Here is a 57,671-nt window from a genome sequence, read left to right on the forward strand (position 1 = left end):
TTCATAGACTAATTTCTTGGTAGCCGGATCGGCGATATAATATTTTCCGTTCTTTACCTTATATAATACGACGAAATGGTTCTGGTTCCAGTGCAAAACGCAAGGCAAGGGCACTTCTGTCCTGAGCTGTTCCAACGTCACTTTCACCCCCATCGTCCGAAACCCGATCCGCTCGGCGGCATCGCTGATGCCTAACATCGACACCCCTTCGCGCGTGATGAATGCCTGTTCGCGGAGGTACTGGATGGAATAGCTGCGACCGTAGTACTTCGCGATCATGCGCAGGCACGAGGGACCGCAGTCGGCGGATTCGAGTTGGTGGTAATGGGGGAATGATTTTATCATATCTTTCTTATTTATGCAATATCCAATGCCATGATCGCACATACCGTTGCAATTCATCATGAGTCATACTGCACACTGTCAGAAACTCCCGCCGGTTCCTCAACTCTATATCCGCACTCCCGTACCAAGAATTTTCTTTACGAGGATGATAAAGATGAAACAATGGGCCTTTTGTCCGGTAAACCGACAATCCCAATATTTCCATCCGCTTCACCCGTTCCGCATCTTCCGGTCCCCAGCCATAAAAGTTCTCATTTTCGCCACCATATTGCAGATAGAGCTTCCGGTTGACTAAAAATGCCCCTCCAACAGAATGAGGGCCGTGAGCCAAATGGGAAGTCTTCACCAGCTCATCTAACCTCTCAAAAGAACGATCTTGTACAAACAGATCGCTATCTTTAGGAGAAAGTGTATAAAAATGCCCGTCATAAGGGAAACTCATCACAGCCCACCCTGTCCTTATCGCCTTTACGGCATCCGATATTTGTCCGTAAGTAATTGCAACATCCGTATCCCATACTCCGACAACAGCCCCTTGTGCATCTCTTAAAAGCCAATTCAAATATTTTGTACGATGAAACACCGGATCGCGATCTTCCACAAAACGATACTTCACATTTTCATATGCTTTCTTCAACCGATACAGAGGTTGTTTATCTCCTTCTAAAATAGATACATCCACCCCTTCCATTTCACTCAACAAATCTACGACCACATCCAAATTCCTTTCCCTCTCAGCCGAATCCACCCGTATCGGAATGACAAAAGAAAGCCGGTCGTTATCGATCGAAGTCAAAAGAGACAGGATTTGGGCTGTTTTTGTCGGACACAGTTTCATTTGATGGAACAGTTCTACTTCACTGATAATCCGCTTGTCCCAATCCATGCCTTTCCGTAATCCCCGCATCAGGCAATCTAACAGATATACGCCATGTTGCCGGAATGTTATCCCATACACCTGCCAATCAGCCGGATGATCGTATGAAATACGAAGACGGAAATAACGAAGCCAACCATACCAGTCAACCTCCATTTCATCTTCCATATAAATCAGCGCACTGAACAAACAAGCATCTATTTCAGACAAAACGTCATCTTCTTCCCCTGCCACAAGATGATTACGCAGCAAATAAATCAACCCGCATCCTACTCCTAACAAACCATTTTTCAGGCGCACAGGCATCTCCATTGAAACATCCTCGAATATCTTATCCAACAATATGCCTGCCTCTTGCTCCAACTTAGCATCACCAACCTTATTTGCATATATATAAAGACAGATCAAACGTCCCATATCCGGATAAAGAAAATCGGCTTCTTCCACCATCGGCAGATTACCTCCTTTATAGTAATTAGCAAATGACAACTGATATTTAAGGCGAATGTCATCTGCATGCCCTTTTTGCTCATTTCTCTTCAAAACCGATATCTGAGATGAATGCCAACGATATAGTATCAAAGGTTCGGTTAAATTTTCGATCTTTCCTCGTAAAGCCAAACGGCAAACCAAATCATAATCCGCAGAATAATAATACCTTTCATCATACCCATTCAATTGCCGTAATACATCCACACGAATCATCAAAGAAGGATGTATGAAACAATTGTTATCCAACAAAGCAAATAAAATATCCTGATAGGAACCGACAACTTTCTTTTGCTGACCATTAGAAATAAATACACAATCCGTCCCAACGGCCAACACATCCAGATGCGCTTCCAGATAGTCAAATTGCTTCGCTAATCGTTCCGGCATGGCTATATCATCAGCATCCATGATTGCTATATATTTTCCACGCGCTTGTTGCATCCCTTTATTGCGAGAAGCATAATTCCCGATATTAGAATCATTACGCACAAGTACAATTCTTTCATCAGTATAAGATCGTACTACAGAATCCGTTCCATCATCCGAAGCATCATCTATAATAATAAACTCAAAATCAGAAAATGTCTGTTGTAATATACTCTCGATTGCTTCACCCACAAATTCGGTCATATTATAAACAGGCATAATAACAGAAACCAATACATTCATAGATTCAGATTAACTATTTAACAATTCTATTCTTTCACAAAACAGAAATTATCCTTTCCCGTAACCAATTCATAATTAGATACAGAAGGACACAGATACTTATTCGCACAACCACTGCATGGTTGTTTGTCCCGTAAACGAAACCAAGCAGTCGAATGCACCAATTCTTCAAAAACAAGTTTCTTCAAAGAATCTTGCGGATAGACACCTATAGGCTTACAATTCACATTTGCATATACCTCGCCGGAAGGAACGATCGTTAATTTACCAAAGAAATTTTCATTCAAAGTCTGCCGTCTGAAAATGGCCTTACGGCTAATCGGTTCGGCAAGGATATCATCCAACGAACAAAATACATTTTCTTTGAAAAATGAAATATTTTCACCAGTATAAAAAGGTTTCATCTCTACTTGGGCAGAAGATGGCAAATTCAATATCTCCACTTCCTGAACATCCGCATCCGAAGAAACAATGAATTGCCAAATGACAGGATAAGAAGCAAACAAATTCATTTGGCATTCTACTGCTTCTTTGTCAAAACCAGAATGGACAGAAATAACCAATTCTGAATTCTCCTCTGCCAACCAGTCCTTACAAGTTTCTGTCAGATGATCAAAATAAAGATGGTATGACTTTTTGAATTTACAACCGGACAGTGTTGGATATATATCATGAAAACAGTCACTTTGCAACAAATTTCCTCCTAATATATTGACTTTATTGACACCGCTCGTATCCAGATCCAACAAAAGAGACAAATAGTCAGCAACAGTCAAACATTTTTTTTCAAAACAAGCACAATGAAGCGTTTGCTTAAAATAATCTTGGCAACCGAAACAACCGCATCTACACAATCCGGGAAGAAATAAAGATACTTCATTCAGATTTTCTAAAATCCGTTCACCAAGAAAAGTAAGATCTTCTTCCTGAGCCTTCCGTATATTTGTATTCAAAAACAACATAGGTTTGAATAAAAAAGGTTTAGATGTGTCAGATTCTGTCTCTACAAGATCACCGGAAAAGCTGTTCCTCACTTGTAAAGCAAAATTATGAAAGACGGGATCCAAAGCCTGTTCCTCCTTTAAAACCAGGCAATATCCATTACTGGCTTTTTCCAACGAAGCCAATACCTCCGACACCAACGGAGTTTCAGGAGCATGCAAATAAGCAGAGTTTAAAGTATTATAAACCACGAACTTACATTCTTGTCCCCAAATAAAAGTATAAGGTTCCAAATAAAACCAATATTTCTTTGTGTTTTCCATGTTCTTTCTATTTTTAATCAATAGCAATAGTACTCATTACAGATTCATATAAATCAGGATGTTCTTCTGCATAAGAAAGATAACGAGCAAAATATTCAACCGACTTGTTTTTTCCCATATAACCCGGACAAACCAACTTTCCGTCTTTCTCTTCCAGCAAAAACATACACTGCCCGCAAGCCTTTTGCAAGAGACAAGTCTTACAATTTTTTATCACTTTCTCATACAGATCGTGATAATAAGCTCCGACCTTTTCATAGTCCAAATCAAGAATTCCGTTTTTCAAGGTTCCCAGAACATGATTTTGCCCCATCTTTTCACAAGGGAGAATTTTCCCATTTACGGTAAGGAATATTTTACGCTCGAACGGACGACAAGTTCCGGTAGGGATATAAGTTGTATTATCTTCCGAATCAAACAAATCAATATAAGAATTATAGTAATTTCCGGTAAAATCCCGAACAAATGTATGAAAAAAAGTAGATGCAGAATCTTCCATCCGATTTTCTTCTTGCGACTTAAAAACATCCGAGGCTTTATCAAAGCTATCATATCTACTATTAAACATACGTTTAAGTTCCTCTTTTCCTTTTTCACTCAACCCATTTGTATTCAATTCCGCGACCCGAGGCGTTTTACCAAATTCCTGCTTAATAAAAGAAAACACATCTTCCACTGAGTTCCGATCATGTAGTACAGCATTAAAATTGACATTCTTATCGAAAAAGTCCGGATAAGTCGATTGCATAAGTTTTATATTGGGAAAAACTTTAGAAAAAGAGCCTTTCCCCTGCTTATCTACCCGATAACCTGAGTTATATTCATTACCATCCAAACTAAAGAGAAGTTTGAAATTCTTTTCTACCAAAAAATCCATATATTTGTCCAATAAGACACCATTTGTTGTCATATTGTATGAGAAGCTAACGTTCACATCCTGCAAGGATTCTAAATAAGCGATAGTCTCTTTTATCAAACGCATATTCATCAAAGGTTCACCGCCATAAAACCCTACAGTAATATTCTTATTATAGGAAGTGTTATACTCCGACCTCCACAAATCGCTAAGATGATCTATCAATAATTTCACATTAGCAAATTGTTGCAACTTTGCTTCTCTTTTGTCATAATTAGCATACAAATCACCATAACCACAATATTTGCATTGCAAGTTACACGCATCTGTCACTTCTATCAAAAGTTGACGCAAGTTTGCCAAATTCATTTTTATTGCCTCAGAAGAATAATCGGTCTTAAAAGTTATCCAATCCTCAACAAAAAAATCATCCCTTCGTCCATTTTTGTAGAGCATAAACATCTTATGACTATTAGAATAAAGATAAGAATGCTTATTGTCTAATTTTATTACTTCATTTTTCATGATATTTATTTTAAAGTTGCAATCAATAGAACAGGATTCCCCTCTTCTTGTAAATCATTAGGATCAAAACCATATTTAGCGGCCTCATTATTAAACACTTCTACAGGCACCTCGCACACATAATATCCACAAGATTTATATTGTACGATAAACTTTGTATTCGAGAAAAAATCATTCACAAATTCAAATTGCGGATTTTTAATCCTCCGATATCGAAAACCAGCCAAATTCGCTTCACGAAATTGAACAAAATCTTTTACAAAAGAAATATTTCCATTTTGTTTATCATACCTAAGATTATATTTATTCTCATCTACACACACTGACAAATATAAATAGTCTTTTGTATCACAAAAATCATACAACCAGAAATATCTCCAAAAATCATCAGACTTAATCCATTCATGAGAAACCCTAAATGCAGGCCTTTTTCCCATATACAAATTATAGATAGGCACCAATTCAGCAGAATAATCTACATATTTAAATATTGTATCTACCCCCCAATAACTCAATGTAAAACAATCATTCTGAAAATCGACAAGCAAATCTCCATCAGTCCAATAATTTTCACGTTTATCATATTTTGTTCCATGACTTATAATTTCATCTTCCATACCAATATACGATGGATTATAAAACTTTTTATCGACTTTAAATTGGCTATCGAGTAACGCTAAAGACCATAAATCCTTTTTGGACTGAACAGGAATACGATCGTTCAAGAACACCTGATTATTATGTATAAAGAAACGTGGTTCTAACGTATTGAATAAATCAAAAGGTAGTGTTTCATCTATATGTTTAATAAATTGACCGCCAAAACCATAAATCATCATCCCCACATTTGTGTATAAATAGATTTCTTCTTTATCAAGAACAATATCCATATAAAACAGATGAACATATTCTCCAGGCCCCTGCCCTATCCTTCCTATCGAATTGATAAAATGCCCTTTTCGGTCAAACCTGAATATTTTACCGGATTTTATATCATGAACAAAAATATTATTATCAGAAACTCGCACATCTTTAATAGAAGAAATCATTGAATACTCTGTAAATTCCAAAGGTACAACATCCAAAGATTCAGCCAATTCACTTAATAGAAATTGCTTACATTGTTTTTGAGCATTTTTTAACGCACCAACAACATCAATATATTTCTCCACATTCTCAGACAAATCTAAAGCAGTATCAGTACTTCGGTCTGCACTTTGACACGAAAAAATAGCACAAACAAATAGTACAAAAAACAAAAAAGGTTTCATAAATATATCTATTTAAGTATTACAGCACCTCTATAAAAAACAGCCAATAGATAATCTATTGGCTGTTTTTTTGAATTTAGCCATAGGAACCGGAACCACCACCTATTCCTGGAGGCGTAACCAAACCACTGGCACCTCCTCTATAATTGGCACCAGAATTGTCATACGAACTTGATGAGCCTAAACATCCACATATACAACAATTCTCACCTCCAACTAAATGGTTCTGCTCTCTTTTACTCAATTCGACTTTATTCAATTGAGTAATTTTTAATCTACTAATCGACTTCATACGCTTTATAATTTAGTATAATAATTTTCACGAATAAGATCCAGAAGGACTTCCATCACTACCAAAATGCAGGCCACTGGAACCACCACCATAATTAGCATATGTTACATCACTTGAAGAAGACCCACCAGGTCTACATCCACAAGTACAACAGCGTTCTCCCCCTACTAATCTATTTAGCTCTCTTTTACCCAATTCAGCCTTGCTCAATTGGGTAATTTTCAGCTTTCCGATGCTTTTCATGACTACAATCTTTTATCATTTTTTAAAGTTAACTATCTGTATTTTATGCAACAAATAAATTAACTGCAAATATCCCGAACGTATCAGCAAAACTAAAATTCATCTTATCTATAGTATTTCATAATCATTTTAAAGTTACAACCAATAGTATTGGATTATCCTCTTCTTTCATCATATCCAGTTTCTTGATAAATTCCTTTTTCAATTCTTCATTCTTAACTCTCCCATTTTTGATTTCTTCCATAAGATCTTCTATTTTTGATGACTCAACCACTGAAACCCAATATTTATCAGAAGGTGTAAATCGAACATAAAAATCACCACCACATAAATCGTTCTTCAAAGTTAAGCGACGGAAATCATAAGACCGAAGAATAAATCCGGGTGAACCGGGTAATGATTTTTCTCGCAAAACAGCTTGTTTTTCTGAAATGAAAGTCTCCCCACTCTTTTTGGAATAACGAATATTGTAAAGTTTGTCACCTCGTGTACAAACAAAATAAAAATTATCCTGAGTTTCATATATATTATACAAACAAAGATACTTAAAGAATGACAGATCTTTAATAAATTGATGCGAAGTTTCAAAAGTCGACTTATCCCCCATATTCAAAATATATTTAGGCTTAAGTTCTTTTTCTATCTTATCATACAAATAGACAGTATCTTCTTGATAAAAACAAACGTGCATATCATTTTTATATATACTAATGAAAGGCCCAGACTCTTCCCAAAAATTCTTCCACCCATAAGACAAAGAACGATTCTCCCAAATATCTTTTTCTCGCCCGCTGAAAGATGGATTATAAAATTCTTTTTTGATATTAAAGGAACTATCCAACAAAGCAACGGTCCAATAATTTTTACGAAAATCATCAAATACAGCGATAGGATCTACTGCAAATCTTTCATCATTAAAGAATAAGAGTGTCCCCAATGTGCCAACAAATAATTTAGGAGTTAGGATTGTTTGCAAAAACTGTCCTTGAAAATCATAAACATGAATTCTTCTTGTTGCAGAACTTTCTTTTCCTGTTTCAGATATCAATACCTTATCATTGTCTACGATCAGTTGGTTCACATATAGATATTCACCAGGACCTTGTCCACGTTTTCCGATTTTGTTAAGAAAAGTGCCATCACGAGAAAATCTAAATATCCCATTTTTTAAGTCCCAAATAAATATCTCCTTATCTGTTATAAATACATCTACTATGGTACTTAACAATGAGTATCCTGTCGTCTCCAAAGGAACAATATCTATTTTATTAGCTTCATCACTAAGACAAAGTTTCACTTTTTCTTGCTTTAACACGTCTGGTATATTGATACAAACTATACTGTTTTCTTCAGCCAAAGGTTCAATTTTATTTTTACTATCATGGCTACCGCATGAAACAACAAGACTAACAAATAGTATTGCGATAAATTGTATTTTCATAATATTGATTATAAAAATATAGCTGTATAAATATCTCATACAGCTATATATCAGAGACATTATAACTTATGCTTATGAGCCAGTGCCTCCATGGTTAGTTCCACCACCAGGAGAAAATAAACCACTTGCACCTCCTCCTCGATTTGCACCTCCATTATCAGAATTAGAAGAAGATCCTCGACAACCACAAATACAACACCCATCACCACCAACCAAACGGTTTAATTCTCTCTTACTCAATTCATCCTTGCCCAATTGAGTAATTTTTAATCGACTAATTGCTTTCATATGCTTCACTATTTAAGTATAAAATATTTCATGAATAAGATCCAGTACCTACCCCACCTCCAGGAGAATACAAACCACTCGCTCCTCCTCTATTATTTGCATTCACAACATCCAATGTTGAAGATCCTCCTGAGCGGCATCCACAAATGCAACAATGTTCACCACCAACCAACTTGTTTAACTCTCTTTTACCCAACTCAGCCTTCCTCAATTGTGTAAGTTTTAACTTTCCGATGCTTTTCATGACTACAATCTTTTATCATTTTTGTAAAGTTAACTATCTGTATTTTATGCAACAAATAAATTAACCGCAAATATCCCGAACGTACCCACTTAATATCCCGAACGTACCAGCAAAACTCAAATTCATCCTATCAATAGCTTTCCATAATTATTTTAAAGTTGCAATCACCACTATTTGTTCATCTTCACTCAATTTACCCAACACTTTCAAGAGTTGATTTTTACAATCCGGAATTTTAGCGGTCTCCTTTTTCAAATCATCCACGTCTATATACCTTTCTATATCTTCAGAATCCATCCAATCAACCACATATTTTCCATCCTCCGACTTATAATCGACATGGAAAAGGCCACCACCTGAAAGATCATTCTTGAAAAATAATTTGCGCTTGTCCAATATACGATGAATGATACCGGGAGCAGGTCTCCTTTCGTTTACCTTATTGTCGAATACATAATATTGCATACTACCTGTTTTCAAATCATATCGGGCAATATAAGAATCTTCCCTCCTACCTAAAAACAAATAAAGATAATCTTTCGATACCAAAAAATCATGTTTCCACAGATAATCAAAGAAACGAATATCTTGTTTTCCCCAACTATAAGCCATCTCAAACGTTGGATTCTCTTCAAAAGACAAAATATAATCAGGAACAAAAGTCCGGCTTGCCATATCATACTTATAAATCGTATCACCGGCAAAATAACACATCTTAAAACTACCATCATAAAAATCCATCGTAGCATATTCACTTTCAGACAAACATGGCTCATTCAAAAGAACCCCTATCTGCGCCTCTATTCTATCTTTATGTTCCAACACCGTTGGATTGTAATATTTTTCCTCTATATTAAAGGAGCTATCAGCCAAAGCCCATGTCCAAAGATCAGTTGCCGGATAGGTCAATGGGAAACGATTATTTACAAACCAAAATCCTTGCCATAAGAAAAATCGAGGATTAGCCATATAAAACCACCCTTTCGGATTTGTATCAGAAACGGCTCTTTTAAACAATCCGTCATATCCATAGACTTTCATTCCCCCTTGCCCGCTTAACAAGAATATTTCCTTGTGCTCTTCATCTAAAATACTTAGCATTATTGAGGTATATTCTTCCGGCCCTTGCCCTTTTTGGCCTATTTTAGACAAGAACTTTCCACTACGGGTATACAAAAACACCCCCTCGACATCGTGAACCAAAATATGGTACTTCGAAACTTTTACATCCATTATATCACGAAGTAAAGACTTGTCTGTGATCTCTAACCTTACAAAATCAACCGTTGAAGCGATTTCACTCAAAAGATATTCAGATTTACAAACAGGCTTAGGTTTCGATGGAATCTTAATTTCAGCAACCGTTTCGTTTATACATTCTTCCCTCTTGTCCTTTTCACTACAAGCTAACAACAGAAAGAAACAAATAAAATATACAATTTCCATACTTCCAAAAAAGATTATCAATGGAATATTTGTTTATAATAAAAGATCCTCCATTGATAATCTTAGGTTTATTTGTCATTAAATATTATGTAAAGGAACCTGTTGCATTGCCAGAAGTTCCACCACCAGGAGAATAGAGTCCACTTGCACCACCTGAGCTATTAGCATCCTTATTGTCCGATGTAGAAGAACCTCCATTATTTTCATAATGGCATCCACAAAGACAACAACGTGCACCACCGACCAAACGGTTTAACTCTCTCTTACCCAACTCAGCCTTGCTCAATTGAGTGATTTTTAATCGACTAATTGACTTCATACGCATTAAATATTAAATGTCAACAATAATGATTTAGAAACTGTTCTTAAAATTTTATCGTTTCCGTAAAGTTAACTATTCGTGTTTTACACCATAAATAAATCAATAGCAAATATCCCGAACGTAACCATTTTATATCCCGAACGTATCAGAAAATCTCGAGCAATATAATATATAAGTTTTTTACCTTATCCATCAAATAGTTTTTATATTGACACGTAACATCAATATTTTCCTTTCCTCTTTCATCAAGAGAGCGCAATAATGATAGTGTAGCCATAATCAATTCATCCTTAAAACCATCAACTTGATTTATATTTCCAATATGAGCAACCCGTACATATTCCTGCTTCTGAAACATACAGCGCACTCCAAACCCATCCGAGGCTACAACCGGCAACCGATGAGCGATCATCTCCAACCCTACATAACTACACTGTTCCGTATAAGAGGGCAAAAGCCCTATATCGGCAATCTGGTACCATTTATCCACCTCTTCCGGAGAAAGCGCACCTGTAAAATGAATTTTAGACAATACCGGATAACAACTTTTCCGGACAAAATCCCAATTACCGGTAGAACCAACCACAGCCAAACGGCACATCGGATAAACTTTCACAATTTCTTTGAAAGCATCGATACAAGCCATAAAGCCTTTTTGTTCCGTCATACGACCGACATAAAGCAATATCTTCTCACCTGCCGGCAACATCATTTTTTTCCGAAAAGCCATTTTCTGTTCCTCTGACCACAAAACCGTTCGTTCAAACAAAGCATTCGGAATCAGCCGTAATTTATCCCGGTCCACCGAATAACAAGTTTCCAACAAACGATAAGTGTCTTCTGATAAACAAACAACCCGATCCGCATACCGGCACATTTCAACCTCTTCCCGATAAGTTTCCAACAGATAGGCGTATCGTTCAACCACATATTTCCGATCCTTTTGTTTCAAAATTCGAATATACCGATCTACATCCCCAAACAAATGCAATGTCCAAGCCATATCATGGATCACATAAATTTGTTTGGACAAAGGATGCGATGTACGAATCATCTTCATCAATAGAGAGCACGGGCTATAATTAATCAAAAAAATATTATCCAGAGAATCCGGAATATATAACCGTAGGAATTTATCGATGATCCGAGAATGATCTTGAATCGATTTAGTTTGAAACGAAGGGAAATGGAAATGGCGGATTCCATCTATTTCTTCTATGTCGAAAACATCCTTCCCGGAATTAAAGACCAACATTCCAATCATAATATCTGCATCGGACAAACAAGCAATCAACTGCCGGATATAAGTACCAATCCCATTACCGGAAGATGTTTCATGATCGTTCGTTATATACAAATGTTTCATAATCTTTGTATTTGCTGTTTCAACAAAAAACCGGAAAGCCCGTCTTTCAGCCCCAAAGATGCTGAAACAAAAGTTTCTTCTGTCAAAAGGGCGGAACTCAAAAAAGGAGAAACAGACACCGGATACCGATTATAAAACGCATCCAAATCATCCATATCGAAAAAAGAATTTATATGGTGTAAATCTTCCCGATATCGCCTGTCGAATGGCAACGGATTCTTTTGAGAAGCCGCTCCCTGCATTCTGGCCGAGACATAATAAAATATCCCCTCCAATCCCGTATCTAAACGCAGGTCATCCAAACGACACAAATCCGTTTGCATAATGACCCGGTCCATTTCTTCGCAAACCTCATTGCCATCACCACTTATAAAACAGTTCTGCAACAAGTATTCGATTCCCCAGCCAATCCCGCTCAACCCGGAATCAAAACGGAAAGACAGCTCTGTATGGATAAGTGCCCAGATATCATCCAAAAGTTCTTCAGCTATATCGGTGTACACATCACAACCGGTAGATCGCCCGTATTCGAAAAAGAACAGAGCGATCCCCATCTTCCCGTGAAACAGTCCCAAATCCTCAATGAGCGGACTCTTCAAGATTAGGTGATGAACCATTTTTTGCTCAAAACTAAATGTTTTCATTCTCTCCATTCTCATCTTTCTTTTCAGAAGAGTTCAACAGGAAAAAACATTTTCGAACCAAACTTACCGTCCTAAAACTCACCACATACTCCAAGCCATTCTGCATCAAAAGACTATATACATCTTTATTTTTAAGAACTGATTGAACATTTTCCATATTGACAATTGTTTTCCTATTGATCCGTACAAACAATTTTTCATTCAGATTCTTTTGAACATTAAGCAAGCTCTTTTTTATGACAATCGCTTTTGAACCTTTCAACAAGAATTTTATATAGGGCTTGTCACATTCAATGGAAATAATGTCATTATATTCCACTTTCCACATATTATTTCTATCGGAATACCAGAAAAATTTTTCTTCAAAAACCAGTTGTTCCATAATATCATCATTGATTAATGATTCCTTCTAATCGATCTCCAAACTGATTGGTCAAAACTAACTGGTATGCCTCTCCCGGATCCAATGCCCCTATATATAAGGTAGCCGGGCAAGAACCTGCCTGAATCGTTTCATCGCAGACATTTTCTACACCATTAGATAACGCAACATGAATAGTTGAACGAAGGGAAAGGCTCTCGACATAAAGACAGGTTCCGTCCCAAGAGACCGAGACAGGATACTCAAAAGAAACAGAGCGCATATCTTCCGCCCATTCCCCTTGTAGTGGAATATTCTTCGGTTCGTCTTTTCCACTTCCGGCAAAGACATCTTGGCCAACAAGGAAGATCATACTTCCTAAAATAAGTAACAGTACTCGTTTAAAAGCTAACATTCGTTTCATATTTTTCTATGCTTAATAAGTTTACACAAAAATACCGGGGTTGTTTCAAATAAAAAAGGACAAGATAAAATTATCTAAAATACTAATTTTCAAAACAATAATCATTAAATCAGAAGAACTATCGTGGACATCACTTTATTAAAATGACTTTATGTAAACCTCTAATTCTCCTTTTTTCCACTTTTTACCTTCATCTATATGCTTTCTCATTCGAGTTTTTCTCTTTGAGATCGCCTCTTCTTGTACTCCTAAAAGGATGCAAAGATCAGATAAGCTATACCCTAATTTGATCAAACAACAAAAGCGAAGATCATTTTCCGAAAACCGAGGATGAACCTCCAATAAACGACGGCTGAAGTCTTGCGAAGCTATATCCACCATCAGGAGTAGTTCCTTCCAGTCCTCTTCCCGCAAACGTTTCTTTTCCTTGTCCAAACGGACTAAAATATTGGGACACGACTCTTTCTCCTCTATTTCCCGCTTGTATTCAGCAAACTCTTCGCTTCGTCTACTCAGCAAAATGAGTCCTCTTTGTATCTCCTTTTGTAACTTCTCATTCCGTTGTTTTAGATCTCTGTTTTCCTCTTCCAATTTCTCTTTCTTGACTTCTAGCAGGGTCGTGTCTACCAATTTTTGCTTTTTTTCTTCCAATTGGTTGGTCAAATCATTGATCTTTCGCTGGTTCTGATCGATACTTATTTTATTCTGTTCAGATTCCTCGATAAAACAGTTCAATTCCTTTTTGATCGCCTGAATCTCTTTGTCTTTCTTCAATAGCCTACGTTGATAAGCAATGACTATACACAAAAGCAAAAGCAGAAATGCGGCTACAAGACACAGTATTTTTTGGGTTCTCTTCTCTTTTTCCAACATGCTCTCTTTTTCCAACTGTTCATACTTGTATCGGGCTTCAACAGCAAGAATCGTCTCCTTGTTTGCCATCTTATTAATCGAATCGACATGCGCCCAATACAAATTATTATACTCTATCGCCTTTTTATACTCCTGCTGTTCTTCATATAGATAATATAAACATTGATAAACGGACCGTTTCGTATAAAGATTGTCATACGATAAAGCTTTTTGCAAATACACGGTAGCGGAATCATATTGCTTCATTAAACGATACAAATCACCTATTCCCAAATAAATTTTTGTTTTGCCTTTTATATTTTCATCTGATACAGTAGTTGCGATTCGATCCATACACCCCTTTGCTTTTTCAAAAGAACGAATTTGTTTATAAATTGTCGCACATTCATTTAGAGAGAGAGACAAGGCGGATTTATTATTTATCGCCAAGGCAATCTCCTCTCCCTTTTTATAAGATTCAATCGCATTTTGCCAATCTTTCTGCATTCCATAAGCTCTTCCCATATAAGAATAAGCATAGGAAAGACAAGAGCTATCTCCAGACAGAATAGCATATTGACAAGCTTTTTGGTAGGACTTTAAAGCATGCTCTGCCAAATTTTGATAGCCATACAAAGTTCCTAACCGAGAAGAGATCAGGAACAACAAATTATAATCCCGGCAGTCTTTTCCGACATCCAAAGCTTTCACAAACAATTCCACTGCTTCTTCTATTTTTCTTTGATCCTGAAAAACACGTCCTTTATAATACAAGGCTTTCGCATAATGCAACGGATCTTTCCGTTTCTCAAAATACCGTACCGCCACCCCGATCACCGAATCCGACGTATGTTCCATATAATTTTTATCCCGCGCCTGCGTCATCAGCAGACACCAGGTGGCATAGTCTTCCTCTGAGAGTTTTTCTGGGGACGGGATGGACTCTAAAAGGATTAAAGAACTGTCCGGCCGGCTCCCCATTAAGGTTTCCGCCTCCTGCAAAAGGGGCTGGATATGGGGATACTGCCGGCAAGCAATCAGACAGAAGGCTAACGACAAAAATATAACGTATATGTTTCTATTCATTATTATAGCGTTTGTTCTAAATGCAATGTTACGAATACCCTCTCTTATTCCTCTGTTTTTTTGTTGACATTTTGTTGACAATAACACATATTAGTGACAACAAGCTGTTTTGTAACTACTCAGGTATGACACAGCAACAGAGTGTATCGCCATGAAGTCTTTGGCTATCCATGTAAACGCCAGTTTCGGATTTTGGAATATCCATGCCCTCTCCATTAGCTGTCACTGGTAAGCAAAGGACAAGGTATGATTCTTCGTGAACATGATGAAAACTCTTAAAAGTATTATCCTCATTCATGTTCCTGCCACAACATGCCAACGCCATTAAGATAAAGAAACAGAAAAGTGAACGGATATCCCCGTTTTTTTTTGGGGGGGTGGATATCATCCGTTTTCAGCAAGCATAATTACCGATATTAGAATTATTTCGGACAAGCACAATTCTTTCATCCAAGTAAAAACGTAGTACCAGGCTCGTATCATCATCAGAAGCATCATCTATTATGATAAACTCAAAATCAAAAAATGTCTGTTGTAAAATACTCCTAATTGCTTCATCAACCAATTCAGCCATATTTAGCCCTATTTCAAAGTAACTACTTGCAATACAGGATTATCCTCTTCTGATAAATTAGTCATTACTTGCCTCAATGATCCGTCAACCATTTTATTATTCCTCATTTCTTCAATTAAAGTTCCTGCCGAAACATATCCTACTATTCGATTTTCTCCCCAAAAACGAGGTAAAATGGGATAACCATTTTGTAGGTCATCAGTAAAACCGTCTATTTTTGCAGAACGACCACGAATTCTACAAACAGAGTTATTTACTTTATTATACCAAGCAAATCTGCGATCATGCTGAAGATAAAAAAAACAAACATAGTTTTGCAACTCAAATATATCATAAAAAGATAATTTATCCTCTGCTTCTTTATTAAATTCTCCAAACCCTATATTTCCTTTTTTTTCAACAACTACGTCATCTAATAAACTCAAATTTTCATAACGCCCCAAACTCAAATTATACATCGGCGTCTTCTTGTCATTATCCAATCTGAAAATTACCGATTCAAGAGGGTTTTTATAATAAATAATTCCATTATATGTATAAATAATCGATTGAGAAATCAAAAAACTGGGATACTTCACATTTCCATCTCGAAAAAAAGGAAAAACATACAGTTCTTCACCTTTTTCATTACGTACAATTAATTCATTTGATTCTTGTTCATTATAAAAAAACATAGGATACATATAAAACAATTTATCATCTGTATTATAATAAATTAACTGCTCTCCATTTTCAGTCAATATATCCCTCATAAAATCACCATCAAAAGAATACACTTTAATTTTACCAGACAACAAATCATTCATATATATTTCTTCTTTTTGATTATCATATTTAACAGAAGAAATCATCAAAAACTCTTTAGGTCCTTGGCCTTTTTTGCCAATTTTTCGAATAAACTTCCCTTCCAAAGTAAATTGATACAAATCTGAATCATCCCTAACAAATAAATATTTTTCACTAAATGAAATATCATACAGATCCTTCCCCAACAGGCAATCTGAATTCGTTTCCAACGCTATATATCTCACGTCAAGCGCAATATCACTCACATTTATTTCCTGGACATTTTCAATGCCATTAGCAAATGGTATTTCTCTCTCGTTCTCAGCAGATTGAACACAAGACAATAACAAAAAAAGAATTAGGACTTTGAATTTCATAACAGATTAATACATTTACACAGCATATTTGTATCAAAAACTTTCTCATAATTACCTATAGGAGGACACATATCAACAAAAACACAGTTCTTACACTCCGTTTTACTACGTGTCAAAAATCAAAATGTATCCCTATCGAACCGCTGCTCTATTGTCGGCAATAACCGTTCTACCGCTACGGACTGGATATAATCTCCCAGATTATTCAATCCTCGATATTCGAAACCGGCGAAATGTCGTTCTCCCATCCGGATCAGTCGATCGTTCCTTCCAATCGATCTCCTAACTGGTTGGTCAGAACCAACCGGTATGTCTGTCCCGGATCCAATGCCCCTATATATAAGGTAGCCGGATATGTTTTTTTTCATCGTACTGCATTTATCAGGTTACAAATGCAATATTACCAATATCCGTTCATATTCACTAATTATTTCGCCGATATTTTTTTAACAATATTAGTTTTTCACCATCAATCTCTTGATATCCAACATAAAAATCCGAATAACCACAATACTTACAGTTCAAATTACAAGAATCTGTAACCTCAAACACAAGTTGCTTCAAATTCAACAAATTATAAATTATTTGTTTTGAATTCACTTCCAAAAACCATCATGTTTAAAGCATCCTTTATTTTTTATGCTTCATTAACATGATTACCGCATTGTCCTCTTCTGTCATTTTAGAAGCAATTTCTTTTAATTCTCCTTGTAGATAACCTTTCTTGTAGGCATTAACCAAGTCAAAGGCATCGAGTGATTCCACAGAAGCGATTTCATCGTTGATGTTCTTCCCCTTCAATCTTAAATATTTCTGATATTTATAATCTTTATTATGAAGTGTACAATGATATACGGTTTTCTGCTGCTTGTCGTAAACCAAATCTTTTTCTTCTCCATTGCGTGCTTTTTCATACGTCCGCATAAAATCATATTTGTCAGTAATAATATCAGTATAAAGAAATATTTCAGGGTTCATGGAGTGTATAGAAGGTATTCTGCACATATAAGGAATCAGACCTTTTTCATCACTGTATCTATAAATTGTATCAGAGGATGGTTCGTTTAAAAGTATTCGATCACGGAACTTATGTATGGGGTTAGGGGTATTTGCGAGAGAATATGTCATATGTGTTTTTTCATCCCTTGATAAAATAATCAAAGTCGATGTCCGCTTATTAAGCGGTACATTTATTTCTTTTATGATGCTTCCATCAGATTTTGATAGGATGTAAAAAGAGGGTGATTCTACTGCTTTAGGATTTGATTCTCCGGAACCATCCCAACAAATGATATGCTCTTTATCATAATTCGTTAGTTGATAATAATATTCCACACCTTTTTTATATGGAAAACTCCTTCTGAAATTGCCATACAGGTCATATACAAGTATTTTTTTTACACTACTAATAAAAATTTCCTCTTTTTCTTCATCCAATAAAACATTTCCTAAGTATAAATACTCTTCTCCGCTATTCCCTTTTCGATTAAATGTACTAATACCTTTTCCTTTTCGATCAAACACATAAATATTTCCATCGCTATTTCGATTCTTGGCAATCAAATATTTACTTCCGCAAGCCATAATTAATCCTCCACACAGAAATTCGTTATTAGTTTCCAATGGAATATATTCTATGTCCACAAAATCCTGTAGAGATAAATCTTTATTTGGAAATTTCTTTGTTACGTCAACCGTAATAAGACCATTTTCTTTGACTTTATTTTCTTGACAGCAGGAGAAAACAAGCATAAGTAAACAGAAGAGGTATAAAGATACCCTATCGAACCGCTGCTCTATTACTGGCAATAACCGTTCTACCGCTACGGACTGGATATAATCTCCCAGATTATTCAATCCTCGATATTCGAAACCGGCGAAATGTCGTTCTCCCATCCGGATAAGTCGATCGTTCCTTCCAATCGATCTCCTAACTGGTTGGTCAGCACCAACCGGTATGTCTGTCCCGAATCCAATGCTCCTATATATAAGGTAGCCGGATATGTTTTTTTTCATCGTACTGCATTTATCAGGTTACAAATGCAATATTACCAATATCCGTTCATATTCACTAATTATTTCGCCGATATTTTTTAACAATATTAGTTTTTCACCATCAATCTCTTAATATCCAACATAAAGATGCTACAGATATTTGTCCGCTTACTATCGGGAATACTTTTTTGTCATACTGAATATCATCAACTTTATATACTCGACAAGATCCATCCAAGAAATATTTGAACAGTGACGCACCTTAACCGGGAAAAGATAAGGAACAACAAGCTGTTTTTACTTATCAAGATTTTTTACAATAACCCTTGTTTTTTCTATTTCAAGGGAAAACAAGTACAATCTCAGCCTGTCTTTTTTCCACAGAAACAGCGCTTTCACTAACATACCGGCAAACGGGCCGCCGGACTGGCAGAAATTGCATGGCACTTGGCTATCTTATTCTCCATATCCCTTACACTTCGAAAAGACGGAACTGCCGGTGAGTAGAATATTTGGGGAAACGAAGGAGGGGGGAAAGGGATATCGCCCGGATCCGGAGGGTCTTTTCAAGGGAATCGAACCTTTATTTCCACGACGACCGTCTTCATTGCCCTGACGACCGTCTTCATCGCTCCGGGCTGCTGGATTCACTCTATACGAAGTCGGACTTCGTGGCGATGAAGACGGTCGCCGGGAGGAAAAACCGCGCACCTCACGGGAATGGCCTCCCAAAGGCCTTATTTTCGATCCGTAAACAACTGTCCGAAGAACATTTGACGGATGGGTTTCAAGTCATTTTCAAGATGTTTTTTACAATAAGGGGGGATCAATTGCTTGTCATACGCTTGATAATACTGTAAGCATTGATGATACCCAACTCTCCGGCCTTGCTCAAATCGGCGATTCCCCGGTTGGCATCTCCTTGCGAAAGGCGTGCCAATCCACGGTTGAAATAAGCCTCGGCAAATTCCGGATCACGCTGGATCGCCTCGCTGTAATCCTGGATGGCAGCACGGAAATCGCGTTGCGCACAACGCAGGTTTCCACGATTGAAATAAGCATATACGAAACCCGGATTCAATTTGATTACCATGTCATAATCACGCGTAATCATTTCATGTTCGTAAGCCCGCTTATTGTCTTTCAGGGATGCAGAAACCGGATCGGATGTCGACGGCGTACGGGTAACCGTCGGATTCTTGCCCATCTTAAGATTCATGCTCATAGCCGAGAAATCATCCTGGGAACTGGCAGCCTGCGACATATTATAGTCAAGCTGCTTATATCGGACGACAGCCCGGTTGAAATAAGCCATCGCAAAATTCGGATCCTGTTCGATCACCTTCGTATAATCCTTAATCGCTTCGGTAAAGTCCTGTACAAGCATAAAATCCAATGCACGTCCGAAATAGGCATCCACGTCGTTCGGATTCTTCACTATACGGGCAGAGAAGTTATCGATAGAAGCGAAATGTACGGCAACCTGATCTTCCGTAAGGGGGGCTTCCTCGTTTGTGATACGCAACTTACGTTCCAAGACCAGACGGGCATTATAGGCTTCCACCATCTTATCATAATAAACCAACTTCTTTACCGGATCCACTTTTTCGTAATAGGTCAGGACAAACATCGGTTCCAGATCCACACGCACATTGCGGTCCTGTACACGCCCGCGAATTTCGCTATTATACTTCGTCTTACGCACCTCTTCTTCATCATACACGACAAGACGGTTGAACTTATCGATATTCTTATCCGACTGCTCACGCGTATTTCCATCCTTTGACGCCGGATCGCCCGATTGCGTACCGGCATTGTTACCATTCCGGGAAGCGACCGCATTTCCCGAAGCGTTTCCGGTCTTCTTTTGCTGCTCCATATTATAGGCAGTCCAGTAATCCCGGTCGGCGCCCACCTCGTCATGCATTTTACGCTTCACTTCCGCACGGCTGTAATAACCGGCGACAAAGTTGGGATATTGTTGCAACACGACATCGAAATCATGTACGGAACCTTGATAATCTCCCGTCTCGTAACGCAACAACGCACGGTTGTAATAAGCCATGTAGTTATCCGGTTCGATCTCGATCACAACGTCGAAGTCTTCGATAGCCCGGTTATTATCCCCGATCTGTGCACGAAGCAATCCCCGGTTGAACCGGGCAATCAGGTTGTGGCTGTCCATGCTGACCACCTGGTCGTAATCCGCCATAGCGCCACGCAAGTCCTTCAACTGGTAGCGGACCAGCCCCCTGTTGATATAATAACCGCTCTCACGGGTATTCAGACGAATAGCCTCGTTCAGATCGGCAAGCGCGTCTTTCATATTGTTCATCTGGTAATGCAGGATCGCGCGGTTTCCATATGCGGGAGCATAATAGGGATCCATGCTGATCGCCTTATCATAGTCGGCAAGCGCTTTGACCGTATCGCCTTTCTCGGTGTACATCGCACCACGCGTCAGATAGTTCATGGAATATTTGGGATGGGCCGCCATCAGTTCGTCAAACACCTTTTCAGCCTCTTTAAAATCTTTCTTCTGGATATTGGCAACCGCCATGTTCACCAGCATCTGGCGGTCTTCCGCCTTAAACTCCAGTCCTTTCCTGTAATCTTCTATGGCTCCGTCAAATTTGTCCTGGCTCTGGCGGGCAATGCCGCGTGCGTAATATGCCTGTACTAAGAAAGGATTCCGCTCAAGGCAAAGCGTACAGTCTTCTTCGGCCCCTTTATAATCGTCCAGATTGATTTTTGCCACAGCACGGTAGAAATACGGTTCGGCCAACCAGGGTTTCGATTTGATAACCTGATTGAAATATTGTATCGAAAGGACATAGTCCTCAAAATACAAAGCGTTGCGTCCGATAGTCAGCACACGGTCCGTATTGATTTGTGCAAACATGACTAATGAACACAACTGAAATATAAATAAAAGAATCGCTTTCTTCATCTATTATAAAAATATTCGACATTGATCGGTCGCAAAAGTAAGTAAATAATCTTAGCCATTAAAACCAATCTATAAAAAAAGCTTTCACAGACTGCAAAACAGTGTGAAAGCTTTCTATATTTACTTGCTTCAGCTATTTACTTCGGCTGAATCTTAACCATCAAATGGTCCTTAGGGATCTTATCACCTTCCGTTACGCCCAGCTCGACAATCGTGCCGGCTACGGGAGCTACCACCCGGTTGTACATCTTCATCGCCTGATGGATCAGAAGCAGCTGGCCGGCTTCAACTTCCTGCCCTTGCTGTACTTCCACTTTAACGATCGTTCCGGGAAGATGAGAAATCACATCACCGACAAAAGGCTTATGCCACATTTTACGGTTCTTATATTTTGCAGTCAGCGTCGTCTTGTATTTGCGGGCTGTTACTACAAAATCCACATATTCGTTATCTTTCTCTTTCTTTTCCATATTTAAAAGTTTTTACAGCGTTAATTAGAACGGAGGCAATCCGTGCTTCTTAGCCGGTCTGTATTCCTCTTTCAATACAGAAAGTTTAAGTGCGTGAAGCAACAATGAACGTGTTTCTTTCGGCTCGATAACAGAATCGATGAATCCTTTGGACGCAGCCACGTAAGGATTTGCGAACTTCTCGATATATTCTTTCACCTTTTCCTGGCGCATAGCGTTCTGGTCTTCAGCTTCCATGATCTCCTTACGGAAGATAATGTTGGCCGCTCCTTCAGGTCCCATCACCGCAATTTCCGCACTCGGCCAAGCAAACATGAAGTCCGCATCCAAGTGGCGTGAATTCATGGCGATATAACCGCCACCGTAAGCCTTACGCAGGATAACCGTGATCTTGGGAACAGTCGCTTCGGAATAAGCATACAATACTTTTGCGCCGTGACGGATCACACCTGCATGTTCCTGGTCGACACCCGGCAAATAACCCGGCATATCTTCCAGCGTGATAATAGGAATATTGAAAGAATCGCAGAAACGGATAAAACGTGCAGCTTTATCGGCACTGTCGCAATCCAGCACACCTGCCAATACCATCGGCTGGTTGGCCACGAAACCGACTGTTTCACCCCCCATACGGCCGAAACCGATCACGATGTTGGCGGCCCATAATTCTTGTACTTCCAGGAAGTCGGAATCGTCAACGATACATTTGATTACGTCACGCACATCGTACGGCTGCTTCGGATCTGCCGGAACCACCTCGTCGATGTTCAACATTGCAGCCGGCTCCTTCGGTTCGATAGCCTTGGCATGCTGCTGGTTGTTCCAGGGGATGAAGCTGACGAGACGTTTAACCTGTTCGAAACATTCCTGCTCGCTCTGTGCATAGAAATGAGCATTACCGGTAATCTCGGCATGAACACGCGCGCCACCCAGGTCTTCCATAGAGATATCTTCGCCCAACACGGTCTTGATCACGTTCGGACCTGTAATAAACATCTTGGAGATATTTTCAACTACAAATACGAAGTCCGTCAAAGCCGGAGAATACACGGCCCCGCCGGCACACGGCCCCAGAATCAAAGAGATCTGCGGGATAACACCGGAAGCAATTGTATTGCGATAGAATATTTCACCATAACCCGCCAATGCGCCTACACCTTCCTGGATACGCGCACCACCCGAATCGTTGATACCAATAATCGGACATTTCATTTTCAGGGCATGATCCATGATCTTCGTGATCTTACGTGCGTGCTGCAAGCCTAACGAACCACCGGCAACCGTAAAGTCCTGTGCATAGATACAAACCGGAGCGCCGAAGATCGTACCTGTGCCTGTAACAACACCATCACCTGGTAAATCCTTCTTATCCATACCGAAATCGCGACCATCGTGCTTCACGAACAGGTCATATTCGTGGAAAGAATTCTTGTCCAACAAGGATAGAATACGATCACGGGCAGTCAATTTGCCCATTGCGATCTGCTTTTCGATAGCAGCCTCGCCTCCACCCATCTCAACGACGGCTTTCTTTTCCCTGAGGGCCTGAATGTTTTTACTTAAATCTGTCATACTGATTAGTTAATAGAGTTCTTATTACTTACCAACCGCTTTTGCCTTATACGAGCAACGGGCTGTACCTTTAATAATACTATTTAATTTGCTTTTATTCAACTGGCGGCGGATTCCGGAAATATTGTCGATGAAAACATGGCCTTCCAGATGTTCGCACTCATGCTGCACGACACGGGCTGCAAATCCTTCCACCGTTTCTTCATGTTCTTTCAAGTCTTCATCCAGGTATTTGACACGTATTTTTGTCGAACGGGATACTTTCTCATGCACACCCGGCAAACTCAGGCAACCTTCTTCCATCGAAACCTCTTCTTCGCTTTTTTCAAGGAAAACAGGATTGATCATTGCACGCTTGAAGCCTTTGCATTCAGGAAAATCATCTCCCATCACGTCGGCGTCGATTACCAGAAGACGCAATGACAAACCGACCTGCGGAGCGGCCAGCCCTACGCCATCGGCATTGTACATCGTCTCAAACATATTGGCTACCAATTGTTTCAGATCCGGGTAGTCCATCGGAACTTCTTCAGCCTCTTTTCTTAACACAGGCTGTCCATATAAATATACTGGTAAAATCATAACTTTTATAACTGATATTTCTTATTTTCCAAATATGATTGCAAGATAATAACGGCACTGATCTCGTCTACCAATCCTTTATCCTGCCTTTTCTTTTTTTTCAGTCCTCCGTCCAGCATTGCCTTATGTGCCAAAACGGAAGTAAACCGTTCGTCGTAATATTCCACCGGAATGTTCGGAATAGTCCGCTTCAGATGTGTCACAAAAGCTTCCACATATTTCATATTTTCTGAAGGTTCGTTGTTCATCTGTTTCGGAAGTCCGACGACAAACCGTTCAACGGGTTCATGTGAGACATAATCAGCCAGAAACTTTGTCAGTTCACCGCTCGGCACGGTTGTCAGTCCGTTTGCAATCATCTGCAAGGTATCTGTAACAGCCAACCCGGTACGTTTCCGGCCATAATCAATTGCTATAATCCTTCCCATCGGGCACAAAGATAACATAAATTCAGTTCCCAATTACACATATATATAAAAAGTGTGCAATTTAATGCTTAGTATGCGTTCTTTTCTCCTTTGAACATATTGAGAACCGTTACGACTATAATCTTAAGATCCAGGAAGAAAGACCAGTTCTCGATATACCATACATCTCGTTTCACACGGCCTTCCATTTGTTCCAATGTTTTCGTTTCTCCCCTGTATCCTGTCACCTGCGCCCAACCTGTCACCCCCGGTTTAACCAGGTGGCGGACCATATACTTGTCGATCAGGGCAGAGTATTGTTCGGTATGTTTCAGCATGTGGGGACGCGGCCCTACGACCGACATTTCTCCTCTCAACACATTAATAAACTGGGGGAACTCATCCAGGTTCGTCCGACGAAGAAAATCTCCGACCTTCGTCTTGCGCGGGTCGTTTTTCACAGCCTGCAAGGAATCCGCCTGTGCATTAACTTTCATCGTACGAAATTTATAACACCTGAAATCCTGCCCGTACAATCCCGTTCTTTTTTGCTTGAACAAGATCGGTCCCGGAGAACTGAGTTTGATCATGATACCGACCACGACATACAGTATCGGGAATATAGTCACCAGAATTATAGTAGAAAAAAGAATATCGAATGCACGTTTCAACGCCCGGTTGTAGGCAGCCTGCAAAGGCTCGCGACGGACAGTCATCAAAGGGATAGACTCCAATACCTCCATCACAAGACTCTTCTTCAAGTTTCGATAGAATTCCGGCACGATATAAAAACGGATCATATGTTTCTCTGCAAAATTCAGCAAACGCACGATCTTTTCATCATTCGTACCCGGCAAAGTACAGTAGATTTCATCCACATCATTTGCCAACACAAAGCTTTCCACCTCATTCGTCATTCCCAAATAATTCGGCAGGACAGATTTCAAGGACAGATTATCATCAAAGAATCCCAGGATATTGAAGCCGTACGACAAATCGTCCTTCATGACCTTATACAACTCCATCCCGTTCTTTCCGGCCCCGACAATCACGATCTTCTTAAAGTTATATCCTTTCCGGCGGTACATCTTCAAAGTCACACGCACAATAACACGCCACAACGAAAATATAACGACCGTAACGATATAATAAATCAGCAGGAAAGTAGCCAGCACGTCCCCGACATTCAGGAAAATCAGACAGGTGGCAAACAGGAAAGTCATAATCGTAACCAAAAGAAACGCCCTCTGCACAATCTTGTCAATAAAGACAATGGACATATGCAATTGCAAAGGGACAAAATAGAGGGAGAAGAAATAGCAGAAATTCAACAAAAGCACCACCTCACGCAAGCTTCCGGTGATAGCAGATGTATAAAAATTATTCAACCCATAGTAGACTATAAAGAAAAGAAGATTCAGAACGATCAGATCCCCAACGCCTATTAACCATTGAATAAGGTAACCATGTTTTTTATTTAACTCCATAACAACGCGCTAAAATCATGCAAAAATAAGCATTATTTCCGAGCAAAAAAAAGGCTGCACACGATTATGTGCAGCCTTTCGGGATATAATCAAAAATTAATTAATTATTTGCAGACATGATAACAACGCGGTTCCAGTTGTTTTCGCTATACGGTTGAACGTCAGAACCCTTCCATTCGATTGTGATCTGGTTAGAAGAGATACCGTATTTATCGATCAACTCTTTAGCAACGGCTCTTGCACGTTTTTCAGAAAGCTGCATATTGTAAGAACCTGTACCTGTTTTCTTATCAGCATAACCGATAACCTTGATAGGCACATTGTTATCTTTCATGAACTGTGCAGTATTAAAGATGCTAACCTGCTGGTTCTTGTCGATCTTAGCGCTATTGATACGGAAGTATACCACATTGTCTACATAGTTATTAACAACGTTAGTTACAACTTCTTCACATTCAGGACAAGAAACCGGGCGTTTGCTCAATTCGTCGTTTTCTGCACGCAAAGCATTGATCTGTCCGTTCAGGTCGTTCAGCAAAGCGTAGTCCATCGGTTCCAATACTTCGAAATCAGTCTTACCCAGTTTGAAAGTCAAACCTGCGCTCAACTGTCCGATACCGTCAGTCAGGTGATACATAGAAACACGGTTAAACTGTTCGTTCAGCAATGAACCCTGAACTTCAACATTCAAATCTACACGTTTGCTCAAACGGAATGCAGTCAGGATACCGAAGTTGACCGTCGGAGATTCTGTTCTTGCAATACCCCTGTTATCATCAGAGTTCTTGAAACGCTGTGCATAACCAAGACCGATCCACGGAATCAAACGGAACACCTTCTTTTCGTTATAAGGAGCCCAGAAATTAGTTACATCCCATAACAAATCGGCATGAGCAGCTGCATATTTATTATGCTGCATAAATGTAGCACCTGTATTTTCAAAACCATGCAACACACCACCATTCAACTGGAGACGCAGGGCCAAATACGGATTAAACCATTTACCAACAGAGAACTGAGGAGCGAAATTCAAACGATTCTTGAAATCGGCTTCACTGTTCTGATCACCAAATAAAACACTTGCGCCACCTGCAATAGAGATAAACCAGTTGTCGCCAGCTTTGTTCTTTTTGAAGTTTGTTTTATAGCCTGCCTCATTGCTAAATCCAACCTGCGGTTTAAATTCCTGTGCAGACACAGAGAAAACAAAACCTGATAACAAAGCTAAAAGTAATACTTTAGTCTTCATATTCATCAACATTTTAATTAAACAATCAATTACCTATAATATTTGCTCAAATATAGTGCAAAATTAACTCTTTTTCTAATTATAACAAATAAAAACAGTAAAAGTTCGACTTTACTCGAAATAATTCAATATTTCATAGCCACCTTTTCTAAGATACGATTCTTTCTTCATCAACTTTATATCGTTCAACATCATATCCTCTATTAAAGCGGCCAAATCGTACTTGGGTTCCCATCCCAAACGGGTATGTGCCTTTGTCGCATCGCCGATCAACAAATCGACTTCGGTCGGACGGAAATACTGGGGATCGACACCAACGACCTCATCTCCAATCCGTTTCCTGAGATTATCGAGATAAGCCTCACCGACTCTTTCAATAAACACATCTTCGTCAATATAGTTTAAGACAGCCACCTCGTTAACATTTTCTCCTTTAAAAATAATTTCCACGCCTATCTCGGCGAACGCCATTTTCAAGAAATCGCGGATGGTTGTCGTAATCCCCGTCGCAATGACGTAATCAGACGGCTCGTCCTGCTGGAGGATGGCATACATCGCACGGACATAGTCTTTTGCATGTCCCCAGTCACGTTTGGAAGAAAGATTCCCCATGTAAACTTTTTTCTGCATGCCTAAGGCAATACGGGAGACAGCCCGCGTCACCTTACGGGTCACGAACGTTTCCCCTCTCAGAGGAGATTCATGGTTGAACAAAATGCCGTTCGATGCATGCATTTTATATGCCTCACGATAGTTCACCGTTATCCAGTAACCGTAAAGTTTGGCTACGGCATACGGACTTCTCGGATAAAAAGGAGTCGTCTCTTTCTGCGGGACTTCCTGTACCAAGCCATAAAGTTCGGATGTGGAAGCCTGGTAAATGCGTGTCTTGGGAATCAGGTTCAGCAGGCGAACCGCTTCCAGAATACGCAAAACACCCAGACCATCGGCATTAGCCGTATATTCGGGAGTATCGAAACTTACTTTCACATGACTCATGGCCGCTAAATTATAGATTTCATCCGGCTGTATCTCACCGATGATACGAGTCAGGTTCAAACTGTCGGTCAGGTCACCATAATGCAGTATCAGATTACGGTTTTCCACATGCGGGTCCTGATAAAGATGGTCGATACGATCCGTGTTGAACATGGACGACCGGCGCTTGATACCGTGCACTACATATCCTTTCTTAATCAGATACTCGGCCAGGTAAGCCCCGTCCTGTCCTGTTATTCCTGTTATTAAAGCAACTTTACTCATCGTTTTTAAACGGAAGACGAAACATCCTCCCTATTTTTAAATTTTTAATTCTCAATTTTCAATTCTCCAAATACCAGCTATAAAGGCGTTCAACCCCTTCGTCTACTTCAATCGTATGATGCCAGCCCAAGGCATGCAACTTCGTGACATCCGTCAGTTTGCGCATCGTCCCGTCCGGTTTGGACGAATTAAATACGATATCACCTGTAAAACCGACCTTTTCACGGATTAGGAAAGCCACTTCACGGATAGAAAGTTCCTTTCCAGTACCTATATTGATATGCGTATTCCGGATATCGCCGGCAGCAGGACGGACGTCGGCAAAATCGACCTTCTCCATCACATAGACGGAAGCATCCGCCATCTCCTCGCTCCAAAGAAACTCACGAAGCGGTTTGCCTGTGCCCCACAACTCCACTTTACCGGGATAGATGCCGTACTTGGCAAGAATATCCAATATTTCGGATTCGGAAGCATCGCCGGATACGTTTTCAACCGGACGTGCATTCAGATCCTTCCGGACGGAACCCCAATCCCCTTCGGAAAGACATTTGCCTAAATGTATTTTACGAATCATGGCAGGAAGCACATGCGAAGTCTCCAGGTTGAAATTATCATTCGGACCATACAGGTTGGTCGGCATCACTGCGATATAGTTAGTCCCGTATTGCAGGTTATAGCTCTCGCACATCTTGATCCCCGCTATCTTGGCAATCGCATAGGGTTCATTCGTATATTCGAGAGGCGAAGTGAGCAAGCAATCCTCCGGCATCGGTTGCGGGGCATTTCCCGGATAAATACAAGTACTGCCCAAGAACAGGAGTTTCTTTACCTTATTCAGATAAGAAGCATGAATCACATTGTTCTGAATCATCAGATTCTGGTAAATAAAGTCGGCCCGGTAACGGCTGTTCGCCATAATCCCTCCGACATGGGCGGCCGACAGGAACACATATTCCGGCTTCTCGGTTGCAAAGAAATCATGAACTGCCTGCTGGTCGGTCAAATCCAGTTCCGCATGCGTACGCAGGACAAAGTTCGTGTAACCTTTTGCCTTCAGGTTCTTCAGGATGGCGGAACCGACCAGTCCCCGATGGCCTGCTACAAATATTTTACTATCCTTATTCATTCTCTTCTTTTATCAAATTCAGCAGATATTGTCCATACTGGTTCTTCAGCATCGGAGTGGCAACCCGCCTCAACCGTTCTGCATCGATCCAGCTGTTCCGGTAAGCGACTTCCTCCAGGCAGGCAATTTTCAACCCTTGCCGTTTCTCTATCACCTCGACGAAGGTAGAGGCTTCGGAAAGGGAATCGTGCGTGCCGGTGTCAAGCCATGCAAAACCACGCCCTAAGAGCTGAACTTTCAGTTCTTCATCCTTCAGGAATTCCTGGTTGACAGTCGTAATCTCCAGTTCGCCGCGGGCGGAAGGTTTAATCCGTTTGGCTACTTCCACCACCTTATTCGGGTAGAAATAGAGACCGACAACCGCATAATTCGATTTCGGGCATGCCGGTTTTTCTTCAATGCTCAATACATTTCCCGCCCCATCGAATTCGGCCACGCCATAACGTTCCGGATCATTGACATAGTAACCGAAGACTGTTGCTTTTTGTTTGTTTTCCGCATTGGCTACGGCGCCTTTTAGCATAGCGGTGAAGCTCTGTCCGTAAAAGATATTGTCGCCCAAAACCAGGCAAACGGAATCATTTCCTATAAACTCCTCCCCGATCAAAAAAGCTTGTGCCAATCCGTCCGGTGAAGGTTGTTCGGCATACTCGAAACGGACGCCATAATCGGAACCGTCTCCTAACAGACGACGAAAACCGGGAAGATCCTGTGGTGTGGAAATCACCAGTATCTCACGTATTCCTGCCAGCATCAATACAGAGACCGGATAGTAGATCATCGGTTTGTCATAAATAGGTAATAACTGCTTTGAAACCCCTTTGGTTATCGGATACAAACGCGTGCCGGACCCTCCTGCTAAAACAATACCTTTCATAATCTTCTATGATTTATGATTTATGATTTTAGATTTATGTATCAATGGTAAATCCAAAACCATAAATTCTTAATAAATATAACGGAGGGCAAATGTATTAAAAATAATTCACTTTACCGGCCCGGTGAAACTTTTCTTTCCAAAGGTTTGTTACAAAGTAGATTTCAAAATAATTAAAAAACGAATTTATTATGAAGACTTTTATTGACACAATCAACTTCGGAGTAAAAAACTGGTGGGTTTCCCTGCTGCTGGGCCTGCTTTATATCCTTATTGCAATCTGCCTGATGTTCACACCGCTGGCAAGTTATGTTGCACTGAGTGTTTTGTTCAGCGTTTCCATGTTTGTCAGCGGCACACTGGAAATCCTCTTTGCCGTCACCAATAAAAAGAATATCTCCAGTTGGGGCTGGTATTTAGCAAGCGGCATCATCGACCTGATTTTAGGTATCTACCTGATGGCCAATATCGGCCTGAGTATGGCAGTGCTGCCTTTCATCGTCGCCTTCTGGCTGATGTTCCGCGGTTTCGCTTCAACCGGCTACGCTATGGACCTGAAACGTTACGGAACACGCAACTGGGGTTGGTATATGGCTTTCGGCATACTGGCGATCCTTTGCAGTATCGGCATTATCTGGCAACCGGGCCTCGGAGCGTTATCACTTGTTTATATGATCGCGTACACCTTGCTGATCATCGGAATCTTCCGTGTTATGCTTTCCTTCGAATTGAAGAGCCTGCACAAACGGAATAAAGAATACTACGAAGAACAGGATGCCAGGGAAACAGATTGACTTTCCTGTTTTTACCCTTATAGCCTGATAACCGCATTGCTGTCTTACACAAGGTTGTCGACTTGCATAAGGTGAACCTTCCAAGAAGGTGTGTCAAAACAGCCTTGTTCCCGCGCCCCGCGCGGGATCGCATGAAAACTGGCCGTATAAATATCTGATCGATAAGGCCTGTTCTTTTGCGACGCCGCGCGAGGCGCGGGGACAAGTACATTTTGACACACCGCTTTATGACTCAAACCAGTCAAAAAACGGACTTATGCCAAACGAGTTTATATAGAAAAAAAATACAAGAACCCCTCCAAAAAGGCAGATATATGTATCTTTCTAATATTCAAATCTTTGCCAAATGCCTTGTTTCTTAAAAAATATTACCCGCGCGGATAATTCGAAGTATATGGGGTCTAAAATCAAATTTCATGCGCTACTGTTTCGATTCGGACCAACGGGTATTTCGGGAAACTATACAATAAGTCAGGAATGACAATAAGTTTGCTTCAAGAAAATTCGAACCAGCAATCAATATCTAATTATGGTTATCATTATAATCATTCGATGGAGAAAGGTGGCCGGTCGATCATCCGCAAGGTTACCCGCTGTTCGGAGGAAGCTCCGATAAAACCTAAGCCGCCCGATACGTTCTGAGGGACGATGACCGGCTCCATAAAGGTTTCGTTATAATCTTCCGAATTCAGACAGTTCATCGCACGTAAATAACGATAATAAGATTGCGATATGCTCAACAAGCGGACTGTAACATCCAAGTAAAAATGATCTTTTCTATTTGATTCGCTAATATATGGGATAGAGGTGTAGACTTTAAGAGTGTACGAACCATTTTCAAAACGACCGTCCGTGAAAACATTGCTGAGATTACGGACAGTCAAGTCCAGGATGCCGAATTTATCGTCGTCGGTAGTCGTAAGATGCCCGTCAGTCAACACGATATCCTCCTGGTTGATAATTTCGGGATAAGAGGAAAAGGGACCGTATTCGATGCCATCTTCCGAAGAAATCCGGTATGTATTTTCTTCGATAATAAGACGGTAATAGTTTTTCTCGTTCGGACGGTCGTGGATCGTTATTTTGTATTGCATACAATCCATCATACTGGAATTGCCCTTCAGTTGCGTACGGAGCGTATCTACACGGATGGTTTCCTCGATCGGCAGCGGGATTTCCACCTCGCAGCCAGCCTGGTATTGCCCGTCTTCGGCTGTCGCTTCAAAGCGGATGTGATCACCGGGGCGGAAAGGGGTTTTCAACGTGCAATTGGGAGCATTGAAAGAACCATAGATCTTCTCCACCTGCGCCGTTTCGGTCTTTTCGCCGTTGACATATACGGTGATGGAACCATTGGAAACATAATCCGTCTGCTGCTCATCGGCATCGATCATGCATAGGGACACTCCGTTTTCTTCCTTTCCGGCTTCGAGAAAGGCGTTCATCAGAAGTTGCGGGGCTTGCGGCTTGTTCATGTATGGAAGTTCATTCTCACAAGCTGGGAACAGCATGGAAGTTAGCATGAATAATATGGATAAATTCTTTTTCATATTCTATTCCTTTTTTATTAGAACCGGTACGTATAGGTAATCGAAGGGATACAGGGCAGAAGCGTTTGCTTTATCAGCCTTGTTTTCCGTTTCCAGGTCGTATCATAGCTACCGTCCGGTTTAGTATGCTGTACTCCGATATATTCTTCTTCCTTATAGACAAGATTCGGAGTCATGGCATTGTAGGCGTTATAGATCGAAATATTCCAGGTCTGCATGCCACGGCGCAGTTTCTTATGGAAATTGATGCTCAGGTTCAACCGGTGGCTGACAGGGAGGCGGTAATTGTTGCGATGGGAAATGTAGTCGATCAGGTTACCAGATGCCGTTCCGGTACGCTGTTCGGCAACCGTAGCCGTTCCGCCCGTATTGAAAATCCAGGTGATCCCTATATCCGTTTTCTTGCTGAAAGCATGGTTCACACAGAGATTGATGTTGTGGCGGCGGTCGTATTTATAAGGGAAACGCTCGCCGTTGTTGACCGTCCCGTCCTTGAACCGGCGGTCGCTCTTGGCGATCGTATATCCCAACCATCCCGTTGTTTTCCCGATGGTCTTCTGTGCTAAAATCTCCAGGCCGAACGAGCGTCCCCGCCCCATCTCCACCTTTTCCTGCCATCCGCCGGATGATCCGAAAAAGGTGGCGCCATCCTGGTATTCCAAGACATTATACATATCCTTATAATAGCTTTCCAGAGAGAACTCCCACCCTTTCACACCGGTATAATAGCCGCCGGCAGCATACTGGAAGGAGCGCATCGGGCGGATGTTTTTAGTAACCGGAACCCACAAATCGGTCGGCAGCGAAATCGGTGAGGATGACAGCAGGTGCACATACTGTTCCATCTGTGTGAAGGAGGCCTTTGCCGCAAAATCGTCATGAAAGCGATAACGGGCAGAGAGACGAGGCTGTGCCGACAGGTAGCCTCTCCCTTGTGTGGAAAACAAGGAGAGATGGATGCCCGCATTCAGGCTCAGACGGTCGCCGATATCGGCATTGTCTTCGGCATAAAGCGAGAACTCGTGCCCGTGCAGATAGCTGTTCGAGGAATCGTTGTAGACGGTATCCTGTGCCGTCTGCCCGTCTGCGGCTTCTTTCACACGCGAGGTCGTCACCTCCGGCCGGAAGGTATGATACAGATAGGAAAGCCCGAACTTGACATGATGGTCGGGGACAGGCATATAATCGAAGTCCGTATGGAAACTCCAGTCATGTATACCGGAACGGTAATCGGAATTATAGACATACGATTCATTTTTATCGGCTACCAGATTGCCATCCTTGTCCGTTTCGATGATGTCTTTCCGGTAACTGTCTGCCATGCTCATCTGGTAATGGTTGTATGCAACGGTCGTATTGCTGAATAATTTGCTGTTGAAGACATAATTCCACCGTCCGGCGGCAATCGTGTTCCCCCAGTTGAAATCGATCCGGCTGTTGTAGAAATACATGCTCGGCCCATAGTTATTCGAATAGCCGTCATATTCCTTGTCCTGCTTATAGTCGTAATGGTCTTTCCCTTTGTAGAAACTGAGGAACAGGCGGCTGCGGTCGGAAAACTTGTGGTTCACCTTGGCATTGATATCATAGAAATAGTAATTGTATTTCTTGTCCTCCGGCAGGAACGGCCTTGCCACCAGGTCGAGATAGGTGCGGCGACCGGTCAGGCAAAAGGATGTTTTATCTTTCAGGATCGGACCTTCGAGATGCAGCTTACTGGTCAGCAGGCCGATGCTGACCGTGCCGTGGTAATTCTGCATATCGCCGTCGTTTGTCCGGATATCCACGATAGAAGACAGACGGCCTCCGTAGCGGGCAGGAAAGGAACCTTTGAAAAGCGTGACCTTTTTCATCGCTTCCGGGGTAAAGATGGAGAACACGCCTAACATATGGTCGGCATTATAGATAGGGATGCCATCCAAAAGGATCAGGTTCTGATCCTGTCCGCCACCCCGCACATACAGTCCGCTGAAACCTTCTGTTCCGGCCTGTACGCCAGGCATCAACTGGATCGTCTTGAGGATGTCGGCCTCTCCCAAGATAGCCGGAGTATTCCTGATCTGCGTCATCGGGATGTCTAACGTGCTCATAGCCGTTGCCCGAATGCCTGTCTCTTTCTTATCGGAAAGGACGACGACTTCCGCCAACTGGTTGTTGGTCCGCAGGCGGATGTTCATCACGGTGTCCCGGCTTAACAGGAAACGGCAATGCTTGGTTTCATATCCTAAATATGAAAAGGAAAGCCCGGCCTCTCCTTCCGGCAAGGTGAGGCTGTAGAACCCGAAAGGGTTTGTCGAAGTCCCGGCATGATGGCTGGATTCTAAGATATTGGCGCCGATCAGCGTTTCCGACGATATGGAATCGGTAATATATCCGCTGACCGTATATTTACGGGAAAGAGGCCGCTCGCCTAACAAGATGTGCGTGCCGGAGATTTTAAACGTGACCGCTTCCTGCCCGAATGCATGTTGCAGGATTTCCTCGACGGTCTTCCGGCGGACATCGAGGGTGACGGGCTGCCGGAGCCGTACCTTTTCGCTATAGATAAACGAGAAGCCGGTGGAATCCTCCAACTGGCGGACGAAAGCGTCCAGTGTGGCCTGCCGGACCTGGAAGTCCAGACGCGCCGCCCGGTCCTGTGCGGCGAGCGGCGCAATTCTGAAAACTATCCATAATAGAAGAATAAGCCGGGTGAGCCGGCGGAGACAATATAGGTAATAATTCATGACTTAGTTAAGTTTAGAATGGATCAAGATCGTGTCATTCGCCTTTGCATAACTGAAATTACCGGCTGACTGAAGCAGATCGAGCATCTGATCCAAACTCTCGCCTTCGGTAAAATGCGCCCTGATACGAAAATCCTTTATATCTTCATCCGTAATCCTGATTTTCACATGAAAAGCATTTGACAGCTCCCGTGCAATCTCCTGCAACGGCAGATAGTCAAAATGGAAATGGCCGTCGCGCCAGCCGGTAGCCGCATCGCTTTCCTCTGTTTTTTCTTCCTGCAGCGTTTTACCGGCCCGGTTATAAATGGCGCTTTCTCCGGGAGAAAGCGTAATCCGGCTGCTTCCAGCCGGCGCACTGACGGCTACGGAACCTTCCAACAGGGTCGTCTTCACTTCTGCATCGCCGGGATAGGCATCAACATTAAAATGTGTTCCGAGCACTTCGACCTCGACCGGGTCCGCTTTCACGATAAAGGGATGCCGGGCGTCTTTCTCGACTTCGAAATAAGCCTCTCCCTGCAATTGCACTTCCCTCCTGCCCTCTTTGAAACGGTCCGGATAAGTCAAAGAGGAATAGCGGTTCAGCGTCACTTTCGTCTGGTCCGGCAAAGTGATTACCGATATGGCTGCACCGGCTGAAACTGTTTGCATCGTTGCCGGCTTCCGGTAATCATAGACAAACCAGCTTGCAAGGCAGAGAAGGACGGATGCGGCAACAGCTCCCGCCAGACGGAACAGCCTCAACCGCTTTGTCCGGGGAGAAACGATCTGTCTCTCCAACAACTTCCAACTTTCGGGAGCGGAATAGCGTCCGCGGGGCGAACGCGTGGAGGCGATGAGCTTGTCTAATGTCTTTTCTATATAATCGTGCGAAGGTTCCATGCTTTTCTCTTCTACTTGATTTCAGAGATAAAGACAGGCGGGAAAAAGAAACTCACTATGTGTTTTATATAAAAGTAAATGTAAGTTTGTTAAAAAGTATTACAACATGATAATCTTTGCACTCTATGGAGAGCATATTTTGAGCATTTATGCTTTCCATATAAAGCAAAAGTCGTATATTTGTATTCAAAGTCAGACGATCATGGATAAATCAATTATCAAATCAATCATCCTTCAGAACCAGGAACGAATAGAAGCAATTCCCTTGCAAAAGCGGAAGATGGACTTCGATGAAAAAGGGAATTATGTACTGGTAGGGCTTCGCCGTGCCGGAAAGTCTTTCATGCTTTACCAAAATATACAGGAACGGATCCGAACCGGTAAATCTCAACGCGAAGATATTCTATACATCAATTTTGAAGACGACCGGCTTCAAATAGGAGGCCTGGAAGATTTTGACACGCTGATAACAGCCTATCACGAAATATACACTGAACGTAAGCCTATCGTTTATTTAGATGAAATCCAGATCATCAACGGATGGGAAAAATTCGCAAGACGCTTGGCCGACACTCAATACCGCGTGTTCATTACAGGCAGCAATGCCAACATGTTGAGCCGGGAGATAGCGACCACTTTGGGAGGAAGATTCATAGCCAGAGAGATATACCCGTTTTCTTTTGAAGAATATCTGATCTACAAAGGCATCAAGCTGGATGCCAACTGGGAATACGCTCCTATTGCGACAAAAGTAAGGGGACTGTTTGATGAATATTTCCATTACGGCGGATTTGCAGAGATATTCAATCGGGCGGACAAAAGGGAATGGATAAACAGTTTATGCCAGAAAATCCTATTGGGAGATATCATTGCAAGAAATGATATCAGAAATGCTCCGCTAATTCGCCTATTAGTAAAAAAACTCGCCGAAAGCGTGATGCAACCCACTACACAGACCCGGCTTTTAAACATATTGCAATCGACCGGCATCAAATTAGGACGAAATACGATCAGTGAGTATCTTTCGTACATGGATGATGCTTTTCTTACGTTTAGCATTACAAACTATACCGATAGTTTGGCAGAGCGTATCTCCAACCTAAAACGATATTTCAGCGATAACGGATTGCTCAACAACTATCTGTTCGATCCTACCACCAAACTATTGGAAAATCTGGTGGCCGTAACCTTACTCAAGAAGTATGGAGGATATGAAGAAGACAATTTGTATTACTATAACAAGGGAGTAGAAGTCGACTTTTATGTGCCTTCTCAGGAATTGGCGATTCAAGTATCCTACAATATCAGCGATCTCGATACACGGGAACGCGAAACAAAAGCTCTATATAAAATGGCTACGGTATTCCCGCTGAAGAAGCTCATGATTATCACAATGGATCAAGAGACTACTATCCAAGAAGACGAGAACAGCATCGAAGTGATCCCTATTTGGAAATGGTTGCTAAAATAAAGTAAACTAAAAATAAAAAAACAGCCGAATTATTTGCAGTTTGTCAGAGAATGCATATATTTGCTGCCGTAATAACAACAAAAGTCATGAGAATAATTATAGTAAATACATATTGGTGGTGGCGCTCTTTACAACTCACAAGGTCGTAAGGAACCAGCCCTCATGTATATACTATCGTGATATAATAAAAGGTCTGTCGCACTTGCGGCAGGCCTTTTTTCGTTTAAGGCAAAGATTCGAAAAGACAAAAAATAAATAATAACAGATAGAACGATGAAAACGTATCAAGTTGACGAAAATGGGTATTATGGTGAGTTTGGAGGGGCGTATGTGCCCGAAATACTTCACCAGTGTGTGGAAAATTTGCAGAAGAAGTATCAGGAAGTATTGGAGAGTGATAGCTTCAAGAAAGAATTCAGCCAGTTGCTTCGGGACTATGTCGGACGCCCCTCCCCTCTTTACCTGGCTAAAAGGCTGAGCGGGAAGTATGGCTGCAAGATATATCTGAAGCGCGAGGATCTGAACCATACCGGCGCTCATAAGATCAACAACACGATCGGACAGATCTTGCTGGCACGCCGGATGGGGAAAACCCGCATCATCGCCGAGACGGGAGCCGGGCAGCATGGCGTGGCGACCGCTACCGTATGCGCGTTGATGAATATGGAATGTATCGTCTATATGGGTAAGACGGATGTGGAACGCCAGCATGCAAACGTGCAGAAGATGGAGATGTTGGGCGCAACGGTCGTCCCCGTTACTTCTGGCAATATGACGCTGAAAGATGCGACCAACGAGGCGATCCGCGACTGGTGCTGCCACCCTTCCGACACATATTATATCATCGGATCAACAGTCGGTCCTCACCCTTATCCGGATATGGTGGCGCGTTTGCAATCCGTCATTAGCGAAGAGATCAAAAAGCAGTTGTTGGAACAGGAAGGACGTGACTATCCGGATTATCTGATCGCCTGTGTGGGTGGCGGAAGCAACGCTGCCGGGACGATCTACCATTTTATTGATGACGAACGGGTAAAAATCGTTCTTGCCGAAGCAGGCGGTTTGGGGATTACGACCGGACAAAGCGCGGCAACCATCCAGTTAGGCAGGAAAGGCATCATACATGGGGCGCGTACGTTAGTGATGCAAAACGAGGACGGGCAGATCGAAGAACCTTATTCCATCTCTGCCGGACTGGACTATCCGGGTATCGGACCGATCCATGCCAACCTGTCGGAAACCCACCGGGCTACGATTCTTGCCGTCAACGACGATGAAGCGTTAGAAGCGGCTTTTTGCCTGACGCAGATCGAGGGGATTATCCCGGCACTTGAAAGTGCACACGCATTAGGGGCATTACCCAAGATTAAATTCAAACCGGAAGACGTCGTTGTCCTGACGGTATCGGGCCGGGGAGATAAGGATATGGAGACGTATATTAAGTATAAGAATAAAAAGTAACCGATCCCTCCTTCGGGAGGATAATAATAATGATCTATGAACTATACATTTAAAACAATAAGCAGGAAGGTTCTCGGTGACCTCCACACACCCGTCAGTATCTACCTGAAGGTACGGGATATTTATCCGGAATCGGCTTTATTGGAGAGTTCCGATTTTCATGGAAACGAAAACAGCCTTTCCTATATCGCGCTTTGTCCGTTAGCAAGTATCGGGATCAACAATGGGGAATGTACAGCTATTTTTCCTGATGGGAAAAGCGAGGTTACGGCATTGACGGAAACATTTAACGTGGCGGATGCCATGAACGCGTTTTTGAAGCGTTTCTCGATTGAAGGTCCTGATAAGAAAGTCTGCGGACTGTTCGGATATACGGCTTTTGACGCCGTGCGTTACTTTGAGAACATCCCGGTGATGGAAGCGCATCACGAAGAGAACGATGCTCCTGATATGCTTTACATATTATACAAGTATGTACTTGTGTTTAACCACTTCAAAAATGAACTGACATTGGTCGAACTGCTGCAACCGGGCGAAAACTCCAATTTGCAGGAGATAGAGACATTGATCGAAAACCGGAACTACGCTTCTTACAACTTCCAGGCTATCGGTCCCGAAACATCTCCTATCAGCGGGGAAGAATATAAAGCGATGGTGCGGGAAGGCATCCGTCACTGCCTCCGTGGAGACGTATTCCAGATCGTACTGAGCCGCCGGTTCGAGCAGGCGTTCAAAGGAGACGATTTCAAAGTTTACCGGGCTCTCCGGAGCATAAATCCTTCCCCCTACCTGTTTTACTTCGACTTCGGAGGATTCCGTATCTTCGGCTCCTCACCCGAAACGCACTGCAAGGTAGCCGACGGTCATGCGAGCATCGACCCGATTGCAGGCACGGCTTTCCGCACGGGAGATGTAGCATTGGACAGACAGCGCACAGAAGCCCTGCTTGCCGATCCGAAAGAGAATGCCGAGCATGTAATGTTAGTCGACCTCGCCCGTAACGACCTCTCGCGCAATGCACATGGCGTACAGGTCGATTTCTATAAGGAAGTGCAATACTACAGCCACGTCATTCATCTGGTATCGCGTGTCAGCGGTGAAATCGATGCTGATAGTAATCCGGTTAAAACCTATATAGACACATTCCCTGCCGGGACATTGAGCGGAGCGCCGAAGGTACGCGCCATGCAACTGATTACGGATATAGAAAAGCATAATCGAGGCGCCTATGGCGGTTGCATCGGGTTTATCGGCTTTGACGGTGACTTGAACCAGGCGATCACGATCCGTACATTCGTCAGCCGTGGCAATGTCCTGTACTATCAGGCAGGAGCCGGCATTGTCGCCAAAAGCAATGATGAACGTGAATTACAAGAAGTAAATAACAAGTTAGGCGCTTTGAAGAAAGCGATCGATCTGGCAACAACACTTATTAATTGAAAATGAAAAGTGGAAAGTGGAAAGTTACTTGGGAGGTATAAGAACCGGTTTGGCTTAGCAAGCAGTTCCATTCTTAACTTTCAACTCTCAACTTTCAACTATAAAAAACAAAGTTTTTATGAAGGTATTACTATTCGACAATTACGATTCCTTTACCTACAACCTGTTGCATATACTGAAGGAATTAGGTGCGGATGTAGAAGTACACCGCAATGACAAGATATCATTAGACGAGGTGGAACGTTTTGACAAGATCCTTTTGTCACCCGGTCCGGGCATCCCGGAGGAGGCAGGCATCCTGCTGCCGTTGATCCGCCGCTATGCACCGACCAAGAGCATCTTAGGCGTCTGCCTCGGAGAGCAAGCTATCGGGGAAGCATTCGGTGCAACGCTTATCAACCTGACGGATGTGCACCACGGGGTTTGTTCGGATATACGGGTGAAAGTGGAAGACCCGTTGTTTGCAGGCCTGGAATCCGGTTTCCGTGCCGGCCGCTACCATTCGTGGGTCGTCTCAAAAGAGAATTTCCCCGACTGCCTGGAGATCACGGCGGAAGATACGGAGGAAGGACAGATAATGGCACTCCGCCATCGCGAATATGATGTTCGCGGCATCCAGTTCCACCCGGAATCCGTGCTGACACCGAAGGGAAAGACAATCATACGGAACTGGATGGGCGGAATTGAAAGTTAATAATTAAGAATTAAAGAATGAAGAATTAAGAAGATGAAAGATATATTGTATAGATTATTCGAGCACCAGTATTTAGGACGTGACGAGGCGCGGACGATTCTTCAGAATATTGCGGAAGGCAAGTATAATGATTCACAGATTGCCAGCTTGATAACGGTCTACCTGATGCGTAACATTTCCGTAGAGGAGTTGGCAGGTTTCCGCGAGGCGCTGCTCGAAATGCGTGTCCCGGTGGATTTGTCGGAGTTTAAGCCGATCGACATCGTGGGGACGGGAGGCGATGGAAAGAATACGTTTAATATCAGCACGACCTCTTGCTTTGTCGTAGCAGGTGCGGGATATAACGTTGTGAAACATGGGAACTACGGGGCGACCTCGGTCAGTGGCGCCAGCAACGTAATGGAACAGCATGGCGTGAAGTTCACTGCCGATATTGACCTGTTGCGCCGTTCGATGGAAGCCTGCCATATCGCCTACCTGCATGCGCCGCTGTTTAATCCGGCATTGAAAGCCGTAGCGCCGGTGCGGAAGAGCTTAGGTGTGCGCAGCTTCTTCAACATGCTCGGCCCGCTGGTCAACCCGGTGATGCCGGCCTACCAGTTGTTAGGTGTGTACAACCTGCCATTGCTCAGGCTTTACAGCTATACCTACCAGGAGAGCGGAACGCGTTTTGCCGTCGTACATAGCCTCGACGGATATGACGAAATATCGCTGACAGCGGAATTTAAGGTGGCAATGCCGGAAAAAGAGAAGCTCTACACGCCGGAAATGTTAGGTTTCCCCCGCACAACGGAAGCGGAACTGGACGGTGGTGAGACAGTCGCCGAGGCAGCCCGCATCTTTGACGATGTCCTGAACAACCGGGCGACTCCGGCACAAAAGAATTGCGTAATCGCCAACTCCGCTTTCGCCATCCAAGTCATCTGCCCTGAAAAGAGAATCACAGAATGCCTGGACGAAGCCCGCGAAGCCTTGGAAAGCGGCAAAGCATTGCAAACGTTCAATACGTTTATCAAATTGAATAATAAATGATGGTTTATCATAATCGTACAATAAAACAACGAATATGAAAGATATATTACAAGACATCATAGCCAATAAGCGCATCGAAGTAGAGCGGCAAAAACAAGCTGTCCGGTTGCAGACCTTGTTGGGACTGGGCGGTGAACGGCTCGAACGCCCTACCCGTTCCATGCGGGCGGCTCTTGCTGCATCTTCATCGGGTATCATTGCCGAGTTCAAACGGAAAAGCCCTTCGAAAGGCTGGTTGCATCCCGATGCTGCCGTAGCCGATGTGCTGCCCGCCTATGAAATGGGAGGCGCCGCAGCCTGCTCCGTCCTGACCGATTCGAATTTTTTCGGCGGTTCCTTAGGCGACCTTTGCAAAGCACGCAGCCTGGTAGACCTGCCTTTGCTGAGGAAAGACTTCGTCATCGACGAATATCAACTCTATCAGGCACGCGTGATGGGGGCCGATGCCATCCTGCTGATTGCCGCCTGCCTTACCCCGGAACAATGTCTCATGTTTGCGGAGTTGGCCCATACCCTCGACATGGAAGTGCTGTTGGAGATCCATTGTGAAGAAGAGCTCGGCCACCTCAACGCATCTGTCGATATGTTAGGCGTGAACAACCGCAACCTCGGAACATTTCATACCGATGTGGAAAACTCCTTCCGCCTGGCAAAGGCAATGCAAACGGTCACCCGTGAAAGAAACCTCTCTCCCCTGTTGGTATCGGAAAGCGGCATTTCGGCAACAGCCACCGTTTCGAACCTCAGGGAAGCCGGTTTTCGCGGATTCCTGATCGGCGAGACGTTTATGAAAACCGATGCACCGGGCAGTACGCTCGCACAATTCATAGGAGGATTGCCATGATCATCAAAGTATGCGGAATGCGCGACCCCGAAAACATACGGGAGGTCGCAGCTTTAGGGGTCGACTGGATAGGACTGATATTTTTCGCAGGTTCCCCGCGAAAAATAATGGACAATGGACAATGGACAACGGACAATTACGGCAAGCGGTATCCCAATAGTCATTTGAAAAGGGTCGGTGTTTTTGTCAACGCTTCCTTCGAAACGTTGACCGGGACAGCGGCACTTTTCCGGCTCGATTACCTGCAACTGCACGGAAATGAGACGCCGGATGATTGCCATGCCTTGCAAAAGCGTGGTTATTCGCTGATCAAGGCATTCCAGATTGCAACAGCCGGCGACCTCGAACAGACTGCCGCTTATGAAGGGCGTGTCGATTACTTCCTCTTCGATACCAAATGCAGCAGTTATGGAGGTTCCGGCAAGCAATTCGATTGGTCCGTACTCGAAGCCTACCGGGGAGAGACTCCTTTCCTGTTAAGCGGAGGCATCCGCCCGGAAAGCATCGGGGCAATACGTTCTTTCCGGCATCCCCGCCTTGCCGGGATCGACCTGAACAGTGGATTCGAGATCGAACCGGGCCTGAAAGACATAGGAAAGCTAAGCATATTTATTAATCAATTAAAAAACAAATGATGATTTATCAGCGAGCTAACAAACGAGGTTTGTCTCGTGGCTGTAGGCTCTCTTTTGCCGTCTGCTTCAGCAGACGGTTTAAAAGATTTAGAGCAAAGCCTCTTCCTCTGTGGACTTCAGTCCCTTTCATCTATTGTATCAATCATCTATCCGTCTGCTGAAGCAGACGGCAAAAGAGAGCCTGCGGCACAAGACGTTGCCTTGTCTGTTTGCTCACCCATAAATCATTATTTATTATCCAACATTCATAATTCAAAAAAATGAACCGCATTACAAACTTATTCAACACAAAGAAGAATGGAATCCTTTCCGTCTTCTTCACCGCCGGATATCCGAACCCGGACGATACGACGAAAATATTAAAAGAGTTAGAAAACAAAGGGATAGACATGGTCGAGATCGGAATCCCCTTCTCCGACCCGATGGCAGACGGCCCCGTGATCCAGGAAGCCTCCACGGCTGCGTTGCGAAACGGGATGTCGCTGCATGTCCTGTTCGACCAATTGGAAAATATCCGTCAGGATGTGCATATCCCGGTTATCCTGATGGGCTATCTGAATCCGATCATGCAATATGGTTTCGAAGCGTTCTGCCGGAAATGTGTGCAGACAGGGGTGGACGGCATGATCATCCCGGATCTGCCTTTCGCCGATTATATGGCGGATTATAAAGCCATCGCCGACCGGTATGACCTCAAAATGATCATGCTCATCACACCCGAAACCTCCGAAGAACGCATCCGCCTGATCGACGAACATACAAGCGGTTTCATCTATATGGTATCGAGTGCCTCCACTACCGGTGCGCAACAGAACTTCAACGAGCAGAAGCAGGCTTATTTCCACCGCATCGACGGGATGAGCCTCCGGAATCCGCGCTTAGTCGGTTTCGGCATATCGAACAAAGCCACCTTCGAAGCAGCCGCCGCCAACTCGTCAGGGGCTATCATCGGCAGTAAATTCATGCAATTATTGAAAAGCGAACCGGCAATCGACAGGGCGGTCGATAAATTATTGGATGCTTTAAAGAATGATGATTTATCTGTTACTTTTGGCTTGATCCAAAAGTAACCAAAAGATCAAGGCTTAACCGTCCGGTCTACTCCGGGCAAAGGTTCCGCTGTCGCCTGCGAAACTCGCTTCGCTCAGACAGCGCAGGCTCCCGGACGCTTCACCTTTACCCTCCGCTTGACGACCGTCCGCTTAGGCCTTTCTTAGAAAGCTCCGCTTTCTCTTGGGATGGCCGATACCGCCTGCCATATAGTTATAATTATCAGCAATCCCCACCCCCCTCACCCTCTCTTTTGGGGGCTGTCCAAAAAGTGTGACAGCCCCTTTTGCTATTGTTTATTTCGGTAAAAAGTAGTATCTTAGGTAAGCAAAGTTACTACAAAAAAGTGAAATGCGGAAAGATATAGTGATAGAATTGAGTTACAAGGGTTTTAGTTAAAGTGGCGATAATTCGTGAAGCCATTACAATCCTTGCCGAAGCCAAATCTTGACGCCGCAACGTTACTTGTTCGTAACCATGTCCGAAAATGCGACAAACGGGTACGAATGGCGAAACAAGACACTATGTTATAGTGAGTTACCCACAACTCACGTAACAAATACGGTTACGGAAAAAAGATTGCGCCGTTCCTCCCCGTTTTGCGTACCGACACCGGACTCTTCACCAACTAATTTTGAAATCCAAAAATTAAGAACGATGAAGAGTACATTTTCAGTAATCTACTACCTCAAGCGTCAGGTAGTGAAAAAGGACGGGACGGTTCCCGTCATGGGACGCATCACGGTGGACGGCAGCCAGACGCAGTTCAGTTGCAAGTTGAGTGTCGATCCGAAGCTGTGGGACACCAAAGGGGGACGTGTCACGGGCAGAAGCGCGGCGGCACTCGAAACGAACCGTATGCTTGACAAGATGCGGGTGCGCATCAACAGACACTATCAGGAAATCATGGAGCGTGACAACTTCGTCACGGCGGAGAAGGTAAAGAACGCCTTTCTCGGACTGGAACACCGCTACCACACGCTGATGCAGGTGTTCCGTCGGCACAACGAGAACTATGAGAAACAGGTGGAAGCAGGCATGAAAGCAAAAGGTACACTGGAAAAGTACCGTGTCGTTTACAAGCACCTGCAAGAGTTCCTCGACATCCGCTACCATGTGAAGGACATCGCCCTAAAAGAGCTTACTCCCGCTTTCATCTCCGACTTCGAGATGTTCCTGCGCACGGACAAGCACTGCTGCACCAATACCGTGTGGCTGTACGTCTGCCCGCTACGGACAATGGTGTTCATAGCCATCAACAACGAGTGGCTGACACGCGACCCGTTCCGCGAGTATGAAATCAAGAAGGAGGAAACGACACGCAGTTTCCTGACCAAAGACGAAATACGCCTGCTGATGGAGGGGAAACTGAAAAACGCCAAACAGGAACTGTACCGCGACCTCTACCTGTTCTGTGCGTTCACCGGATTGTCGTTCGCGGATATGCGCAACCTCACGGAAGAGAATATCCGTACCTATTTCGACGAACACGAGTGGATAAACATCAACCGCAAGAAAACGGGCGTGGTGTCCAACATCCGCCTGCTTGACATCGCCAACCGCATAATCGGCAAATACCGTGGGCTATGCGAGAACGGCAGGATATTCCCCGTTCCGCATTATAACACGTGCCTTGCCGGTATCCGTGCCGTCGCCAAGCGTTGCGGCATCACCAAGCATATCACGTGGCATCAAAGCCGCCACACGGCAGCCACGACAGTTTTCCTTTCCAACGGCGTACCCATCGAAACGGTCAGCTCCATGCTTGGACACAAGAGCATAAAGACGACGCAGATTTACGCGAAGATAACCAAAGAAAAACTCAATCAGGATATGGAAAACCTTGCCGCAAGGTTAAACAACGTCGAGGAATTTGCAGGTTGCACCATCTAAAAAAGAGGAGCCATGAAACGTGACATAATCATCATAGAGGACAAGGCGGTCAGCGTAACCGGTAACGATGTGTGGATGACCGCCACCGAAATAGCCGGACTGTTCCATACGACCGTCCCGGCAGTGAACGCCGTCATCAAAGCCGTCCGCAAGTCTGACGTGCTGAACGACTACAAGGTGTGCCGCTACATGCAGCTTGAAAACGGGCTGTACGCGGACGTGTACGCGCCTGAAATCATTATTCTGATTGCTTTTCGGCTGAACACCTACAACACCTACCTGTTCCGCATGTGGCTGGTAGGAAAGGTTCTCTCACAAGAGAAGCGGCAAACATACGTGATGTTTATACAGAACGGAAAAACTGCGTACTGTTGAAGATATCAAATGAAAATTATACGAAAGAATTTCTATATGGATCCTTATCTAAATAGCCATATCATATCTCAAAAAATATAGAGGTAATAATATGGCTATTATTTAATTCTTTTGATTTGTCGTTATGCAACGAATTCCGTTCATAAAATGTTTTAATATATATTTGTCAAATGAATGGAGATTAGGTATTTTTTGTTCAAGGTATTCAATTCCTATCGTGTTAAATTCCTGTATAACGATTGTAATCTCTTTAGAATCGTCTTCAAGATTTATAAGACCTGCATTTTGTATCTTTTTACTAATCATCCTCGGTAATCCGTATTCTTCAAGTTGAAATACAATTTTAGGTAAAAAGGCATTTGATGCTTTATATACAAAATTGGCGATATTTGAGGAATTAGGATAAAGTTCTTGACGTATAATATTAATTACCGCAATAATAGATGAGAGATTAAAGGATACATATCTTTCAAATGTAAATATATCCTCATATGTAATACCATAATCTTTTACTGTGTTATATAGCTCTTTTATAGTCATTTTCCATCCATTACTACATGCACATGCATAATACCGTAAATGTCCTTTTCGATGATATTCCAAAATTTCTATGATATCTCCTAAAGCATCCCTCCATTCCCATGTATTATTGTTTTGTAAAGCATCGCAATTTGTTGGCCAATTGGAATCAGTTTTCAATTTTTCCGCAATTATCTTTAACATTGATGGTTTACAACTTCTGATTTGTGGTATTCTTTCAATTCTATGCCAAATATCCGTTCCAAGAAGTTCTATCATTTCATCTTGATATCGTTGAATTTTTACATATTGTTCATTATTCAATTTTATACCGGGGTCATTTCCATCAAGTTTTTTTACTACATCATCAGGAAACTCTAATCTCAATTTAGTATTTTCTTGACTTGGTGGCTCTTCAAGCATATAGACACGACCTACAAAATAACGAAACATTCTGCCTGCGCGTCCAATGATGTTGCGAAAGGTAAAATAATCAATCTTATGAGCCCCGTTCTTATTTGACCATAAAACGACACTCTCTGCTTGAGTATTTACTCCTTCAATTATAGACGAGGTCGATACCAAATAATCTAACCCATTCTGTTCTTCAAATAGTTTTATTTGAATTTGACTAAGAGAACGATGTAGCTGACCATTATGAATACCAATACCATGTTTGACTAAATCTTTAAGAATATACTTTTCTCCATAATTGCATTCCAGCCAATCAGAAAAATTAGCAAGCAGTTCAGAGTCTTTATTATATAAATTTCTGTTAAGAATTGTTGTTACTTCTTCAATTCCCTTATATGTGCCGGTATATATCAAAGCTTTACCTATACCTGTATTTATTAATTCAATAAGTTTACGTGTCTTAAAACTCTGTTTATCTTCATTCTTTGGTCTGCTTTTATATAACCGCCATGCATGCGTTACAACGGTCTTAAAATCCATACGCAGAAATGTCATCCCTTCAGTGAATACATTTTCTTCTATTTCATGGATATTTGGGGCAAGATAATATCTTTGTTTAGCTTTCTTTCCGAGTTCTACCATTGAACTGAGTAAAGTGGAGCTTCTTTCAAGATCAAAATTTGTACTTGCCTTATAAAACTCATCAACGATTAGAATATCAATTGAAGGAAGTTTATCTATATAGGCAAAAGCTCTTTCTTGCGGAAATACCAATATGTTTTTCTCCGCAAGTTCTACATCTGTTGTTGTAATTATTTTATATTGATGAGAGAATTTTCGGCAAATTCGTCTTCTTGTTTCATCTGCAAGAGCAACCGTAGGTACTAATATTACAACATTAATTGGTTGTTTAATCGCAATAAATGCATCAATAACAAAACTTTTACCAAAACTTGTAGGAGCACTCACCGCAACGCTTTTCCCTTCTAATAACTTCTTTAATACCTGTGATTGAGCAGTATGTAAGACACAAGGTTTTCTTTCTCCAATATTAACTTTAAAAACTTCACATACAAACCGATCTTCCCAAGATGCAGTATATGTATCAATATACGGTAAAAGCCCCACTTCACGAATAAGATGGTTGACTAATTCCATATATGAATTATTGTTAGTACCATTAATCTCATGAAGTAATGTAATTACTTTGGATCTTGCATTACTTATATCACCCGTTGGTTGAATTAAAAAGTTAGTAAAATGACAAATGAAAGGTTGTGCATATTTCTGGTTTTTAGTAACTTAATAGCATCCAAACTATTGAGTTCAAACCGTCGTATGCACAACTTCATCGAAAAATTCACAAAAATCAACGACATCTGCAAGAAATTTGCAGGAAATCGTGTAAATGAACATGGCAATGTATCTCGCCGTGGAGTTATTCCCACCTTTTCTGATTTGGAAGTTATAGCTCTTTCTCTTACAGCCGAAGCATTCGGTTATGACAGCGAGAACAACCTCTTTAAGAGATTGGCTGAATCTCCCGAACATATCCCTAACCTTATATCCAGAAGACAGTTCAACGTCCGTCGCAAACTCACGGCTTGTCTTGCAGAAGACATCCGCAGGGATATTGCCAAGAGCATAGACGGTGGGGAAAATGTCTTTGTGATAGACTCCAAGCCTGTCAAAGTATGCCAGCTGGCACGAGCCAAGCGTTGCGTTATGGGAAATGATAATCCGCAAAGCGCACCTTCCAAAGGCTTTTGCGCCTCCCAACAAATGTATTACTATGGGTATAAGCTCCACGCTATCTGTGGAATAAGTGGTGTTATTCACTCTTATGATATAACGGCTGCAAATGTTCATGATATACATTATCTGGATGATGCAAAGTGGGATTATCACGACTGTCTTATGCTTGGAGATAAGGGGTATTTAAGTGCTGAGGTGCAACAAGACCTTTTCGAAACGGCTCATATCAAGCTTGAAGTCCCGTATCGCTTGAACCAAAAGAATTGGAGAAATCCTTCGTGGGCTTACAGGCGTTTCAGGAAGCGAATCGAAACCGTTTTCTCTCAACTTAACGACCAATTCATGATGGTACGCAATTATGCAAAGCAGACAGGCGGACTGTTTACACGTACTGCCGCAAAAATCGCTGCTATGACCGTGCTGCAATACATCAACTTCTGTAACCATCGTAAAATTGGTCTTGTTAAAGATGCTTTATTTTAATTCAACCAACGGGTTTATATCACCAGCATTTAGAACATTACTTATATCTAAACATGTATTATATATATCATTCGTCTGCATCATTTTTGAGATTTTTTGCTTGTGAAATAAACCAGTTTACTATTTTTGTTTTATCAGGAACAGGAAAAAGAATCAAATGAAAGTTTATTTCCGAATACTTATGAACAGAACTAAGCTTGTTGATCTGCTTCTTAAAAAACGAATGAGCACGATCTCTATGAAAAGAAATAATACTATTTTTATACTCATCACTCATTTCAGTAGTACTTGCTGTTATCTGGCATTCATGTAATAAAAGAATAGGTATATGTAGTTTGGGTTTTATTTCGTCAATGGAAGTATTCTCATCGAAACATTCTTTTATCTTTTTAAGTAATGTTTGGTTTTCAATTTGTTTATCAAGTTCATTGAGATTGGTCATTATTCCGCATTCCTTTTTCATAATAGGTTTGCGCAACATTTGTTCAACAGAATTTATTGGTTCGTATAATCGCGCATCCTCAAGAGAATTATAAAATTTAGCTTCTCCTAACCAAAGTTGAAAGCCTCCATTTGGGTCAATTACAATGTGTACAGAATCAGAGCCCTTTGCATTATCATTATCATTCTGTTTATAAAAAATTTTAGGTATTGCAGATAAGGCTTTATAATGGTTCTTCATTATGCCATATAGAATAATTTCCGCTATTTCACTTCCCTTTCCATTCTGCTCTTTGTCAACAAGTCGTAAATGTTTGGCAGCCTCAATAAGCCTACCGTAATCATTATCTATTAATTTCTCTCGTTCTTGTGCAGACAAAGCTGTTTCTGCAATATTACTGAAAACAAATTCTTTGAATTGACGATATCTCCAACTGCCATCTTCAAAGCCATTAGCAACTGATAATAACCTGTCATTATGATCTGGATTTATTTCTTGCTTTTTTGTATTAAAATTAACAAAACAATCATCAACTAATATATCAAAATTCCAAATTTTATTGCTCATACACTTTATTTACATGCTTAAAAATGGTGAAACATCTATATTCCTTTAGATACTATTTTTTTGTATGACAAATAAGTTCATGAACATCAACATCAAGCAAATTTGCAATACGAACAAATGTGTACAAATCAGGTTGAGAATGATTATTACACCATTTAGATACTGTTGCAGGATCTTTCTGTAATTGTTTTGCCAACCATTTGCTCATAACTCCTTTTTCTGATAGTACATTTTTAATGTTGTTTAAAATTGCCATTACAATTAATTTTTAGATTGCGTTAAATGCAAAGTTACAACTTTTTATTAACTATATGAATTTCTAACGATAGAAATTGGTTGGATCAATCAAAAAACTGGTTTTAAGGTCATTAAAACACCCAAGTATATAAAAAGTAAACGGGCAGCACCACAAAATGTCGCCCGTTTCCTTTTTCATGTTGGCCGCCTCACTCCAGCGGCTTGCGGTAGTTCGCTTCCAGCACCTCGCGCAGCCCCGTTTCCGGGTAAAGCACCTTCCCTCCCAAAAGTATGAAGGACAACACGCGGTTGTTGCGGTATTCCTGCAAGGTGCGTCGGCTGACACGGAGCAGTTCCGCCACCTCACCGTCAGTCAGGTAACGTTCCCCGTCCAGCGGAGGGCGGTAACTTTCCAGAAATACAGACAGCCATTTCGAGCCTTTGCGCATATCCTGCATCACAGAGGCTATCGGCTCGTCTTCCATCGTAAAAACATCGTTGGTCTCGTTCATCATAACTTCGGATTCAGTGGGTGAATAAATCAAATCATCTGCCGTGCGAATAGAGCGTGCCGATAAGCGGTATCAACCTCTTAACCTCCTCCGGCTTGTAATAGAACCTGCGGTTTATCTGCGAGTAGCCGATAAGCCGCCTGTCGCGCAGCGTCTGCAACGTGCGCGGGCTTATTCTCAACTGCCCGCAGACCTCCTCGCCCGTGAGCCATCTTTCCATGCGCCCCGTGTCGCTTTTGCGCCTTAGGGCGGCGACCTTCTCCGAGAGTGCGCCGAATGCCGCCACCATCATCTCGAAAGTCTTTTTCTCGATAGATACTATTTCCATATTCATGCAATTATCGGTTTGCCCGCAAAGGTAACGATGCAGCCCTTAACACGTACCGTTTTCCGCTGAAAGGCTGCCTGTTGCACCGTTTGACCGGGTTACGGAGCCATCTTCCGTAAAAATCTTACGTGAGTCACGTAGTGAGTTGTTAAAGCCCCTTTTGTTTATTGCCGAATTTTGTCGCAGAAACATAGAGCAAGCCGAGTGTAGAGCGTCAAACTTGCTTGAACGGTATGCCGAGGCGCAGCCTATGTTCATGAAAATAAACAAAAATAAAGGACTGAATATGAAAGTGATAACGATGGAAAGTTCTGCCTTCCGGTCATTGACGGAACAGATAGCGGAGATTGCGGCACACGTCCGTGCCGCCTCCGGCGACAAGAAAGCGGCATCGCCCGACAGGTTGCTCACCACACGCGAGGCGGCGCACCTGCTTAACGTGAGTACCCGCACCCTCCAGCGTATGCGCAGCGAGCAACGCATCGGTTATGTCGTGCTTCGCGGTAAATGCCGCTACCGGCAGTCGGAAATAGACCGCCTGCTTGAAGCGTGTGCCGTCAACGAGGACGCGGCGACACCGCAGGAATTGAAACGCAACCACACGCTGCGCACTGGCGGCAAACCAAAAGGAAGGAGGACATAGGTCATGGAACTGCTCACACGAAACAACTTCGAGGGCTGGATGCAGAAGCTGATGGAACGGCTCGACCGTCAGGACGAACTGCTGCTGGCGATGAAGGCTGAGGGGAAACAGCCTACTATCACGGAAAGCATCCGCCTTTTCGACAATCAGGATTTGTGCATGCTGCTCCAGATAAGCAAGCGCACACTGCAACGCTACCGCAGTGTCGGCGCATTGCCCTACAAGACACTGGGCAAGAAAACCTATTACAGCGAGGAGGATGTGCTGACATTCCTTTCCAACCATATCAAGGACTTCAAAAAAGAAGATATAGCCTTCTACAAGGCTCGTATCCATAATTTCTTTCATAAATAACCCATTAAAACATTTTTCAAATGGCAAAGAAAAAAGACGAAAAGGACGTGCTGGTAGTCCGTGACGAGAAGACGGGCGAGATCAGCGTGGTAGCCGGGCTGAATGCAGACGACACACCCAAGCGTACCCCTGCGAAAGCTGAGAACGCGCAGAGTTTCCTGCAATTCGACCGACACGGCGACGTGCTGGACAACTTCTTCAAGAACTTCTTCCGGCAGTGCAAGGAACCCAGCCGCTTCGGTTTCTACCGCATCGCGGCAGACCAAGTGGATTCCATGCTTGGCGTGATGAAAGACCTGCTTCAGCATCCGTACCAGAACAAACAAATCCTTGCACCGCACAAAATCGACACCTTCCCTTATCAACAGCAGGTGCAGGAAGAGATGGCGGCACAAAAGACAGAGAAACAAGAACCTCAAAAACAGGAAAACATGGAACAACAGAAAGAACAGCAGGAAAGCCCGCAACAGACGCAGGGCAGACAGGGCTACCAACCCATCAACGAGAGCAAAATCAACTGGCAGGAGCTGGAGGACAGATGGGGCGTGAAGCGTGACGACCTTGAAAAGTCCGGAGACCTTACGAAGATGCTCCACTACGGCAAGTCCGACTTGGTAAAGGTCAAGCCCACCTTCGGCGGCGAATCATTCGAGCTGGACGCCCGCCTCTCCTTCAAGAAGGACGGCGAGGGAAATGTCAGCCTCGTGCCGCACTTCATCCGCAAGGAGCAGAAGTTAGATGAGTACAAGGAACACAAATTCTCCGACGATGACCGGAAGAACCTGCGCGAAACGGGCAACCTCGGCAGGGTCGTGGACATTGTGGACAGGGAAACGGGCGAAATCATCCCCTCCTACATCAGCATCGACCGCAAGACGAATGAAATCACGGACATTCCGGCAAACAAGGTGCGCATCCCGGAGCGCATCGGCAAGACGGAAATCACCAAACAGGAGCAGGACATGCTCCGCGCCGGACTGCCCGTGCGCGACAAGCTCATCGAGCGCAACGACGGCAGGAAGTTCGTCACCACCCTTCAAGTGAACGTGGAGCAGCGCGGCGTGGAGTTCGTGCCGGGAACCGGAAGGTCGCCCCGTACCGCACAGACGCAGGAAGCCAAAGGTGACACCTCGAAAAGTCAGGCGCAAGGCGGGGAAAATGCCGCACAGACCAAGAAGGAGCAACGCCGCAACACGTGGATGAACGAGGACGGCAGCATCCGCCCCATCAGCAAATGGAGCGGCGTGAACTTCACCGACAAGCAGAAAGCCGACTACGTGGCGGGTAAAGCCGTGAAACTGGAGAACGTGACCGACAAGCAGGGCTTCCATGCCACGATGTATATCAAGTTCAACCCGGAGAAGGGCCGCCCGTACCGCTACGAAACGAACCCCGACAACGCCCAGCAGGTCGCCCCGTCCAACGAGAGCCGCACACAGGTGGCGGTGAACAACGAGGGCAAAACCAACGAGGCGACAAAGAACCTGAAAGAGCCTTTGCAGAAAGGTCAGACCGCCCCAAAGGACGACCGCCAGCAACAGCAGCAGGAGAAGCCGAAAAAGAAGAACAACAAAGGCATGAAAATGTAATCCCGTGTCCGCCACTGAATCCAAAATAAAATCCAAAGTATCAACAAAAAAGCAAGAAAACATGAAGACAATCATTGCAGAAAAGCCCTCCGTGGCACGTGAAATCGCCCGCATCGTGGGCGCGACAAAGAGAGAGGAAGGATATTTCGAAGGAGGCGGCTATGCCGTGACATGGGCATTCGGACACCTCGTTCAGCTTGCCATGCCCGACGGCTACGGCGTGCGCGGATTTGTCCGTGACAACCTCCCGATTATTCCCGACACATTCACGCTCGTCCCCCGTCAGGTCAGGACGGAGAAAGGTTACAAGCCCGACAGCGGCGTGGTGTCGCAGATAAAAGTCATCAAAAGACTGTTCGACACAAGCGAACAAATCATCGTGGCGACCGATGCCGGACGCGAGGGAGAGCTTATCTTCCGCTACCTCTACCACTATACGGGTTGCACCACTCCTTTCGTGCGTCTGTGGATCAGCTCGCTCACCGACAAGGCTATCCGTGAGGGACTGCGCAACCTCGAAGACGGCAGCAGGTACGACAACCTATACCTCGCCGCCAAAGCGCGGAGCGAATCCGACTGGCTCGTGGGCATCAACGGCACTCAGGCGTTATCCATAGCCGCCGGACATGGCACGTATTCGGTGGGGCGTGTGCAGACACCCACGCTGGCGATGGTGTGTGAACGCTATTGGGAGAACCGCCGTTTTACGTCCGAAGCATTCTGGCAGCTCCATATCGCAACAGACGGTTGCGACGGCGAGGTCGTGAAACTCTCATCCTCCGAGAAATGGAAGTCGAAAGAACCGGCAACGGAGCTATATAATAAGGTAAAGGCGGCAGGCAGCGCAACGGTAACGAAAGCAGAGCGTAAGGAGAAGACGGAGGAAACTCCCTTGCTGTACGACCTGACCACGCTCCAAAAAGAAGCCAACGCCAAGCACGGCTTCACGGCGGAACAGACGCTTGAAATCGCGCAGAAGCTCTACGAGAAGAAGTTGATAACCTATCCGAGAACGGGAAGCCGCTACATCCCCGAAGACGTGTTCGCTGAAATCCCCAAGCTACTCGCCTTTATCGGCACGCAGCCCGAATGGAAAGACAAGGTGCGGGCAAAAGCCATCCCGACACGCCGTAGCGTGGATGACGGCAAGGTAACAGACCACCATGCCCTGCTCGTCACGGGAGAGAAACCGCTCTTCCTCTCCAAAGAGGACAGCACCATTTATCAGATGATTGCCGGACGAATGATAGAGGCATTCTCCGAAAAATGCGTCAAGGACGTGACTGCTGTCACGGCAGAATGTGCCGGAGTGGAGTTCACCGTGAAAGGCAGTGTCGTGAAGCAAGCCGGATGGCGTGCCGTCTATGGCGAGGAAAAGGAGGAAACTACCATCCCCGGCTGGCAGGATGGCGACACGCTCACGCTGAAAGCCACCTCCATCACCGAAGGAAAGACCAAACCCAAGCCGCTGCATACCGAAGCCACCCTGCTCTCGGCAATGGAAACAGCGGGCAAGGAAATTGAGGACGACGCGCTGCGGCAGGCGATGAAGGACTGCGGCATCGGCACTCCCGCCACACGAGCGTCCATCATCGAAACGCTTTTCAAGCGCGGTTACATGGAACGCTGCAAGAAGTCGCTTGTTCCCACCGAAAAGGGACTCGCCCTCAATTCCGTGGTGAAGACGATGCGCATCGCCGATGTAGCCATGACGGGCGAATGGGAAAAGGAACTGGCACGTATCGAGCGCGGGGAACTGCCCGCCGACACTTTCCGCAAGGAGATAGAGGCGTACACACGGGAAATCACCTCCGAACTGCTCTCGTGCGACAAGCTCTTCGGCAGCCGTGATTCCGGCTGCGCGTGTCCCAAGTGCGGCACGGGCAGGATGCGGTTCTACGGCAAGGTGGTACGTTGCGACAACACGGAGTGCGGACTGCCCGTGTTCCGG

The 57,671-nt window shown here is 43.2% G+C and carries 54 protein-coding genes (1 of these 54 running past the window's edge); 16 read left to right on the forward strand and 38 right to left on the reverse strand.

Features of this window, described 5'->3' with window-relative positions:
* The 30 genes from H8S65_RS14030 to rfbA form a co-directional block, all read right to left on the reverse strand.
* Positions 1-345: cysteine peptidase family C39 domain-containing protein (locus H8S65_RS14030; protein ID WP_255489233.1), on the reverse strand; the 345-nt coding region annotated here is incomplete at its 3' end.
* Positions 346-352: 7 nt separating this feature from the next.
* Positions 353-2,383, reverse strand: coding sequence for a glycosyltransferase (locus H8S65_RS14035; RefSeq protein WP_186930553.1), 2,031 nt, complete (start codon positions 2,381-2,383; stop codon positions 353-355).
* A 26-nt stretch (positions 2,384-2,409) separates the two neighbouring features.
* Positions 2,410-3,648, reverse strand: coding sequence for a TIGR04150 pseudo-rSAM protein (locus tag H8S65_RS14040; RefSeq protein ID WP_186930554.1), 1,239 nt, complete (start codon positions 3,646-3,648; stop codon positions 2,410-2,412).
* Positions 3,649-3,661: 13 nt separating this feature from the next.
* A complete protein-coding gene (locus tag H8S65_RS14045; protein ID WP_186930555.1) occupies positions 3,662-5,029 on the reverse strand; it encodes a radical SAM peptide maturase in 1,368 nt (455 codons plus the stop codon).
* 5 nt (positions 5,030-5,034) lie between these two features.
* Positions 5,035-6,300 (reverse strand): DUF4934 domain-containing protein, encoded by a 1,266-nt coding sequence (locus H8S65_RS14050; protein ID WP_186930556.1) that lies wholly within the window; start codon positions 6,298-6,300, stop codon positions 5,035-5,037.
* A gap of 76 nt (positions 6,301-6,376) precedes the next feature.
* Positions 6,377-6,592 carry a TIGR04149 family rSAM-modified RiPP gene (locus tag H8S65_RS14055; protein WP_186930557.1) on the reverse strand — a complete coding sequence of 72 codons (216 nt, stop codon included), beginning with the start codon at positions 6,590-6,592 and terminating at the stop codon, positions 6,377-6,379.
* A 27-nt stretch (positions 6,593-6,619) separates the two neighbouring features.
* The gene (locus tag H8S65_RS14060) at positions 6,620-6,835 is read right to left on the reverse strand and encodes a TIGR04149 family rSAM-modified RiPP (protein WP_186930558.1); all 216 of its coding nucleotides are present in this window, start codon (positions 6,833-6,835) and stop codon (positions 6,620-6,622) included.
* Positions 6,836-6,959: 124 nt separating this feature from the next.
* Complete coding sequence (locus H8S65_RS14065; protein WP_186930559.1) at positions 6,960-8,276, reverse strand: DUF4934 domain-containing protein; 1,317 nt, start codon at positions 8,274-8,276, stop codon at positions 6,960-6,962.
* A gap of 72 nt (positions 8,277-8,348) precedes the next feature.
* Complete coding sequence (locus H8S65_RS14070) at positions 8,349-8,564, reverse strand: TIGR04149 family rSAM-modified RiPP (RefSeq protein ID WP_186930560.1); 216 nt, start codon at positions 8,562-8,564, stop codon at positions 8,349-8,351.
* A gap of 28 nt (positions 8,565-8,592) precedes the next feature.
* Positions 8,593-8,808 (reverse strand): TIGR04149 family rSAM-modified RiPP, encoded by a 216-nt coding sequence (locus H8S65_RS14075; RefSeq protein ID WP_186930561.1) that lies wholly within the window; start codon positions 8,806-8,808, stop codon positions 8,593-8,595.
* A 147-nt stretch (positions 8,809-8,955) separates the two neighbouring features.
* On the reverse strand, positions 8,956-10,254 hold the full coding sequence (locus tag H8S65_RS14080) for a DUF4934 domain-containing protein (protein WP_186930562.1): 1,299 nt from the start codon (positions 10,252-10,254) through the stop codon (positions 8,956-8,958).
* Positions 10,255-10,339: 85 nt separating this feature from the next.
* Entirely contained in the window at positions 10,340-10,573 is a 234-nt protein-coding gene (locus tag H8S65_RS14085; RefSeq protein WP_186930563.1) for a TIGR04149 family rSAM-modified RiPP, read from the reverse strand.
* A 148-nt stretch (positions 10,574-10,721) separates the two neighbouring features.
* Positions 10,722-11,942, reverse strand: coding sequence for a glycosyltransferase (locus H8S65_RS14090; RefSeq protein ID WP_186930564.1), 1,221 nt, complete (start codon positions 11,940-11,942; stop codon positions 10,722-10,724).
* Positions 11,939-12,595: a lanthionine synthetase LanC family protein gene (locus H8S65_RS14095; RefSeq protein WP_186930565.1), complete on the reverse strand. Its 657-nt coding sequence runs from the start codon at positions 12,593-12,595 to the stop codon at positions 11,939-11,941. Before H8S65_RS14095 ends, H8S65_RS14090 begins: the two co-directional genes overlap by 4 nt.
* Entirely contained in the window at positions 12,573-12,968 is a 396-nt protein-coding gene (locus tag H8S65_RS14100; RefSeq protein ID WP_186930566.1) for a LytR/AlgR family response regulator transcription factor, read from the reverse strand. Before H8S65_RS14100 ends, H8S65_RS14095 begins: the two co-directional genes overlap by 23 nt.
* A 7-nt stretch (positions 12,969-12,975) precedes the next feature.
* Positions 12,976-13,371 (reverse strand): DUF3244 domain-containing protein, encoded by a 396-nt coding sequence (locus H8S65_RS14105; RefSeq protein ID WP_186930567.1) that lies wholly within the window; start codon positions 13,369-13,371, stop codon positions 12,976-12,978.
* Positions 13,372-13,509: 138 nt separating this feature from the next.
* The gene (locus H8S65_RS14110; protein WP_186930568.1) at positions 13,510-15,081 is read right to left on the reverse strand and encodes a tetratricopeptide repeat protein; all 1,572 of its coding nucleotides are present in this window, start codon (positions 15,079-15,081) and stop codon (positions 13,510-13,512) included.
* 622 nt (positions 15,082-15,703) lie between these two features.
* Complete coding sequence (locus tag H8S65_RS14115; protein WP_186930569.1) at positions 15,704-15,883, reverse strand: glycosyltransferase; 180 nt, start codon at positions 15,881-15,883, stop codon at positions 15,704-15,706.
* A gap of 8 nt (positions 15,884-15,891) precedes the next feature.
* Positions 15,892-17,046 carry a DUF4934 domain-containing protein gene (locus H8S65_RS14120; RefSeq protein ID WP_186930570.1) on the reverse strand — a complete coding sequence of 385 codons (1,155 nt, stop codon included), beginning with the start codon at positions 17,044-17,046 and terminating at the stop codon, positions 15,892-15,894.
* A gap of 630 nt (positions 17,047-17,676) precedes the next feature.
* On the reverse strand, positions 17,677-19,062 hold the full coding sequence (locus H8S65_RS14125) for a DUF4934 domain-containing protein (RefSeq protein WP_186930571.1): 1,386 nt from the start codon (positions 19,060-19,062) through the stop codon (positions 17,677-17,679).
* A gap of 805 nt (positions 19,063-19,867) precedes the next feature.
* The gene (locus H8S65_RS14130) at positions 19,868-21,991 is read right to left on the reverse strand and encodes a tetratricopeptide repeat protein (protein WP_186930572.1); all 2,124 of its coding nucleotides are present in this window, start codon (positions 21,989-21,991) and stop codon (positions 19,868-19,870) included.
* Between the two features lie 137 nt (positions 21,992-22,128).
* Positions 22,129-22,461 carry an acyl-CoA carboxylase biotin carboxyl carrier protein subunit gene (locus tag H8S65_RS14135; protein ID WP_005635376.1) on the reverse strand — a complete coding sequence of 111 codons (333 nt, stop codon included), beginning with the start codon at positions 22,459-22,461 and terminating at the stop codon, positions 22,129-22,131.
* Positions 22,462-22,485: 24 nt separating this feature from the next.
* A complete protein-coding gene (locus tag H8S65_RS14140; protein WP_186930573.1) occupies positions 22,486-24,033 on the reverse strand; it encodes an acyl-CoA carboxylase subunit beta in 1,548 nt (515 codons plus the stop codon).
* 24 nt (positions 24,034-24,057) lie between these two features.
* Positions 24,058-24,615: a peptide deformylase gene (gene def, locus H8S65_RS14145; RefSeq protein ID WP_186930574.1), complete on the reverse strand. Its 558-nt coding sequence runs from the start codon at positions 24,613-24,615 to the stop codon at positions 24,058-24,060.
* Positions 24,616-24,620: 5 nt separating this feature from the next.
* Positions 24,621-25,043: a Holliday junction resolvase RuvX gene (gene ruvX, locus H8S65_RS14150; protein WP_186930575.1), complete on the reverse strand. Its 423-nt coding sequence runs from the start codon at positions 25,041-25,043 to the stop codon at positions 24,621-24,623.
* Between the two features lie 68 nt (positions 25,044-25,111).
* A complete protein-coding gene (locus tag H8S65_RS14155) occupies positions 25,112-26,509 on the reverse strand; it encodes an undecaprenyl-phosphate glucose phosphotransferase (RefSeq protein WP_186930576.1) in 1,398 nt (465 codons plus the stop codon).
* A 100-nt stretch (positions 26,510-26,609) separates the two neighbouring features.
* Positions 26,610-27,758, reverse strand: a complete 1,149-nt coding sequence (locus H8S65_RS14160) for an OmpA family protein (protein ID WP_186930577.1) — start codon at positions 27,756-27,758, stop codon at positions 26,610-26,612.
* Positions 27,759-27,869: 111 nt separating this feature from the next.
* Positions 27,870-29,021 (reverse strand): GDP-mannose 4,6-dehydratase, encoded by a 1,152-nt coding sequence (gene gmd, locus H8S65_RS14165; protein ID WP_186930578.1) that lies wholly within the window; start codon positions 29,019-29,021, stop codon positions 27,870-27,872.
* 58 nt (positions 29,022-29,079) lie between these two features.
* On the reverse strand, positions 29,080-30,150 hold the full coding sequence (locus H8S65_RS14170; protein ID WP_186930579.1) for a GDP-L-fucose synthase family protein: 1,071 nt from the start codon (positions 30,148-30,150) through the stop codon (positions 29,080-29,082).
* The gene (gene rfbA / locus H8S65_RS14175; RefSeq protein WP_186930580.1) at positions 30,143-31,027 is read right to left on the reverse strand and encodes a glucose-1-phosphate thymidylyltransferase RfbA; all 885 of its coding nucleotides are present in this window, start codon (positions 31,025-31,027) and stop codon (positions 30,143-30,145) included. The genes H8S65_RS14170 and rfbA overlap by 8 nt, the downstream gene beginning before the upstream one ends.
* Before the next feature lie 191 nt (positions 31,028-31,218).
* On the opposite strand from rfbA, the gene H8S65_RS14180 reads away from it, so the two are divergent.
* Positions 31,219-31,821, forward strand: coding sequence for an HdeD family acid-resistance protein (locus tag H8S65_RS14180; protein WP_186930581.1), 603 nt, complete (start codon positions 31,219-31,221; stop codon positions 31,819-31,821).
* A 545-nt stretch (positions 31,822-32,366) separates the two neighbouring features.
* On the opposite strand, the gene H8S65_RS14185 is transcribed toward H8S65_RS14180, so the two are convergent.
* The 3 genes from H8S65_RS14185 to H8S65_RS14195 are packed head-to-tail and all read right to left on the reverse strand — an operon-like array spanning position 32,367 to position 36,982.
* On the reverse strand, positions 32,367-33,371 hold the full coding sequence (locus H8S65_RS14185) for a DUF4249 domain-containing protein (protein ID WP_186930582.1): 1,005 nt from the start codon (positions 33,369-33,371) through the stop codon (positions 32,367-32,369).
* A 17-nt stretch (positions 33,372-33,388) separates the two neighbouring features.
* Positions 33,389-36,097, reverse strand: a complete 2,709-nt coding sequence (locus H8S65_RS14190) for a TonB-dependent receptor (protein ID WP_186930583.1) — start codon at positions 36,095-36,097, stop codon at positions 33,389-33,391.
* Between the two features lie 3 nt (positions 36,098-36,100).
* Positions 36,101-36,982, reverse strand: a complete 882-nt coding sequence (locus H8S65_RS14195; protein ID WP_186930584.1) for a FecR family protein — start codon at positions 36,980-36,982, stop codon at positions 36,101-36,103.
* A gap of 202 nt (positions 36,983-37,184) precedes the next feature.
* On the opposite strand from H8S65_RS14195, the gene H8S65_RS14200 reads away from it, so the two are divergent.
* From H8S65_RS14200 to H8S65_RS14245, 10 genes are all read left to right on the forward strand, one after another.
* Complete coding sequence (locus tag H8S65_RS14200; protein WP_186930585.1) at positions 37,185-38,453, forward strand: ATP-binding protein; 1,269 nt, start codon at positions 37,185-37,187, stop codon at positions 38,451-38,453.
* A gap of 273 nt (positions 38,454-38,726) precedes the next feature.
* Positions 38,727-39,914: a tryptophan synthase subunit beta gene (gene trpB, locus H8S65_RS14205; protein ID WP_186930586.1), complete on the forward strand. Its 1,188-nt coding sequence runs from the start codon at positions 38,727-38,729 to the stop codon at positions 39,912-39,914.
* A 36-nt stretch (positions 39,915-39,950) separates the two neighbouring features.
* Positions 39,951-41,354: an anthranilate synthase component I family protein gene (locus tag H8S65_RS14210; protein ID WP_186930587.1), complete on the forward strand. Its 1,404-nt coding sequence runs from the start codon at positions 39,951-39,953 to the stop codon at positions 41,352-41,354.
* Between the two features lie 118 nt (positions 41,355-41,472).
* Complete coding sequence (locus tag H8S65_RS14215) at positions 41,473-42,048, forward strand: anthranilate synthase component II (protein WP_186930588.1); 576 nt, start codon at positions 41,473-41,475, stop codon at positions 42,046-42,048.
* 33 nt (positions 42,049-42,081) lie between these two features.
* Positions 42,082-43,080 carry an anthranilate phosphoribosyltransferase gene (gene trpD / locus H8S65_RS14220; RefSeq protein WP_186930589.1) on the forward strand — a complete coding sequence of 333 codons (999 nt, stop codon included), beginning with the start codon at positions 42,082-42,084 and terminating at the stop codon, positions 43,078-43,080.
* A 34-nt stretch (positions 43,081-43,114) separates the two neighbouring features.
* On the forward strand, positions 43,115-43,924 hold the full coding sequence (gene trpC / locus H8S65_RS14225) for an indole-3-glycerol phosphate synthase TrpC (RefSeq protein ID WP_186930590.1): 810 nt from the start codon (positions 43,115-43,117) through the stop codon (positions 43,922-43,924).
* On the forward strand, positions 43,921-44,559 hold the full coding sequence (locus H8S65_RS14230) for a phosphoribosylanthranilate isomerase (RefSeq protein WP_186930591.1): 639 nt from the start codon (positions 43,921-43,923) through the stop codon (positions 44,557-44,559). Before trpC ends, H8S65_RS14230 begins: the two co-directional genes overlap by 4 nt.
* Positions 44,560-44,819: 260 nt before the next feature.
* A complete protein-coding gene (gene trpA / locus H8S65_RS14235) occupies positions 44,820-45,629 on the forward strand; it encodes a tryptophan synthase subunit alpha (protein WP_186930592.1) in 810 nt (269 codons plus the stop codon).
* A 637-nt stretch (positions 45,630-46,266) separates the two neighbouring features.
* A complete protein-coding gene (locus tag H8S65_RS14240; protein ID WP_002561011.1) occupies positions 46,267-47,502 on the forward strand; it encodes a site-specific integrase in 1,236 nt (411 codons plus the stop codon).
* A 12-nt stretch (positions 47,503-47,514) separates the two neighbouring features.
* Entirely contained in the window at positions 47,515-47,877 is a 363-nt protein-coding gene (locus H8S65_RS14245) for a hypothetical protein (protein ID WP_002561010.1), read from the forward strand.
* A gap of 102 nt (positions 47,878-47,979) precedes the next feature.
* On the opposite strand, the gene H8S65_RS14250 is transcribed toward H8S65_RS14245, so the two are convergent.
* Positions 47,980-50,079 carry a DEAD/DEAH box helicase gene (locus H8S65_RS14250; RefSeq protein ID WP_494546182.1) on the reverse strand — a complete coding sequence of 700 codons (2,100 nt, stop codon included), beginning with the start codon at positions 50,077-50,079 and terminating at the stop codon, positions 47,980-47,982.
* Here H8S65_RS14250 and H8S65_RS14255 point away from each other — a divergent pair.
* On the forward strand, positions 50,071-51,048 hold the full coding sequence (locus tag H8S65_RS14255) for an IS982 family transposase (RefSeq protein WP_009598283.1): 978 nt from the start codon (positions 50,071-50,073) through the stop codon (positions 51,046-51,048). The genes H8S65_RS14250 and H8S65_RS14255 overlap by 9 nt on opposite strands.
* Positions 51,049-51,115: 67 nt before the next feature.
* On the opposite strand, the gene H8S65_RS14260 is transcribed toward H8S65_RS14255, so the two are convergent.
* The 4 genes from H8S65_RS14260 to H8S65_RS14275 all read right to left on the reverse strand — a co-directional run bounded on the left by H8S65_RS14260 (position 51,116) and on the right by H8S65_RS14275 (position 53,140).
* Positions 51,116-52,057 (reverse strand): HamA C-terminal domain-containing protein, encoded by a 942-nt coding sequence (locus H8S65_RS14260; protein WP_002561007.1) that lies wholly within the window; start codon positions 52,055-52,057, stop codon positions 51,116-51,118.
* Between the two features lie 52 nt (positions 52,058-52,109).
* Complete coding sequence (locus tag H8S65_RS14265; protein ID WP_002561006.1) at positions 52,110-52,313, reverse strand: helix-turn-helix transcriptional regulator; 204 nt, start codon at positions 52,311-52,313, stop codon at positions 52,110-52,112.
* Between the two features lie 190 nt (positions 52,314-52,503).
* Positions 52,504-52,809 carry a helix-turn-helix domain-containing protein gene (locus H8S65_RS14270; RefSeq protein ID WP_002561005.1) on the reverse strand — a complete coding sequence of 102 codons (306 nt, stop codon included), beginning with the start codon at positions 52,807-52,809 and terminating at the stop codon, positions 52,504-52,506.
* A gap of 31 nt (positions 52,810-52,840) precedes the next feature.
* Positions 52,841-53,140 (reverse strand): helix-turn-helix domain-containing protein, encoded by a 300-nt coding sequence (locus tag H8S65_RS14275; protein WP_019131010.1) that lies wholly within the window; start codon positions 53,138-53,140, stop codon positions 52,841-52,843.
* Positions 53,141-53,420: 280 nt separating this feature from the next.
* On the opposite strand from H8S65_RS14275, the gene H8S65_RS14280 reads away from it, so the two are divergent.
* The 4 genes from H8S65_RS14280 to H8S65_RS14295 form a co-directional block, all read left to right on the forward strand.
* Positions 53,421-53,777: a helix-turn-helix domain-containing protein gene (locus tag H8S65_RS14280; RefSeq protein ID WP_002561004.1), complete on the forward strand. Its 357-nt coding sequence runs from the start codon at positions 53,421-53,423 to the stop codon at positions 53,775-53,777.
* Positions 53,778-53,780: 3 nt separating this feature from the next.
* Positions 53,781-54,131 (forward strand): helix-turn-helix domain-containing protein, encoded by a 351-nt coding sequence (locus H8S65_RS14285; RefSeq protein ID WP_004291454.1) that lies wholly within the window; start codon positions 53,781-53,783, stop codon positions 54,129-54,131.
* Positions 54,132-54,151: 20 nt separating this feature from the next.
* Entirely contained in the window at positions 54,152-55,720 is a 1,569-nt protein-coding gene (locus H8S65_RS14290; RefSeq protein WP_002561002.1) for a DUF3945 domain-containing protein, read from the forward strand.
* Between the two features lie 61 nt (positions 55,721-55,781).
* A protein-coding gene (locus H8S65_RS14295) for a type IA DNA topoisomerase (protein WP_002561001.1) crosses the window boundary here: on the forward strand, positions 55,782-57,671 show its 5' portion. 198 nt of this gene lie beyond the right edge of the window; 1,890 of the gene's 2,088 nt are visible here — the first part of the coding sequence; it begins with the start codon at positions 55,782-55,784; its stop codon lies off the right edge, out of view.

Source organism: Parabacteroides hominis, from assembly GCF_014287585.1.
Lineage (GTDB): Bacteria > Bacteroidota > Bacteroidia > Bacteroidales > Tannerellaceae > Parabacteroides > Parabacteroides hominis.

What these genes read in the sequence shown, in the direction of transcription:
- H8S65_RS14200 (WP_186930585.1), top strand. Translation starts at nt 37,185, where the DNA reads ATGGATAAATCAATTATCAAATCAATCATCCTTCAGAACCAGGAACGA.
- H8S65_RS14155 (WP_186930576.1), bottom strand. Translation starts at nt 26,509, where the DNA reads ATGGAGTTAAATAAAAAACATGGTTACCTTATTCAATGGTTAATAGGC.
- H8S65_RS14080 (WP_186930562.1), bottom strand. Translation starts at nt 10,254, where the DNA reads ATGGAAATTGTATATTTTATTTGTTTCTTTCTGTTGTTAGCTTGTAGT.
- H8S65_RS14060 (WP_186930558.1), bottom strand. Translation starts at nt 6,835, where the DNA reads ATGAAAAGCATCGGAAAGCTGAAAATTACCCAATTGAGCAAGGCTGAA.
- H8S65_RS14040 (WP_186930554.1), bottom strand. Translation starts at nt 3,648, where the DNA reads ATGGAAAACACAAAGAAATATTGGTTTTATTTGGAACCTTATACTTTT.
- H8S65_RS14135 (WP_005635376.1), bottom strand. Translation starts at nt 22,461, where the DNA reads ATGGAAAAGAAAGAGAAAGATAACGAATATGTGGATTTTGTAGTAACA.
- H8S65_RS14050 (WP_186930556.1), bottom strand. Translation starts at nt 6,300, where the DNA reads ATGAAACCTTTTTTGTTTTTTGTACTATTTGTTTGTGCTATTTTTTCG.
- H8S65_RS14210 (WP_186930587.1), top strand. Translation starts at nt 39,951, where the DNA reads ATGAACTATACATTTAAAACAATAAGCAGGAAGGTTCTCGGTGACCTC.
- H8S65_RS14110 (WP_186930568.1), bottom strand. Translation starts at nt 15,081, where the DNA reads ATGGAACATACGTCGGATTCGGTGATCGGGGTGGCGGTACGGTATTTT.
- H8S65_RS14170 (WP_186930579.1), bottom strand. Translation starts at nt 30,150, where the DNA reads ATGAATAAGGATAGTAAAATATTTGTAGCAGGCCATCGGGGACTGGTC.
- H8S65_RS14115 (WP_186930569.1), bottom strand. Translation starts at nt 15,883, where the DNA reads ATGGCTGAATTGGTTGATGAAGCAATTAGGAGTATTTTACAACAGACA.
- H8S65_RS14240 (WP_002561011.1), top strand. Translation starts at nt 46,267, where the DNA reads ATGAAGAGTACATTTTCAGTAATCTACTACCTCAAGCGTCAGGTAGTG.
- H8S65_RS14125 (WP_186930571.1), bottom strand. Translation starts at nt 19,062, where the DNA reads ATGAAAAAAAACATATCCGGCTACCTTATATATAGGAGCATTGGATTC.
- H8S65_RS14270 (WP_002561005.1), bottom strand. Translation starts at nt 52,809, where the DNA reads ATGATGAACGAGACCAACGATGTTTTTACGATGGAAGACGAGCCGATA.
- H8S65_RS14285 (WP_004291454.1), top strand. Translation starts at nt 53,781, where the DNA reads ATGGAACTGCTCACACGAAACAACTTCGAGGGCTGGATGCAGAAGCTG.
- H8S65_RS14275 (WP_019131010.1), bottom strand. Translation starts at nt 53,140, where the DNA reads ATGAATATGGAAATAGTATCTATCGAGAAAAAGACTTTCGAGATGATG.
- H8S65_RS14245 (WP_002561010.1), top strand. Translation starts at nt 47,515, where the DNA reads ATGAAACGTGACATAATCATCATAGAGGACAAGGCGGTCAGCGTAACC.
- H8S65_RS14255 (WP_009598283.1), top strand. Translation starts at nt 50,071, where the DNA reads ATGACAAATGAAAGGTTGTGCATATTTCTGGTTTTTAGTAACTTAATA.
- H8S65_RS14065 (WP_186930559.1), bottom strand. Translation starts at nt 8,276, where the DNA reads ATGAAAATACAATTTATCGCAATACTATTTGTTAGTCTTGTTGTTTCA.
- H8S65_RS14160 (WP_186930577.1), bottom strand. Translation starts at nt 27,758, where the DNA reads ATGAAGACTAAAGTATTACTTTTAGCTTTGTTATCAGGTTTTGTTTTC.
- H8S65_RS14140 (WP_186930573.1), bottom strand. Translation starts at nt 24,033, where the DNA reads ATGACAGATTTAAGTAAAAACATTCAGGCCCTCAGGGAAAAGAAAGCC.
- H8S65_RS14230 (WP_186930591.1), top strand. Translation starts at nt 43,921, where the DNA reads ATGATCATCAAAGTATGCGGAATGCGCGACCCCGAAAACATACGGGAG.
- H8S65_RS14035 (WP_186930553.1), bottom strand. Translation starts at nt 2,383, where the DNA reads ATGAATGTATTGGTTTCTGTTATTATGCCTGTTTATAATATGACCGAA.
- ruvX (WP_186930575.1), bottom strand. Translation starts at nt 25,043, where the DNA reads ATGGGAAGGATTATAGCAATTGATTATGGCCGGAAACGTACCGGGTTG.
- H8S65_RS14100 (WP_186930566.1), bottom strand. Translation starts at nt 12,968, where the DNA reads ATGGAACAACTGGTTTTTGAAGAAAAATTTTTCTGGTATTCCGATAGA.
- gmd (WP_186930578.1), bottom strand. Translation starts at nt 29,021, where the DNA reads ATGAGTAAAGTTGCTTTAATAACAGGAATAACAGGACAGGACGGGGCT.
- H8S65_RS14130 (WP_186930572.1), bottom strand. Translation starts at nt 21,991, where the DNA reads ATGAAGAAAGCGATTCTTTTATTTATATTTCAGTTGTGTTCATTAGTC.
- trpD (WP_186930589.1), top strand. Translation starts at nt 42,082, where the DNA reads ATGAAAGATATATTGTATAGATTATTCGAGCACCAGTATTTAGGACGT.
- trpC (WP_186930590.1), top strand. Translation starts at nt 43,115, where the DNA reads ATGAAAGATATATTACAAGACATCATAGCCAATAAGCGCATCGAAGTA.
- H8S65_RS14095 (WP_186930565.1), bottom strand. Translation starts at nt 12,595, where the DNA reads ATGGAGAGAATGAAAACATTTAGTTTTGAGCAAAAAATGGTTCATCAC.
- H8S65_RS14190 (WP_186930583.1), bottom strand. Translation starts at nt 36,097, where the DNA reads ATGAATTATTACCTATATTGTCTCCGCCGGCTCACCCGGCTTATTCTT.
- H8S65_RS14105 (WP_186930567.1), bottom strand. Translation starts at nt 13,371, where the DNA reads ATGAAACGAATGTTAGCTTTTAAACGAGTACTGTTACTTATTTTAGGA.
- H8S65_RS14260 (WP_002561007.1), bottom strand. Translation starts at nt 52,057, where the DNA reads ATGAGCAATAAAATTTGGAATTTTGATATATTAGTTGATGATTGTTTT.
- H8S65_RS14265 (WP_002561006.1), bottom strand. Translation starts at nt 52,313, where the DNA reads ATGGCAATTTTAAACAACATTAAAAATGTACTATCAGAAAAAGGAGTT.
- H8S65_RS14090 (WP_186930564.1), bottom strand. Translation starts at nt 11,942, where the DNA reads ATGAAACATTTGTATATAACGAACGATCATGAAACATCTTCCGGTAAT.
- H8S65_RS14215 (WP_186930588.1), top strand. Translation starts at nt 41,473, where the DNA reads ATGAAGGTATTACTATTCGACAATTACGATTCCTTTACCTACAACCTG.
- H8S65_RS14180 (WP_186930581.1), top strand. Translation starts at nt 31,219, where the DNA reads ATGAAGACTTTTATTGACACAATCAACTTCGGAGTAAAAAACTGGTGG.
- trpB (WP_186930586.1), top strand. Translation starts at nt 38,727, where the DNA reads ATGAAAACGTATCAAGTTGACGAAAATGGGTATTATGGTGAGTTTGGA.
- H8S65_RS14290 (WP_002561002.1), top strand. Translation starts at nt 54,152, where the DNA reads ATGGCAAAGAAAAAAGACGAAAAGGACGTGCTGGTAGTCCGTGACGAG.
- H8S65_RS14055 (WP_186930557.1), bottom strand. Translation starts at nt 6,592, where the DNA reads ATGAAGTCGATTAGTAGATTAAAAATTACTCAATTGAATAAAGTCGAA.
- H8S65_RS14085 (WP_186930563.1), bottom strand. Translation starts at nt 10,573, where the DNA reads ATGAAGTCAATTAGTCGATTAAAAATCACTCAATTGAGCAAGGCTGAG.
- trpA (WP_186930592.1), top strand. Translation starts at nt 44,820, where the DNA reads ATGAACCGCATTACAAACTTATTCAACACAAAGAAGAATGGAATCCTT.
- H8S65_RS14195 (WP_186930584.1), bottom strand. Translation starts at nt 36,982, where the DNA reads ATGGAACCTTCGCACGATTATATAGAAAAGACATTAGACAAGCTCATC.
- H8S65_RS14045 (WP_186930555.1), bottom strand. Translation starts at nt 5,029, where the DNA reads ATGAAAAATGAAGTAATAAAATTAGACAATAAGCATTCTTATCTTTAT.
- H8S65_RS14185 (WP_186930582.1), bottom strand. Translation starts at nt 33,371, where the DNA reads ATGAAAAAGAATTTATCCATATTATTCATGCTAACTTCCATGCTGTTC.
- rfbA (WP_186930580.1), bottom strand. Translation starts at nt 31,027, where the DNA reads ATGAAAGGTATTGTTTTAGCAGGAGGGTCCGGCACGCGTTTGTATCCG.
- def (WP_186930574.1), bottom strand. Translation starts at nt 24,615, where the DNA reads ATGATTTTACCAGTATATTTATATGGACAGCCTGTGTTAAGAAAAGAG.
- H8S65_RS14070 (WP_186930560.1), bottom strand. Translation starts at nt 8,564, where the DNA reads ATGAAAGCAATTAGTCGATTAAAAATTACTCAATTGGGCAAGGATGAA.
- H8S65_RS14075 (WP_186930561.1), bottom strand. Translation starts at nt 8,808, where the DNA reads ATGAAAAGCATCGGAAAGTTAAAACTTACACAATTGAGGAAGGCTGAG.
- H8S65_RS14120 (WP_186930570.1), bottom strand. Translation starts at nt 17,046, where the DNA reads ATGAAATTCAAAGTCCTAATTCTTTTTTTGTTATTGTCTTGTGTTCAA.
- H8S65_RS14280 (WP_002561004.1), top strand. Translation starts at nt 53,421, where the DNA reads ATGAAAGTGATAACGATGGAAAGTTCTGCCTTCCGGTCATTGACGGAA.